The sequence below is a fragment of the Gemella sp. 27098_8_92 genome, assembly GCF_041433685.1.
GTDB lineage: Bacteria > Bacillota > Bacilli > Staphylococcales > Gemellaceae > Gemella.
The window spans coordinates 1-51,644 of record NZ_JAPWBZ010000011.1 but is presented as its reverse complement, the minus strand read 5'-3'; the positions used below and the strand labels follow the sequence as shown (position 1 = coordinate 51,644).

47 protein-coding genes and 1 pseudogene are annotated in these 51,644 nt (G+C 30.8%); 36 read left to right on the top strand and 12 right to left on the bottom strand.

From position 1 onward, the window contains the following. Positions 1-78 (top strand): LPXTG cell wall anchor domain-containing protein (locus O3802_RS07455; protein ID WP_371458971.1); only part of this gene is annotated, 78 nt, incomplete at its 5' end. Between the two features lie 122 nt (positions 79-200). Here the strand turns inward: O3802_RS07455 and glmS are convergent. Then, the gene (glmS, locus tag O3802_RS07450; RefSeq protein ID WP_371458970.1) at positions 201-2,003 is read right to left on the bottom strand and encodes a glutamine--fructose-6-phosphate transaminase (isomerizing); all 1,803 of its coding nucleotides are present in this window, start codon (positions 2,001-2,003) and stop codon (positions 201-203) included. 872 nt (positions 2,004-2,875) lie between these two features. Between glmS and O3802_RS07445 the strand changes: the two genes are divergently transcribed. After that, on the top strand, positions 2,876-3,619 hold the full coding sequence (locus O3802_RS07445) for a hypothetical protein (RefSeq protein WP_371458969.1): 744 nt from the start codon (positions 2,876-2,878) through the stop codon (positions 3,617-3,619). A 14-nt stretch (positions 3,620-3,633) separates the two neighbouring features. Further along, a complete protein-coding gene (locus O3802_RS07440) occupies positions 3,634-5,181 on the top strand; it encodes an immunoglobulin-like domain-containing protein (protein ID WP_371458968.1) in 1,548 nt (515 codons plus the stop codon). 129 nt (positions 5,182-5,310) lie between these two features. Here the strand turns inward: O3802_RS07440 and O3802_RS07435 are convergent, their stop codons facing one another. After that, on the bottom strand, positions 5,311-6,093 hold the full coding sequence (locus tag O3802_RS07435; protein WP_371458967.1) for a DUF6612 family protein: 783 nt from the start codon (positions 6,091-6,093) through the stop codon (positions 5,311-5,313). A 296-nt stretch (positions 6,094-6,389) separates the two neighbouring features. On the opposite strand from O3802_RS07435, the gene O3802_RS07430 reads away from it, so the two are divergent. The 9 genes from O3802_RS07430 to O3802_RS07390 all read left to right on the top strand — a co-directional run bounded on the left by O3802_RS07430 (position 6,390) and on the right by O3802_RS07390 (position 14,211). Beyond that, a complete protein-coding gene (locus O3802_RS07430) occupies positions 6,390-6,722 on the top strand; it encodes a PadR family transcriptional regulator (protein ID WP_276766672.1) in 333 nt (110 codons plus the stop codon). Next, entirely contained in the window at positions 6,715-7,233 is a 519-nt protein-coding gene (locus tag O3802_RS07425) for a DUF2812 domain-containing protein (RefSeq protein ID WP_371458966.1), read from the top strand. The genes O3802_RS07430 and O3802_RS07425 overlap by 8 nt, the downstream gene beginning before the upstream one ends. Further along, the gene (locus O3802_RS07420; RefSeq protein WP_371458965.1) at positions 7,234-7,767 is read left to right on the top strand and encodes a hypothetical protein; all 534 of its coding nucleotides are present in this window, start codon (positions 7,234-7,236) and stop codon (positions 7,765-7,767) included. Positions 7,768-7,838: 71 nt separating this feature from the next. Further along, positions 7,839-8,741: an ABC transporter ATP-binding protein gene (locus O3802_RS07415; RefSeq protein ID WP_111742582.1), complete on the top strand. Its 903-nt coding sequence runs from the start codon at positions 7,839-7,841 to the stop codon at positions 8,739-8,741. Between the two features lie 2 nt (positions 8,742-8,743). After that, positions 8,744-9,943 carry an ABC transporter permease gene (locus O3802_RS07410; protein WP_371458964.1) on the top strand — a complete coding sequence of 400 codons (1,200 nt, stop codon included), beginning with the start codon at positions 8,744-8,746 and terminating at the stop codon, positions 9,941-9,943. Between the two features lie 673 nt (positions 9,944-10,616). Beyond that, positions 10,617-11,432 (top strand): MBL fold metallo-hydrolase, encoded by an 816-nt coding sequence (locus tag O3802_RS07405; protein WP_371458963.1) that lies wholly within the window; start codon positions 10,617-10,619, stop codon positions 11,430-11,432. A gap of 313 nt (positions 11,433-11,745) precedes the next feature. Continuing rightward, positions 11,746-12,651 (top strand): DMT family transporter, encoded by a 906-nt coding sequence (locus O3802_RS07400; RefSeq protein WP_371458962.1) that lies wholly within the window; start codon positions 11,746-11,748, stop codon positions 12,649-12,651. A gap of 77 nt (positions 12,652-12,728) precedes the next feature. Beyond that, the gene (locus tag O3802_RS07395; RefSeq protein WP_371458961.1) at positions 12,729-13,793 is read left to right on the top strand and encodes an endonuclease/exonuclease/phosphatase family protein; all 1,065 of its coding nucleotides are present in this window, start codon (positions 12,729-12,731) and stop codon (positions 13,791-13,793) included. A 283-nt stretch (positions 13,794-14,076) separates the two neighbouring features. Next, positions 14,077-14,211 (top strand): hypothetical protein, encoded by a 135-nt coding sequence (locus O3802_RS07390; protein ID WP_371458960.1) that lies wholly within the window; start codon positions 14,077-14,079, stop codon positions 14,209-14,211. 45 nt (positions 14,212-14,256) lie between these two features. Here the strand turns inward: O3802_RS07390 and O3802_RS07385 are convergent, their stop codons facing one another. Beyond that, positions 14,257-15,453, bottom strand: a complete 1,197-nt coding sequence (locus O3802_RS07385) for a dicarboxylate/amino acid:cation symporter (protein WP_371458959.1) — start codon at positions 15,451-15,453, stop codon at positions 14,257-14,259. Between the two features lie 260 nt (positions 15,454-15,713). Then, positions 15,714-16,049: a zinc ribbon domain-containing protein YjdM gene (locus O3802_RS07380; RefSeq protein ID WP_111742593.1), complete on the bottom strand. Its 336-nt coding sequence runs from the start codon at positions 16,047-16,049 to the stop codon at positions 15,714-15,716. A gap of 236 nt (positions 16,050-16,285) precedes the next feature. On the opposite strand from O3802_RS07380, the gene O3802_RS07375 reads away from it, so the two are divergent. After that, complete coding sequence (locus O3802_RS07375; RefSeq protein ID WP_371458958.1) at positions 16,286-17,614, top strand: FAD-containing oxidoreductase; 1,329 nt, start codon at positions 16,286-16,288, stop codon at positions 17,612-17,614. Between the two features lie 53 nt (positions 17,615-17,667). Here the strand turns inward: O3802_RS07375 and O3802_RS07370 are convergent, their stop codons facing one another. After that, positions 17,668-18,882 (bottom strand): peptidoglycan bridge formation glycyltransferase FemA/FemB family protein, encoded by a 1,215-nt coding sequence (locus O3802_RS07370; protein ID WP_371458957.1) that lies wholly within the window; start codon positions 18,880-18,882, stop codon positions 17,668-17,670. A gap of 147 nt (positions 18,883-19,029) precedes the next feature. Between O3802_RS07370 and O3802_RS07365 the strand changes: the two genes are divergently transcribed. Both O3802_RS07365 and O3802_RS07360 read left to right on the top strand, forming a co-directional pair. Further along, positions 19,030-19,296, top strand: a complete 267-nt coding sequence (locus tag O3802_RS07365) for a hypothetical protein (RefSeq protein WP_371458956.1) — start codon at positions 19,030-19,032, stop codon at positions 19,294-19,296. 16 nt (positions 19,297-19,312) lie between these two features. Further along, positions 19,313-19,735 (top strand): hypothetical protein, encoded by a 423-nt coding sequence (locus O3802_RS07360; RefSeq protein ID WP_371458955.1) that lies wholly within the window; start codon positions 19,313-19,315, stop codon positions 19,733-19,735. A gap of 152 nt (positions 19,736-19,887) precedes the next feature. On the opposite strand, the gene O3802_RS07355 is transcribed toward O3802_RS07360, so the two are convergent. Beyond that, positions 19,888-20,982 (bottom strand): metallophosphoesterase, encoded by a 1,095-nt coding sequence (locus tag O3802_RS07355; RefSeq protein WP_371458954.1) that lies wholly within the window; start codon positions 20,980-20,982, stop codon positions 19,888-19,890. A gap of 146 nt (positions 20,983-21,128) precedes the next feature. Continuing rightward, a complete protein-coding gene (locus tag O3802_RS07350; protein WP_371458953.1) occupies positions 21,129-21,755 on the bottom strand; it encodes a superoxide dismutase in 627 nt (208 codons plus the stop codon). Between the two features lie 187 nt (positions 21,756-21,942). Between O3802_RS07350 and O3802_RS07345 the strand changes: the two genes are divergently transcribed. Then, positions 21,943-22,572, top strand: a complete 630-nt coding sequence (locus tag O3802_RS07345; protein ID WP_371458952.1) for a sunset domain-containing protein — start codon at positions 21,943-21,945, stop codon at positions 22,570-22,572. 51 nt (positions 22,573-22,623) lie between these two features. On the opposite strand, the gene O3802_RS07340 is transcribed toward O3802_RS07345, so the two are convergent. From O3802_RS07340 to O3802_RS07330, 3 genes are all read right to left on the bottom strand, one after another. Next, positions 22,624-23,889 carry a hydroxymethylglutaryl-CoA reductase, degradative gene (locus O3802_RS07340; RefSeq protein ID WP_371458951.1) on the bottom strand — a complete coding sequence of 422 codons (1,266 nt, stop codon included), beginning with the start codon at positions 23,887-23,889 and terminating at the stop codon, positions 22,624-22,626. A 115-nt stretch (positions 23,890-24,004) separates the two neighbouring features. After that, on the bottom strand, positions 24,005-25,177 hold the full coding sequence (locus tag O3802_RS07335; RefSeq protein WP_371458950.1) for a hydroxymethylglutaryl-CoA synthase: 1,173 nt from the start codon (positions 25,175-25,177) through the stop codon (positions 24,005-24,007). A 267-nt stretch (positions 25,178-25,444) separates the two neighbouring features. After that, entirely contained in the window at positions 25,445-26,623 is a 1,179-nt protein-coding gene (locus tag O3802_RS07330; protein ID WP_371458949.1) for an acetyl-CoA C-acetyltransferase, read from the bottom strand. A 309-nt stretch (positions 26,624-26,932) separates the two neighbouring features. Between O3802_RS07330 and O3802_RS07325 the strand changes: the two genes are divergently transcribed. Further along, positions 26,933-27,739: a hypothetical protein gene (locus O3802_RS07325; RefSeq protein ID WP_371458948.1), complete on the top strand. Its 807-nt coding sequence runs from the start codon at positions 26,933-26,935 to the stop codon at positions 27,737-27,739. Between the two features lie 507 nt (positions 27,740-28,246). Here O3802_RS07325 and ung read toward each other — a convergent pair. After that, positions 28,247-28,906, bottom strand: a complete 660-nt coding sequence (gene ung, locus O3802_RS07320; protein ID WP_371458947.1) for a uracil-DNA glycosylase — start codon at positions 28,904-28,906, stop codon at positions 28,247-28,249. A gap of 174 nt (positions 28,907-29,080) precedes the next feature. Here ung and proC point away from each other — a divergent pair, with 174 nt between their 5' ends. The 15 genes from proC to O3802_RS07245 all read left to right on the top strand — a co-directional run bounded on the left by proC (position 29,081) and on the right by O3802_RS07245 (position 45,953). Beyond that, positions 29,081-29,872, top strand: a complete 792-nt coding sequence (gene proC / locus O3802_RS07315) for a pyrroline-5-carboxylate reductase (RefSeq protein ID WP_371458946.1) — start codon at positions 29,081-29,083, stop codon at positions 29,870-29,872. A gap of 243 nt (positions 29,873-30,115) precedes the next feature. Continuing rightward, positions 30,116-31,213, top strand: coding sequence for an NAD(P)/FAD-dependent oxidoreductase (locus O3802_RS07310; protein WP_371458945.1), 1,098 nt, complete (start codon positions 30,116-30,118; stop codon positions 31,211-31,213). 275 nt (positions 31,214-31,488) lie between these two features. Beyond that, positions 31,489-32,298 carry a diadenylate cyclase CdaA gene (cdaA, locus tag O3802_RS07305; RefSeq protein ID WP_371458944.1) on the top strand — a complete coding sequence of 270 codons (810 nt, stop codon included), beginning with the start codon at positions 31,489-31,491 and terminating at the stop codon, positions 32,296-32,298. Between the two features lie 11 nt (positions 32,299-32,309). Beyond that, positions 32,310-33,269: a CdaR family protein gene (locus tag O3802_RS07300; protein WP_371458943.1), complete on the top strand. Its 960-nt coding sequence runs from the start codon at positions 32,310-32,312 to the stop codon at positions 33,267-33,269. Between the two features lie 2 nt (positions 33,270-33,271). Then, on the top strand, positions 33,272-33,523 hold the full coding sequence (locus tag O3802_RS07295) for a hypothetical protein (protein ID WP_371458942.1): 252 nt from the start codon (positions 33,272-33,274) through the stop codon (positions 33,521-33,523). Between the two features lie 145 nt (positions 33,524-33,668). After that, on the top strand, positions 33,669-35,540 hold the full coding sequence (locus tag O3802_RS07290; protein ID WP_371458941.1) for a polysaccharide biosynthesis protein: 1,872 nt from the start codon (positions 33,669-33,671) through the stop codon (positions 35,538-35,540). A gap of 137 nt (positions 35,541-35,677) precedes the next feature. Beyond that, the gene (locus tag O3802_RS07285; protein WP_371458940.1) at positions 35,678-36,358 is read left to right on the top strand and encodes a sugar transferase; all 681 of its coding nucleotides are present in this window, start codon (positions 35,678-35,680) and stop codon (positions 36,356-36,358) included. A gap of 200 nt (positions 36,359-36,558) precedes the next feature. Beyond that, positions 36,559-37,776: a DegT/DnrJ/EryC1/StrS family aminotransferase gene (locus O3802_RS07280; protein WP_371458939.1), complete on the top strand. Its 1,218-nt coding sequence runs from the start codon at positions 36,559-36,561 to the stop codon at positions 37,774-37,776. A 55-nt stretch (positions 37,777-37,831) separates the two neighbouring features. After that, a complete protein-coding gene (locus tag O3802_RS07275; protein ID WP_371458938.1) occupies positions 37,832-38,812 on the top strand; it encodes a glycosyltransferase family 2 protein in 981 nt (326 codons plus the stop codon). Between the two features lie 9 nt (positions 38,813-38,821). After that, entirely contained in the window at positions 38,822-39,805 is a 984-nt protein-coding gene (locus O3802_RS07270; RefSeq protein ID WP_371458937.1) for a glycosyltransferase family 2 protein, read from the top strand. An 18-nt stretch (positions 39,806-39,823) separates the two neighbouring features. Next, positions 39,824-40,912, top strand: coding sequence for a glycosyltransferase (locus O3802_RS07265; protein ID WP_371458936.1), 1,089 nt, complete (start codon positions 39,824-39,826; stop codon positions 40,910-40,912). Positions 40,913-40,934: 22 nt separating this feature from the next. Next, entirely contained in the window at positions 40,935-42,335 is a 1,401-nt protein-coding gene (locus O3802_RS07260; RefSeq protein WP_371458935.1) for an MBOAT family O-acyltransferase, read from the top strand. 12 nt (positions 42,336-42,347) lie between these two features. Continuing rightward, complete coding sequence (locus O3802_RS07255) at positions 42,348-43,730, top strand: alginate O-acetyltransferase AlgX-related protein (RefSeq protein ID WP_371458934.1); 1,383 nt, start codon at positions 42,348-42,350, stop codon at positions 43,728-43,730. Then, positions 43,730-45,241, top strand: coding sequence for an O-antigen ligase family protein (locus O3802_RS07250; protein ID WP_371458933.1), 1,512 nt, complete (start codon positions 43,730-43,732; stop codon positions 45,239-45,241). The genes O3802_RS07255 and O3802_RS07250 overlap by 1 nt, the downstream gene beginning before the upstream one ends. A gap of 1 nt (position 45,242) precedes the next feature. Next, positions 45,243-45,953, top strand: a complete 711-nt coding sequence (locus O3802_RS07245) for a LicD family protein (RefSeq protein WP_371458932.1) — start codon at positions 45,243-45,245, stop codon at positions 45,951-45,953. Positions 45,954-45,994: 41 nt separating this feature from the next. On the opposite strand, the gene O3802_RS07240 is transcribed toward O3802_RS07245, so the two are convergent. Continuing rightward, on the bottom strand, positions 45,995-47,482 hold the full coding sequence (locus O3802_RS07240) for an oligosaccharide flippase family protein (RefSeq protein WP_371458931.1): 1,488 nt from the start codon (positions 47,480-47,482) through the stop codon (positions 45,995-45,997). Between the two features lie 313 nt (positions 47,483-47,795). Here O3802_RS07240 and O3802_RS07235 point away from each other — a divergent pair, with 313 nt between their 5' ends. From O3802_RS07235 to O3802_RS07220, 4 genes and pseudogenes are all read left to right on the top strand, one after another. Beyond that, positions 47,796-49,544 carry a phosphotransferase gene (locus O3802_RS07235; protein ID WP_371458930.1) on the top strand — a complete coding sequence of 583 codons (1,749 nt, stop codon included), beginning with the start codon at positions 47,796-47,798 and terminating at the stop codon, positions 49,542-49,544. A gap of 16 nt (positions 49,545-49,560) precedes the next feature. Then, a complete protein-coding gene (locus O3802_RS07230; RefSeq protein ID WP_371458929.1) occupies positions 49,561-49,740 on the top strand; it encodes a hypothetical protein in 180 nt (59 codons plus the stop codon). Then, the gene (locus O3802_RS07225) at positions 49,740-51,164 is read left to right on the top strand and encodes a cytosine permease (protein WP_371458928.1); all 1,425 of its coding nucleotides are present in this window, start codon (positions 49,740-49,742) and stop codon (positions 51,162-51,164) included. Before O3802_RS07230 ends, O3802_RS07225 begins: the two co-directional genes overlap by 1 nt. Positions 51,165-51,389: 225 nt before the next feature. After that, a pseudogene (locus O3802_RS07220) lies at positions 51,390-51,644 on the top strand (hypothetical protein); the annotation flags it as partial.

The following is a 51,644-nucleotide window of genomic DNA, read 5'->3' as shown; positions in this document are numbered from 1 at the left end:
AACAATGCAGTAGTAGCAGGATTATCAATTCTAGCGATGGCAGCATTACTAGCAGCAAGACGTAAAAATAATAAATAATAGATTTTATAAAATTATAAAGTAGAGTAGACATGTTAAGTATAGTATTAACTTGTTCTACTCTACTAGAAAATAACAAAAACCAGAATTACTAAAAAGTAGTAATCCTGGTTTTTTATTAATTATTCAACTGTAACACTTTTTGCTAAATTACGAGGTTTATCTACATCTAAACCACGTGCTACTGCCGCGTAATAAGCAAATAGTTGAGTTACGACGATACTTGCGATAGGTGCAAGATCTTCGTTAACATTAGGAATAGCGTAATCACCTTTGCGTGCTAATTTTTCTAATGTAATTATTAGGGTATTAGCTCCACGGCTAGCTACTTCACTAACATTACTACGTGTATTAAGATCTAACTTAGTATTAGTAATAAGTGCAACTACCGGAGTTTTTTCCTCGATAAGAGCAATTGTTCCATGTTTTAATTCTCCACCGGCGAAACCTTCAGTTTGAATATAAGAAACTTCTTTCAGTTTAAGGGCAGCTTCACAAGCGCTATAATAGTCAGTTCCACGTCCGATATAAAATGCATTACGTTCTGTAAATAAATCTTTTGCTAAATCTTTAATAGTTTTAGCATCATCTAAAATAGATTCAATAGCTGATGTAATTACTGATAGTTCTTGTTCAATATCAAATTTTGGCTGCATGTTTAGTTTATGTGCTACCTCATATGCTAAAATACTTAGTGTCGCAATTTGCGCTGTGTATGCTTTTGTAGATGCAACAGCAATTTCAACACCTGCGTGAAGTAGTAGTGTATAATCACATTCACGAGCTAATGTAGAAGCGTCCACATTAGTCAATACTAAAAACTTATAATCAGGATTTACACTTCGTAATTTCGTTAATACTGCACGAAGATCGGCTGTTTCTCCTGATTGTGATAAGAATATAAACATTGGTTTTTTAGAAAGAAGTGGAACATTGTATGCAAATTCTGATGCAAGGTGAACTTCTGTTGGGATTCCTGCCCATTTTTCAAAGTAGGCACGACCTACTAAACCAGCATTATAACTTGTTCCACAACCAATGATATAAAGTCTATCAGCTTCTTTAATATTGTTAATAATATTATAATCTATATTGATATTATGTCCATCAAAGTAGTGTGAGATGATATTACGCATAGCTCCTACTTGTTCATTGATTTCTTTAATCATATAGTGTTCGTGAATACCTTTGTCGATTTCTCCAGCATCTAGATTAGTAGAGAAGCTGTCGCGATTTATTACATTCCCATCTTTATCTTCAATAGTTACGCTATCTTTTTTAACAATAACTATTTCTCCGTCGTTAATTTCTAAAAAGTCGTTAGTGTATTTAATCATCGCAAGGGCATCACTACCAACAAAGTTTTTATTTCCATCGCCAAGTCCGATTAATAATGGACTTTTATTTTTTGCTACATATAGAGTATTAGCTTCTTTAGTATCGATTAAACAAAGTGCATAAGACCCTTGTAATTTTGATACTGCTTTTTTGAATGCGTCTTTAGTACTCATTCCACGATCGCTATAAACTTGAATAAGTTGAACGATAACTTCAGTATCAGTCTCAGAAACAAGATCTACTCCTTTGAAAAATCTATCTTTTAATTCTTGGAAGTTTTCGATAACACCGTTATGGACTAAAACAAAGCGTTTGTTAAAGCTTTGATGAGGGTGTGAGTTAGTAACGTTAACCCCACCATGAGTAGCCCATCGTGTATGTCCGATTCCAAGTTCAATATGAAGATTCTCAGGGATAAGTTCCTCTAGGTTTTTAATACGACCTACAGCTTTAATAACTTTTGCTTCATCGTTAACAACTCCAGCGATACCAGCTGAATCGTAACCACGATACTCAAGGCTGCTAAGCCCATCAATTAAGAATCTAACCCCGTTTGTCTCTCCAACAAATCCTACAATACCACACATATAAAAAATTCCTCGCTTTTTTTAATAATTATTTTAAAAAGTATATTTACTAATTTTATAAGAATAACTTAAGAAAAGGTTAAAATGACTCTAAAAACTTTTTGCAATGTTCGAAAGTAACAAGTATAATTAAGTATTTATAACCTATTTGATAGTTTGAAAGTACAAACAACATCCTTTTTAATATTAATTAGTAACTACTTTAAATTAAGAGATAATAATGATTTTGAGGGTAACTTTAAAATCTGATGTTAAATATTTTTACGTCACTTTGTTCCTAAAAATATAAAGGTGTACCCCAGCAGTTGCAACTAGAGTTTTTTACGTCAATCTTTCCTTAAAAACTAAGTTGCCGTTGCATACGCTACACCTAAATATTTTCACGTCACTTCGTTCCTAAAAATATAAAGGTGTACCCCATTGTACATTATTTAACGAAACTCTTAAATTCCGAAAAAGCATCCGCCGAATTTTCGATAACTTTTTTCCTCGTCAACTAAACTCAGTTTAACCGTTAGAGCTTAGTTCGGGCGCTATAACTATAAAAAATAAAACCTCCTAATATATTATCTACATTATTATACTAAATGAAAAGGTTTCTGTAAATTGATTTGATATTTACTTATAAAAGTAAAAGTTTGTTCAGTTATAAAAAATATACTTTGTTATATAACGAGGGATTTGGTTATTAATTGAAAAAAGTTATAGCATTTGTTAAAATGAAAGTAATATAAAAATAAATTTATAAATAATGACTGCCCTAGTTATAAAAATAGTTAAATCGAGGGGAGTATATATTTTTTAGAGAGTTGTTATAGTATAAAATTTTTATAGTTATTCTAATTATTATAAACAAAGTAGGAGGAAAAATAATGGTAAAAGCATTAAAGAAAGTAGCCGGATTAATGACAGGGTTAGCTGTAGCATTAGGGATGTTTGTAAGCTCTACACCTGCATTTGCCGCTAATAATATAGTGAGTAAATATAGTGAAAAAGCAAATAAAATCATAGGAGAAGTAGATTTATCTAGTACATCATATAATATAGGTAAAGAAGTGAAAAAGGGGAATAAGGTCTTCTACGAAGGTAATGTAGGGGGATCTGTAGAAGCTAGTGACTTGTTTGAAGGGGCTTATAATAAGTATGTGGCAGATTTTAAAAATAAAAAAGATTGGATTTTTGGGAAACGTTATGAGAATCTAGTTATGTTTGATTATGGCCAAGCATTTCCATCGATAAGATATACGGTGACATTTCCTAAAAGTTTTGTAATAGATGAAAAAAATATTACTGCAACGGAAAATACAGCGACTATAGGGAAAATAGAAAAATCATATAATAAAGCAACTAATTCTGTTACATTCAGATTCTTTTTAGGTAATTGGAATGATTATAAGGGATTCTTTAGTTTATATGAAAAAGAGAAAGGTACGTTAGGTCATCTTATTAAAGTTAATATCCCATATTCTGTGGATATAACTAATCAAACAGTAGCTAAACTTGGTACAATAAGTGCAAAAGGAGATTGTCAATTGTACAAATATGGGGGTATATTTGGATATGGAGCTAATATTGTAAATATAAAATCTAGCACTGAGTTTAATGTGATTAGATAGTAAGGAGAAAAATAATGAAAAAAACTAATAAAATAATATCTTCTTTAGCAGCTCTTTTAGTTTCTACTTCAGTATTTTCATCAATGAAAGGTTATGCTAGTGGCGTTCCAGATGCAGATACAGCTGTAGCAGAAAATTACTGGGCGGAGATAGAAAAAGATAATTCTATTTATGGAGGTGTGTATCCTAAATATTTGATGAAGTTACAGGATGGTGTTCTTAAGAACTCTCAGCTATCAGTTACTGCCAATTCACCAAGTACAGGGATATATAAAAATGTGAATACATTGACATATATGAGGGGAGTAGATATATTTGATGAACTTTCACAGCCAGAACTTATAGAAAGTATTAATCCTAGTGGAGATCCAAATTTCCAAGATGGCAAGTATCATAATCCGTTTAACTTTGACTTTGCAACGGACTTTATTAGAACAAGAGATCAATTAAATGTTTATGGAGATATTGCTGTTAATGGAAATACTCAGAATAATGCTGTAGCAACTCATAAAGTTGGAGAAAAGTTAAATTTAGATTTTAGTGTTGATTTAAGCAACTTTAGCAAGTGGCAAAATATAAGATTTTGGGGAAATATAAATGGACCATCAGCAAGAATGGAGTGGAAAACTAATGGTACAGAAGGGTATAGAGCTACAGATGCTGAATTATTATTTATATTAAATATTCCTCAGGGGGTTAGTGTTCCGGATACTGCTCAAATATCAGTGACAGGATTGCCTAACTTTTCTGTAAAAAAAGAAATTATTGATGGTAAGATTGTTATAAGATTACGTAAGATTCAAGAAACTAAAGGTTATATGACCGCTCAAGAATATTATGCACTGCTTAAACAAATTAAAAGAGTAACGGTTAGTATTAATGGTTTATTAGTGGAAGATACTGTTGCTACAAATAAAAACCTATCAATTACAGGTAGTGTTGTTGGAGTTCAAGATGAACTATCTACAGACTCTAAAACTATAGCAATAAATAAAAATGGAAGTGGACCAAATGATGCTCGTGCTGCATACTTCTTCGCAGCTAAACAAAGTAGTGCAGGAAGAGATTCGGCTGTCGCAACTGATAAGCAAAATCTAATTTCTTATACTTTTAAAGTGGATAAGTCTACTAATGAAGCCCCTGTTCTTAAGGTTAAAGATGCTACAATTAATAAAGGTGAGAATTTAGACTTAATGGGTCTTGTTGTTTCGGCTACTGATAAAGAGGACGGGAATCTGACTAATAAGGTAAAACTTGTTGATAATGGCGGTTTTGATAAGGACAAAGTAGGAAAGTATATTGTTACATTTAAAGTGACAGATAAAGATGGCGCTAGTGCAACTGCAAAATCTACTGTAACGGTTATAGAAAAAGTTAACAATGATGGCAACAATAGCAATAACAACAATAATAACGGTAGTAATAATGGAGAGAAGCCGTTTAAAGGGAAACTATCAAATACAGGAATCAGTATGGATAAAGGGGTATATTATGGATCTTGGTTCGGGTTATTGGTGGTATTAGGAGTGCTAACTCTTCGAAAATGGAAAAAAGAAGATTAATATTGTATTATTAAAAAAACAGTTATATAGAAATCATTTTTCTAAAGTAAGACTTTGATTGTATAAAAATAACTTCGAAAGTAATATTAACTTTCGAAGTTATTTAGTTTTACCTATATATCAAGGATTTTAGTTTCTACCGATTTCTTTAGCATTTTTAGCTTCTTCAGGAACATTGATACTATCTACTTTATTTATATTAGAATAACTAGTATTTTGAGTTATTTTCATTGTAGTAGGTTTTTCTGTGTTTTTAGTAGCAACTTCCATAATTGTTTCGTTGCTGACTGGCATAAAGTCTTTATTTACAACAAATTTGATAGTAACGTTTTTAAATTCTACGTTTTTAAACGCATCTTCTTTTACTTGTCCACCAGAAGAGTTAGCAATAGCAACCATAAGTTCTCTAAATTGATCACCATTACCGCTATATGTAAGAACGTAGTTACCTTTTTCTTCAGTTATTTTAAAGTCTTTAGCAATTTTTTTGTAGAATTCCATAACTTTTTCTGAATTAGCAATCTTTTTAAGATTATCAAATTGAGTAGTTATGTTGTTATTAGAACTTTTTACCCAAGTATCTTGTCCAGTAGCTTTTGCATATGCAACATTGTCTTTAATATACATCTCTAATGTTTGAGATTTGTTTTGAGTTTTGATCTCAGTAGTAGCATGCATAGTGAATGGCTCTAAAATTAGAGATCCTGATACTTTATTTTCTATTTTTTGAGTTTGATCCCCAATAACTATTTCAGAAACATTAGAAGAGACAAACTCTGTATTTTTTAGATTTTTAGACGCCTCTGTAGATTTGTTGATAGCTTCTTCTGCTGTTACTTTACTACAAGCAGAAAGAGTTACAGCAAGCAATGCTGCAGCAATAATTAAAAGATATTTTCTTATTGATTTCATGATATCACCTTTCCTTATAAAATAATTTAAAAATTAAATTGATATCCATATTCTAACATAAAACAAAATATATTACTAGATAAATTATAAATAATTATAAAAGGGGGCGAGACTAGATAAGGTTGAAAATAAGACAAAAATACTATTGACATATATCGATGATTGATATATACTTATATCGAAGATAGATATATCGATGATTGATATATGAGGAAATATAATTTTTGTTAAAGGTGTGTAGGAATTTTCCAGTTGCACTTATAAGTTTTATTATCAAAAAAAGGAGGCGATAAATCATGGCAAAGGCAAGTCCTTATGAAAGTGGCGAGCTAACAGATAGTATATTTTTTACATTATTGGTTCTAACCAATCCTATTCACGGATATATGATAATGCAAAAAGTTGCTGAGATTACTAATAATAGTATTATTATAGGCCCAGCGACAATGTATACTACACTAGGGAAAATGGTTGGAGTAAATTGGATAGAAGAAAAGGATATAGACAATTCTAAAAAAGAATATCACATAACAAAAAAGGGTTACGAAGTGCTGATGAAAGACTTTGAAAAAAGGAAGTTTTTATTAAATGTTGCTGATGATCTTTTAAGGGGTGGATATCATGAGTAAATATAAAATAGTTCATGCGTTTGCATTAAAGAATAGCCAATTTCTGAAAAGAATGGAATATTATAGCTCGCAAGGGTGGCACTATAAAAAGTGGGTGGCATTTTTTATAATACTAAAAAAGGGAGAGCCAAAAAACTATAGATATGAATTAGTTTATGATAGAAGGTTTACAAAAGAAAAAAAAGTATTCTATCAGGAAAATGGTTGGAAGTTAATAAGAAATAGCTTTTTTTGGCAAATATTAAGAGGTGAATCTGATGCGGTAGATTTATATACTGATAATATAGGTGAAATAGAAATGTGGAAATATCGTCTAAAATTCACGTTAAAACTAAATTTAGTATGTATTTTTATTACTATATTGGTTTTGTTAGGGAATGAGTATAGCATTATGAAGAGTCACATGTTTGAATTTGTTCAAGGCATGTTTTGTGGCGGAACGGTAGCATTAGTATTTTTAAATATTTATTTTTATATTAAATATAAAATAGCTGAGAAAGGAGAGGGTTAGATGCCGAAGTACAAATATATAACAATATGGACTAGTTATGATCAGGTTGAGCAAAAAATGACAGAACTTAGCCAAGAAGGTTATGAATATGATAATTGTTATTTTGTAATCGTAAGAATGAAAAAAACAAACACTAAGCCAAAGAAGTACAAGTTCATCTATGATAAAAACTTCTCCCCTGAAGTAACGGAATATTATAAAGCGGCTGGATGGCGTCTCTATAAGATTAAATTAACATATTTTCTAAGACTTGCAGAAGGAGACGAAAATTCTTATCCAATTTTTAGTGATGAGGAAACTGAATACGAAATTATCAAATATAGAGTTTTTAGATTTTTTTACATGTTTATTATTGGTCTTTTGTTAGCAGGTTTTTCGAATAGGGTAGATAGTTATATAGGTGAGACAGCAGGGAAGGTCGTTACAGCTTTATGTAGTGCACTTGGAGGTTTTGGTTTAGGAGGATTAATGATTTTTATACCAAAATTTTTAAAACTTAGACGAGCGTGTAAGAAAAATATTGACGGGAGTTAAAGGTTTATATTATAAAAGATTTTAAATAAATTATTTAAAAATATAATGTATAAATAAAAAGGAGAATAACTATGATTTTAGAATTTAGAAATATAGAAAAGAGCTTCGGGGATAAAAAAGTTCTTAAAGGAATTAATTTCACAGCGAAAAGTGGAGTAGCAAATGGATATTTGGGGCGTAATGGTAGTGGTAAGACTACAAGTTTTAGAGTTTTACTTGATATTTTTAAACCGGATAAAGGAGAAATCTTACTTGATGGAAAACCTCTTGACCACAGCAAGGTAAAAATCGGATATCTACCTGAAGAACGTGGTATGTACGATGGTGTTGGATTGGTAGACCAGTTGGCCTACTTCGGAATGCTAAAAGGTATGACGAAAAAAGCTGCTAGAGATGAAGCAAAAAAATGGCTAGACTTTTTTGAGTTAGAAGATAATAAACAAGCTTTGAAAACTTTGTCAAAAGGGAACGCTCAAAAAATTCAAATTATCCAAAGTGTTATGAATGATCCTGATATATTAGTTTTTGACGAGCCGTTTAGTGGGTTAGACCCAGTTAACGTAGGGAAGTTAAAAGAGATTATAACAGAATTTATCAAAAAAGATAAACTTGTAATCTTCTCATCTCACCAAATGCCGGTTGTAGAAACATTTTGTGAAGATATTAATATTTTGGAACAAGGGGAAATTGTTTTAAGCGGAAACTTAGATTATATTAAAAAACAACTTGGTCATGGGAAAATGATTTTAAGCGTTAGTAATTTAGAAAAAGAAGAGTTGCTTGCTAATTTAAAATCTATTCCAATGGGAATAGAATACAGCTTAGTACCAGAGGGAGTACTTCTTGATTTTAAAGAAGAAGGCGCTAAGAAAGAGTTGCTTGCTAAATTATCAGGAAGTAGCTTTAATGTAGAAGAATTTAAACTTTATAAACCATCATTGGAAGAAATTTTTGTAAGTCAGGTAGGTAAATAATTATGAAAAATTTTAGCACAGTATTTAATTTTGAACTTAAACAATTTTTCGGAAAAACATCAACGAAAGTTGTAATGGCAATTTATTTTGTTGTTGCGATAGGGGTAACTTTTATTCCTACTATAGCTAATAGTAACCTTTTCAAAGGACAAAGCAATGACAATTTTGAACGTAGTGGTTATGTAGTAAAAGAGGTAGACCTTAATTTACAAGATATAAAAGATGCTAAAAAGTACGATTCTCGATCAGAGTTGGAAAAAGATGTTAAAGAAGGCAAACTTGATGAGGGAGTAGTTTTAACAAAAGAAAGATACGAGTATTTATCAAAACGTAGTATTTTTAGTGGGTCTTCAAGTAATTTCCAAGAAGCATTTGGAAAAAATGTAGAAAAGTATGTTTATAAACAAAGTGGCCTTGATTATGATAAGGTAAATCAAGTTAAAGCGGCTGTTCCGAAACCGACTCTAGTTAATGTTAGTGGAGATTCTGATATGGTAGCTCAAGGTGTTAAAGTAGCGGTTGTTTATGTTTTAACATTTGTTATTTACATGACCGTAGTGCAATTCGGTAGTGTTGTCGCGATGAATGTTGTTAAAGAAAAAAGTAATCGTGCAATGGAATTATTGATTGTGACGGTTAATCCAAGAACGTTAATTCTAGGAAAAGTTTTTGCGTTATCTATTGCAGTTCTAATTCAAATGGCTTTGGCTATAGGCGGATTGTTCGTTGGAATGAAGATAAATATGCAAAGATATAGTGAGGGAATAAAAGTTATCGTTAATAATCTTGATTACAAGGTAATAGGTATAGGATTAGTCTTTACTCTAACTGGATTTGTAATGTTTATGTTTATGTACGCAGCATTTGCTTCATTAGTTAGTAAGGTAGAAGATGTCAATGGAGCGGTAACTATACCGATGCTATTATTTATGGCTGCATTCTTCGTAGATTATTATATTATGAGTTCTTCAGGTGATACTAAACTAGCAGAAATCTTATCTTACTTCCCTCTTACTTCATACTTTGTAATGTTTACAAGATATGCGATAAGTCATGTAAGTATAACGGAGCTGTTAACATCATATGGAATTTTAGTAGTAACAACGATTGTTATAGCGATAGCTTGTGTTAAAGTATATCGTTCAGCTACATTGAGATATGGACAAAAATTAAACTTCTTCAAGTTATTGCTTGGGAAATAGAATAAGTTAAAAAGGAATATCTTGTTGTACCGTCCCCCAAAAAGTTAAATTTTTTGGTCTAACTTTCAGGGGCGAGACAAGGTGTTCCTTTTTTGTAATTTTGGAACCAGGTTGTTAAATCAATGATAATTGATAATTGATTACTAAGTGGCAAAAGAATAAAAAAGAGAGCAACAAACTATATAGTATATGCGAAATAAACATTAAGTATGGTATACTATAATAAGGGGAATAATTAATAAAAAAGGAAAAAACGTTCATTGGGAAATAATAAGGAAATATTTCGTGTTATTTGTGTGTTGTTTAAAAAGAAAAAAACGATAAGAATAGGCTTTTTTAATATTTTTTTGTGGTATTTTATTGGTTAAAAAAGATAGAAAGGAGAAATAATGAAAAAATATTGAAAAATATAGAGGATGTTATAGGTAATAGGATAAATAGAAAAAATAAAGTAAATAGTATTAGTTTTAATAAAATAAGAATAAGTTATAAAAACGTATATAGTTTAATAGATTATTAATACGTTTTTATATTTTGAAGCTAGTGATTTTTTTACTTAGAGGTAATTAATGGAATTATTTTTTAGTATTATTTCCTCTAAAACTTTATTACTATCTAACTCGTTGAAAAAGTGATATAATATAAAAATGAAAAAAATCGAGGAGGTAGAAACGTGAAATTATCGGTGTTAGCCAGTAGCAGCAGTGGGAATAGTGTTTATATAGAAGATGATAATTTCCGTTGCCTTGTTGATGTTGGACTTACTGGAAAGAAAATAACAGAAAATCTTGCTCAAATAGGACGTGATATCAAGGATGTCGATGCAATATTTGTAACACATGAACATATTGATCATATTAAGGGTATTGGTGTTCTCGCTCGTAAGTATAATATTCCAGTTTATGCTAATAAACTTACCTGGGATAATATGAGTAAAATCGGTGAGATAAAACCTGACTTAAAATTCCATTTTGAAAAAGAAGATAGTAAGGTATTTAATGGATTGGTAGTTAATAGTTTCGGAGTGAGTCATGATGCAGCAAATCCTCAGTTTTACACTTTTGAAAAAGATGGTAAAAGGGTAAGTATTTTAACAGATACAGGATATATCTCAGATAAAATGGCGGATTATGTCAAAGACTCGCATACATTGGTTTATGAAAGTAATCATGAAGAAAATGTTTTGCTTAGTGGTCCGTATCCATGGACTACAAAACAGCGTATCTTATCGGATAAAGGACATTTATCTAATACAGACTCAGCCAATTACTTAACAAAAATAGTTGGAAGTAATACGAAAAACGTCCTATTAGCACACCTTAGCGAACAAAATAATACAAAAGAGCTTGCTCGTATGGCGGCAGCTATGACGTTACAAAACAAAGATATTGATTGTGAAATAGCAGGGAATAAAAAGATAGATTGTAATGATAAAATTGTAATTATGGATACAGACCCAGCTATTCCAACAAAACTAATAGATATATAAGAAGCGGTGATTATTGCTAAATAGTATTTAATAATAAAGTATAGCTTAATCTAGTTAAATATTGAACTATAACTAAACAAAAAGCAGAAAACATATAAATAAATTAGTAAAGAGCGGGGTTTATCCCCGTTCTTTTTGTGCGATTAACAATAAATTAATCAGCTAAATATAATATTATGATAATTCCATTATTTTTATTAAAACAGTTGAATTTTTTCTTAATACAATATAAAATTATAGTGGTGAAAGATATCTTTTGATAAATTTAAAAATTATATTTGCTTTCAGTAAAAAAATTTAGGAAAGGTGTTTTATGAGAAAATTTATTTCGGAATTAATATTAATAGGCGTAGTTATTATATGGGGATTAGCATTTATTTGGCAGAATATTGCGAGTAAAGTGTTAGGACCACTTACGGTAGTCGGGCTTAGATCTCTTATTGCTGTTATATTTATAACGCTGGTGGCTGTTTTAGTACCAAGCCTTTATAGGAGTCAGGCTCCAAAATTGATGGGGGAAGTTAGTTCCTCTAAGAAACTTTGGTTAGGTATTATGTGCGGTGTAGTGTTATTTCTTGCCATGTATATTCAGCAAATTGGTATAGGGATGACAACAGCAGGAAAAGCGGGCTTTATTACTGTTCTGTATATTTGTATAGTTCCGTTTATCGGAATGTTTTTAGGAAACAAGTTGAATAAATTCTTTATTATAGGACTTATTTTAGCTGTGGTAGGGTTCTATCTATTATCGGTAAAAGAAGAATTTAGCCTGGAATTAGGGGACATTATAGTTTTTATCAGTGCGATTTTCTTTGGGATACATATTATCGTTATTGATTATTCAGCGTTACGCGTTAACTCAATGTTCTTATCGATAATTCAATTGGTAGTGGTTGCTATCTTTAGTTTAGGACTAGCGTTAATTAAAGAAACAATTATCTTAGGTGATATACTTAGTGTGGTGTCTCCATTACTTGCTCTTGGTATTTTATCAAGTGGTTTAGGTTATACAGGGCAAATAATTGCCCAAAGAGAAATTCCACCGCATACAACATCGCTTATTATGAGTTTAGAATCGGTAGTTGCAGCTATAGGTGGAGTGCTTATCCTTAACGAGCATATAGGACTTCGTGAGGGTATTGGTATGGTGGTTGTTTTAGTAGGGATTATTATTTCACAATTACGTGACAAAAAACCTCTTGATCTAAAACAAGAATAAGAGTATTAATTAATAAAATAAGGAAGGTTATAAGAGGGGGTTGGTAAAACACCAATCTCTTTTCTATAGGTAGAGTGATGAAAAAAATAATTAAAATATTAGGTAGTATTATTTTAGCTTGTGTCTTAGCATTTGCAGGCTTGGTAGGTTATTTAATGATTACAGAGTATAAACCCCAGGATATTGAAAAGTTAACGGCTGTCCAAAGTGCGAAAACACAGGTAGTTAAGTTAAATACAGAGTATAATGCGTTAGATTGGAATGTCGGATACTTTGGTATGGATAAAGATGTTGATTTCTTTATGGATGGCGGAAAAATGGTTCATCCGATTGATAAGGCGCATGTAGAAAACAATTTAACCAATATTACGCGTATTATTAAAGAAGAAGCGGCTGATATTACGTTTTTACAAGAAGTTGATGTTGATTCTAAACGTACATATAATATTAATCAAGTTAACTATTTGGATAAAGAATTAGATAATAGTAGTATTTTTGCATACAATTTTAGAGTTTCTTATATCCCTTATCCATTACCGCCACTAGGAAAGGTGAATAGTGGTATTTACACTTCTACAAAATTTAATATAAAAGATGCTGAAAGATATCAAATGCCGATTCCATTTACTTTCCCAACGAGGTTAGCGAACTTAAAACGTGGTTTTTCAGTGATTTACAGTGACATAGAAAATAGTGATAAAAAGCTAGTCCTTATTAATGCGCATTTAGATGCATATGATAAGGATAATAAAGGGAAAATAGCGCAGACAAAACAACTCGTAGAATTTATGGAAAAAGAATATGCCAAAGGAAACTATGTTTTAGTAGGAGCTGATTTTAATCAGGAGCTTAGAGATTTAACAAAAGAGGAAATAGAAAAAACTCCGGTGGAGCTTTGGCGAGCAGAATTATTCGATAAAACATTGTTAAAAGATAAGTTCAAATTATACTATGATAATAGTCGTCCATCAGCACGACTTAACAATAAACCGTATGAAAAAGGTTCTAATGGGACATATGAGTTTTTAATAGATGGTTTTATCGCAAGTGGTAATATAGAAGTATTACAAGTGAAAACATTAGACCAAGATTATAGATATAGCGACCACAATCCTGTAAAACTTAGATTTATATTGAAATAAAAATTAATACTAAAATAAACAACATGATTTTTTAAAACTTCATGTTGTTTATTTACTTTGTGGTTGAGGGATGAGTTTCAAAATATTTATTTATCGAGGTTTTTAGATGCCGATTCTCAATTAAATAAGAGAGTTAAGAATATTTGCTAGTTAGTGTATATTGAGAATATTTGAAAATTTAATGCCTTTTTTATATAATAAAGATAGAAGTATGAGATAAATAATAAGCATAAATAATAGTTCATGATATAGTAATAAAATAAATATAAAGGATGTGAAAATTATGAATTATGGAAATGTAATAGTGTCAATTCTAACGTTGTGTATAGGGTTATTACTTTTGTTTGTCATTGTTAATTTAGCATATTATTTATATAAGAAAAATAAGATGTTAAGAGATAGCGATAGACAAAAATAAATATAAAAAAACCGGACTTGAATTTAGTTTCAAGCCCGATTTTTATTATGCTTCTTGATTGTCTTTTTTAAAGAATACTCTATTCAATCTATCAACGATAGCTGATAAAGCACCGTCTCCAGAGATGTTACATGCTGTTCCAAAGCTATCTTGAGTGATGTAAAGAGCAATCATAAGAGATAGCATGATTTCGTTGAATCCAAGAACAGATTGTAATAATCCAAGAGCAGCCATAACAGCTCCACCAGGGACACCAGGAGCAGCAACCATTGTTACTCCTAGAAGTAGAATGAATTTAACCATAACTACAGCTGATGGGAAACTAGCTCCGTGTTGTAACCAGTAAACAGCAGAGGCACAAGTAGTTAAAGTAATTGTACTACCTGATAGGTGAATAGTTGCAAATAACGGAATAGTGAAGTTTGCAATATTTTTGTCAACGCCCATGTTTTTAGCACTTTTTAGTGTAACTGGGATAGTAGCTGCTGATGATTGAGTACCGATAGCTGTCATGTAAGCTGGTAAAATTTTAACAAGCATCTTGAATGGGTTTCTCTTGTTCATTGAACCTGCAACAGCATATTGGATAGCAATAATTATAAAGTGTAATAAGATTATTAGAACGAATACTAAAGCGAAGATTTTTAAGATTTTGAATACTTCACCAGAAGCAGTAATGTTCATGAATACCCCAAGGATATATAGTGGTAATAGTGGAATAATTAATGAAGAAAGTAATTTTTCAATAATTTCTCCAAAATCATTGAATCCTTGTTTAAGACCTTCAGATTTAGTTGCTGAAATCCCAATACCTAAAATAAATGAAATAATAAGTGCTGTTGTGACATCAAAGATAGGTGTCATTTTGAATTCGATATAACCTTTAAGCATTAAATCTTCTGGGTTTTGGAAAGTTTGTAAAGTAGAGTTAGCAAGTAAGTTAGGTAAAGTTACTTTTGCTACTAGGAAAGCGAATGTTCCAGCGATAAGTGTAGAGATATAAGCAACTCCAGTAGAAAGCCCAAGAAGTTTCCCTGCGTTGTTAGACACTTGGCTAATACCTGGTACGATAAATCCTACAATAATTAATGGGATAGTAAATCCTAAGAATGAGCTGAAAATTGATGAGAAAGTAACGAATCCTCTAATAATAGAAGTCGGAAGGAAGCTTCCTAAAGCAATCCCAAGAGTAACAGCTAAAATAAGTTTTGCTAATAATGGTATTTTTTTATAAAAACTCATGATAATATTCTCCTTTATTTATTTAAAATTTATATAAATAGATAACTTTATACAAAGTTATCTTTACATTTAAAACTACAATTGTATTTTTTAAAAAGACATGTGTTCATTATACAAGAAAAAAAGAGTTTTGTAAAGGGAAATTGTCAGAAAATTTCGTTAAAATAAAAAAATATAGGAATTAGATATAAAGATTACCCTCTTTATTGGAAACTTAATATCCAATAAGGAGGGCATCAAAATATTTTGCCTATTTCTACTTATATTTTTTTAACAAATTCACTTTTTAGTTTCATTGCACCAAAACCATCAATTTTGCAGTCGATATTGTGATCTCCATCTACAAGACGAATATTTTTAACTCGTGTTCCTTGTTTTAGTGTAGAAGAACTTCCTTTAACTTTTAAATCTTTAATTACAGAAACAGTATCTCCATCTTGAAGAATGTTACCGTTAGCGTCACGGTAAACTTTTTCTTCCTCAGCATTAGCAGCATCTTCTGGTGACCATTCATGAGCACACATAGGGCATACTAACATATTTCCGTCTTCATAAGTATATTCACTATTACACTCTGGACAATTAGGTAGTGTCATTTTTCTTCCTCCATAAATTTTCAAATTTGTACAAAGATTATTATATCATAATCAGATGTAATATCAAATTATATTTTGGAGAAATCATATATTAAAGTGAATATATGATTTGTGAGCAAAAAAGTTGTAAGTTTTAGAAAACAGTACTAAAATTTTAAAAAAAGAGATAATTAGTTTGGTAGATACTATATTAATATCTTTCAGACTATATTTATTGAGACAAAAGGAGTCAAATAATGATTAAATATGATTTATTAGTAATTGGATTTGGAAAAGCAGGAAAAACATTAGCTGCCACTTTTGGAAATGAAGGGAAAAAAGTAGCAGTTGTAGAAGAAAGTAGTGAGATGTACGGTGGAACTTGTATCAACATCGGATGCATACCGACAAAAACTCTAATTGTTGCTGCTGATAATAAAAAAGATTTTGAAGAGGCAAAAGCAACTAGAGATACTGTTGTATCTAAACTTAATGCGAAAAACTTCGCAATGCTTGACAATAACCCTAATATAGATGTTTATACGGCTAGTGCGAAGTTTGTATCTAATAAAGTAGTGGAAATTTCGGTAAACGGTGAAACTAAGCAGTTAGAAGGGGATATTGTTGTAATTAATACGGGAGCAAAAAATAATGTACTACCAATACCAGGATTAACAACATCTAAAAATATTTACGATAGTACACAGTTTCAAAAATTAGAGTCTACTCCAAAAACTCTAGGAATTATTGGTGGAGGAAATATTGGGATAGAGTTTGCTAATTTATATGCACGTTTCGGTGTAGATGTTACTGTTATTGATTTTGCACCAACTGTATTAGGACGTGAAGATAAAGATATAGCTGAAATGGCCAAAGGTTATTTAGAAGAAGCGGGAGTAACGTTTAAATTAGGGACAGCTACAAAAGAAATTCGTAATAATGGAGAAAAAGTTGTAGTTGATACAGAAAAATATGGTGAGTTAGAGTTTGATGCTCTTTTACATGCAACAGGGCGTCGAGCTAACACAGAAAACCTTGGATTAGAAAATACAGATATCAAAGTAAATGAAAGAGGCTTTATAGAAGTTGATGATTATTGTCAAACAAATGTAGAGAATGTTTTTGCAGTTGGTGATGTTAATGGTGGCTTACAGTTTACATATGTATCATTAGATGACTTTAGAGTGGTAAATGGATACCTTCACGGTAATAAGGAATATACAAGAGCAAATCGTAAAAATGTTCCTTACTCAACATTTATTTCACCAGTATTATCTCATGTAGGACTTCACCAAGCAGAAGCTGAAGAAAATTACTCTAACATAGCGGTAGCAAGTCTGCCAGTTGCTAATATGCCAAGAGGAGCAGTTAATCAGGATCAAAGAGGTATATATAAAGTAATAGTTGATAAAGATACTAATTTAATTCTTGGTGCAACACTATTTGGAAAAAATTCTGAAGAGATTATAAACATAATAAAAATGGCAATGGATAATAAAATTCCATACACTTATCTAAAAAATCAGATTTTCACACATCCAACAATGGCTGAGAACTTGAATGATGTATTCAAATTAATTAAATAGAAAAGATTAAATCCCTGCAGAACTAAGTTCAACAGGGATTTTTTGATTATTGACTAGCGCTTTATAAGTTTTAATAATTTTCTACGAAGCGGTAAACCGTAGTTATACATTAGGTTGAATGATTGAGAAAGAACTAGGTCAAATTCTCCGTAATATTCAACTATATTAGGAGCGAATTTTGATTTGAAACCAAGAAGGCTGTCGTTAAGATTCCCTTCGATTCCACCCATCGATACTTCACTGATGCCCATCATTTGAGCTGTTTTCATCGTATCAGAGAATACTTTGTATTGTGCAGGTAATTTTGCAAAGCTTTCATTCATCCCCGCATAAATAATCTCCGCATGATTTCCATAGGCTATGGTAATAGCTGCACTAATTACTTGGTCTTTAGTTTTATCTTCAATCTCAAGGGTATTAAACAATATTATTAATTTTTCTATTCCAGCTACTTGCTCGATAAGAGTGCGTTTTTTCTTAGGAGATTTTTCTCCAAGTTCTTCGATTTCTAGTTCTAAATTTTCTTTACGCATTTGGCATTCTTTTAGTGCTTTTTCGATATTTATATATGAAATATAAAGTAGTGCATTATCTCCAAAAGTATCTAATAAGTTTTCGAAATACTCACGTCCACGTAATGAGATGTTTTTTCTTTTTTCTGTGCAAGATAGAGCAAACAAGAAATCATCTAAGTTTTCTTTTCCACAACGACGTACTTCAACAAATTTTTTATCAGCATCACGAATCAAACGACGTGTATCCTTAGGAAAAAGGTCAGGTACTTCAGCAGTTAGCTTAGTTACAGTGTTGAAACGAGGTTGGATAGTGCTACTCATATCAAGACTGAATCCTTTATGCTTATATCCATATTTTTTAAATACCTTTATAAGCTCATTATCTGTTCTTTCTACATTTATGTCTTTAAACTCGTGGAGTTTTTCATCTTTAATCGCAACAGGAATGTCCAACTTAACAAGTTTTGCAGTTTTATTTTTTGCATATTTTTTTAGATTTTCTAAAAAAAATGATACAAGTTCTTTATTATCATAATCCATAATAGGACCACGAGGGGCATACCATAGACCTTTTCTAGTAAGTAATTGAGTGGCTGCGATAATATTGTTATCATCATCAACAACAGCAACGTGCTCAACACCCCAGGTGTTTTTTATTTGTGCCCACTCTGTCGCTTGCATCATGTTCCCAAGTTTATGATTTTTTACAAATTCTGTATATTTTTCGGTATCAATTTCGGTTAAAAATTTCATAAGTTACCAATCCTTTAATTCAAAGTACAATTAATGATACCAAATTATAGTGGAAAAATCAATTTTGAGAAGGGTGTATATTTACAATAGAAGAGAAAAACTATATAATTAAGTGTGATAGATTATTTTAAAAGGAGTTGCTAAATTATGAATATGAATACAGTTTATATAATGCTTGGATTTATTTTTATTTATGCAATAGTTGCAACTATTCGCGATAAAAGAAATAAACAAAACGCTAAAAGTAAAGAAGCATTCGAGAGATTACAAGAGAAAAATTATAGAAAAGAATTAGAAAGCATAATAGATTTTAGCCAAAGTGATACATTTAATATTGCGGCGTTAAGAAAGAAATACTTCTTAAATTATGCTGATGCTAAAAAACTGTGGGAGATACTAAAAACAAGAAAATAGGTTAGGAGAATAGATAATGAAAATAGGATTAATTATAATATTAGGAGTATGCCTTTTCGTATACTTTTCAATTAGATCGAAAACACCAAACCCAGAAGCGGAAGAGAAAGCTCGCTTAAGTAAGGAAAAATATGAAGAACTTATAAAGGAAGAAAAGAAAGAAGAAGTATTAGCTGTTATTGATACATCTCAAGGAGATATAGCTAATATAAAATTGTTAAGGGAAGCGTATGGTTTGAATCTTCTAGATGCTAAAAACTTATGGGAACATATTAAGCCAAGCACATTAGAGGGAATGGATTTTTCTAATGTAAGAGATATAGTAGACTATTCTCAAGGAGATGTAGCTAATATAAAAATTATTAAAGATTATTATAAAATAGATTTGAAAACAGCTAAAGAATTATGGGATAGCATAAGAGAACAAGAGAACCAATAAGAATTAGGTTCTATAAGAGATTAATTTTATAGTTTTAGAAAGTTGATCTAATTAGCTGTAGGTTGAATATGTATAAAATAAACCAGTAGAAAGTTACTCGATAAAATTGATGTTAAAAAATATAATTTCGAGTTACTTCTTACTGGTTTTATTTATTTTCCTTCTATTGTAATTATCCAAACTTCACTGCGAGCTGTTGTTTTGAAAGGAGGTCCCCAAAAACCGTAACCAGCTGATGTAAAGAAATGTCTACCGTTAATTTCTTTATAACCATAGTCCAGTGTGTAAATATACTTTGTAATATAGTTAATCGGCCACATTTGTCCATGATGAGTATGACCAGATAGTTGAACATCGATAGGTAAGGTGCTATGATGGTCAATATCAGTAGGTTGATGATCAATTAAGATAGTTGTCTTGTTAGTATCCACATTTTTTAAAATATCTTCAGTAGATTTCCGATTGCGATCAGTTTTGTCGTTACGCCCAACAAGGTTAATATAAGATGTAAGTTCATAATTTTCATCTAGGAGCACCTTAATACCAGCTTTCGAAACTTCTTCCGTAATAGCACGGGTATCGTGGTCATGATTCCCCATAACGGTATAAATGCCAAGTGGAGCACTTAGTTTGCTAAGGTTTTCTTTCATATTATGCTTTTTGTATATAACCATGTCATCATCCATAAGGTCTCCTGCGATAACTACAGCATCAGGTTTTTGTTCAGAGATAATTTTATTTAGTTTTTCCAACTGACCATTACCAAAAAATGTACCAAGATGTAGGTCAGAAACCATAGCTATCTTTAGTGGTTTATCAAGTGGTTTATCAACTTTTACAGTTTGATTTATTACCACAGGAGAATAAGCCCAAAATAGGCCGAGTGCAGTCATAAATATAAGATATACGGTAGTTATTCCTAAGCTAAACCCTTGTGTTAAGTTGACTTTAAATATTTTTAGAACCAATTTAATAATAAGAAGTCCGATGCCTAAAACAACACCGTTTAGGAAGTAGAAAAACCAAATATTTCCGTAGTTGACCCAAGGAGCACCAAGACGTAATAGATAACCGATAATAGAAAAATTTGCGAAGATAAAAAATATTATCGCAATAAAAAGTTTTAACCCTGGAGCAATAAAAGGAGTAATCATCCATTTTAAACCAAGCCATAAGAGTACTACGAGTATTTCATAAAAGATAGCTATACCAATAAAGGCAGCTATAACTTTCCAATTAACAATCATGTAAAATCCTCCAGTTAATTTATCAATAAAATAAGAAAATCGTGGCACTAAGACTAGATTCTCGTGTTTATAAAAATTAAATTTAATAAAGTAATCTATAATATTATAGATATTAAAAAGAGGGAGAAGCCCTCTTTTTAGTCATATTATTTTCCTAATTTTTCTAATTGTTTAGCTAAGCGTTCGTTTACGAAGTCCCAGTTAACTACACGGAAGAATTCTTTAATATAGTCTGGACGACGGTTTTGATAGTTTAGGTAGTAAGCATGTTCCCAAACATCTAGTCCAAGAATTGGAACAAGTCCTGTTAAGTGTGGAGAATCTTGGTTAGCTGTTGAAGTAACAACTAATTTTCCATCTTTATCAAGAGCTAGCCATGCCCAACCGCTGCCAAATCTTGTAGTTGCAGCAGCAGAGAAGCTTTTAACAAACTCTTCGTAACCACCTAATTCAGCATCAATTTTTTCTTTAACTAAACCGCCAAATTCAGAAGAATCAGGTTTAGTTAGTGATTTCCAAAATAGTCTATGGTTGTCGTGACCACCACCGTTATTAATAACTGCTTGACGGATGTCGGCAGGAACGCTGTCAATATTTTTTAACAATTTGCAAATACATTTTGCTTCGAATTCTGGGTGTTTTTCTAAAGCTGCGTTTAAATTATTAACATAAGCCGCATGGTGTTTTCCGTGGTGAATTTCCATTGTTTTAGCATCGATAACAGGCTCTAAGTAATCAAAAGCATAAGGTAATTCAGGTAATTTAAATGTCATAGTAATAAGCCTCCTGGTTTTTTTAATCAATATATATAAGTTAATTATAAGAAAATTTTTAAAAATAAACAACAAAACTGCTTGTAAAAAATAATTTTATAATTGGGGAAACAATTTGAAAGTAATTGTATAAGTTTGAAAAAAGTGTTAGAATATATAAAGTGAAAAATATTTAAGGAGAAAAGTCGTGAATAAATTTATAAAAGAGCATGGACAAATGGTTTTATGGTTTATATTTGTGATATTTATGTTTATATCGCTTAGTATGGTCTTTACTCATGGACCAGAATATGCAATGATTGTCTTTATATTTAGTTTTATATTACTATGCCCGCCTGTTATCAAACTTATTCAACGCAAAACAAGGATTAAGAAAGTGGTGCTAGGGGTAATAGCTGCTTTTGTATTGTCGTTTACTATGATGATAAGCAATCATTTCAGTGAAGCAAAAAAAGAAGAGCAGATAAGAACATTCCAAGAGAAGAAGGAAGAACGCGAGAAAAAAACTGAAGAGCAGGCAGATGAAAAACGAGATGCTTCAGAAGAAGGTAAATCTCAAAATCAAACGAGGACGTCAGCAACTAAACAGAGTCTAGAAAATGAAATGAAGGCGACTATGAATGATATAAAAAAAGAGCAAGAACAAAAGCAAAAGCAGGAGAAAGCTAAAAAAGCTGTAGTAGTTCGTGCAAGTAAAAAAAGTGGCCAGTACTATACTCCTGAACATCCGTCTTACAATCAGGTAGCAGCTAAAAACTTATTAGTATTTAATTCGGAAGAAGCAGCACAAAAAGCAGGATATAAGAGAGCTGCGTAAGGTAATATTCTAAAAATCGATGTAACAAAATTAAGTTACATCGATTTTTTCTTATTTTTTATATGTATTTACTATCTCTTTAGCAGTAGCTAGGTTCATGTGCTTTTCAGCACGTAGCTTTTCAACCACTTCATCAAGAATATCAGTAGTTGCACCTGCTAAAATAGCCAATGATTTTGCGTGTAGCTTCATATGGCCTTTTTGAATACCATCACCTACTAAAGCACGTAAAGCAGCAAGGTTTTGAGCAAGTCCAATAGATACGATAATGCTTGCCAAAGTTTTCGCATCAGGATTTTCTAACATAGCGCGTGCAACTTTTACACTAGGGTTGATCCCGATAGAACCACCGACACTAGCTACTGGCATAGGTAATGTCAGTTCTCCGATTAAAACTTGTGTTTCTAAGTCACAAGTCCAAGTAGAAAGTCCTTTGTATTTTCCGCTACGTGCTGCCCAACTTTGGCAACTAGCTTCAATAGCGCGCCAATCATTTCCGCTTGCGATAACAATACTGTCGATACCGTTGAAAATTCCTTTGTTGTGTGTTGCTGCACGATAAGTATCTGCTTGAGCAAACTTGCTCGCTAGTTCTATACGTTTTGCAATGTATTCTCCATTATCTCCAAGATTTGAAAATGGAATTTCACAGCGACTTGAAACTAAAGAACGTGTTGCGTAATTAGATAAAATTGCCATAAGGGCAACGCCACCGGTAAGACTTTCAAGAGATATTTTTACTGCCTCAAGCATAGTGTTAAGCATATTAGCCCCCATCGCTTCTAAAGTATCAACTATTAAATAAACAACTACAAAAGTAGTATCATCCTCAGTCAGAACTTTAACCTCTAAATCGTAAGCACCACCGCCACGCTTAACTATAGACGGATAAGCTTTATTTGCTGTTTTAAGCAGAAGCTCTTTATTGTCTAAGACAAGATTGCAAGTAGCCTCAATATCGTTAATATCATAGAGCGCAATATGTCCGATCATTTTTCTATCGTGGATAGTGGTACTAAATCCCCCGCAACGTTCAACTATTTTTCCAGCATTGCTGCATGCAGCAATAACAGAAGGTTCTTCGGTAACCATAGGAACTAGATAGCTTTTTTTATCAACAACAAAATTAGGAACAACACTAAATGGTAAAGAAAATGTCCCGACAACATTTTCTACCATATTATTAGCTGTTTCAAAATCTAATACAGAATTGCTGTTCAGTAAGTTGAAATGATCATTATCTAAAATATTAGCTTCTTTAATAACATTTAAACGTTCATCGCGAGTTTTCTTATAAAATCCACTCCAATTATTCATTATAGGAACCTCCCTTTCGGTAATTTTTGAAAAAACCTCACTAACAATTAACTAATAGCTTTATAAATAGTGGTGTTAGTGAGGTTTATAAGTTAGTGTAAAATTAACTAAGTTTTTAAATTTGTTTTTTATAGATTCGTTTGTGATTCTCGATTTTTTCTAGGACGAAACGACTTTCATCACGAATATCAGAAATATCTAGATTACCATCTTCATCAACGGTAGTATCTCTAAAGAACATTTTTTCATATTCATCAACAGAGATTTGTTTTCTATTATTAAACTGTTCAAGTCTATTAGTTTTTAATTGGTTTTCATAACCTTCGACTAGCGTCATACCAAATACTTCGGCAACAGCACCACTACCATAACTATAAAGAGCGATTTTATCCCCTGCTTTAAGAGTAGTGTTGTTTTCAAGAAGAGATAATAGCCCTAAGAATAATGAACCTGTATAAATATTACCAACACGTTGGCTATAAAGAATAGATTCGTTAAAACGTGCTAATAAGTTTTCTTTTGTAGATTCATTATTTTCTTGTTCTAATAATAGTTGTAATCCTTTAAGACCAAGTTTTGGATATGGTAGATGTAAACATACCGCACTAAAGTCTTGTAGTTGTTGTTTTGTTCTTTCTAAATATTTAGCCCAAACACTCTCTAGACATCCAAGATATTGCTCAGTTGAAAATTTTCCTTCAACAAAAGCGTATTGAGAATAGTTGGGACGCCAAAAATCCATGACATCACGAGTAAGGCAAAGATTATCATTGTTTAATTCTAGAAGACGAGGATTACTAGTAACAAGCATAGCGCAACTACCAGCTCCTTGTGTAGATTCTCCAGAAGATTTTATTCCATATTTAGCGATATCGCTCGCAATTACAAGTACCCTTGAATCAGGATTATTCAAGACATGATTTTTTGCGAAATCAAGAGCTGCAGTAGCCCCATAACAAGCTTCTTTTACTTCGATAGCACGCACAAATGGTTGAATATCTAATAGTCCGTGGATAAACACGGCAGAAGCTTTGCTTTGGTCGATACCAGACTCTGTTCCGACTATAATCATATCTATTTTTTCTAAGTCTTCATCATCTAAAATTTCAAAAGCAGCTTGAGCGCCAAGTGTAACGATATCTTGGCTTACTGGCGGAATACTCATTTCTAATTGAAGTAAACCTTTAGTAAACTTATCAGGTTCAATACCACGAGCTATTGCTAGGTCACGAATATCTAGATAGTACTCGGGCATTGCAAACCCAATCTTATCAATTCCTATTTTCATTTTACTTTTACCTTTCGATTACTATTAATCTAATTTTTCCTAAATATATACCGAACTCTCCAAGAATTCAAATAAAAGTTTACGCAATTACTATTGTATACAATTTTTCGTAAATAGTCCACAGTTAGACTGTTTAAAGTTAAAAAAGTTTCTTGACAATAAGATTTTAGTATAGAAGCTTAAATTAAACTTAAAAAAACTAGATTTAGTTATTCTAATTGATAGAAGGAAACAATAAATCTAGTTATATATTACTTATAATAGTTTTTAATCACGGCTTATAACCACAGAAATACCTTGACCGCCACCAATACAAAGAGAACATAGTCCGCGGTTTTTGTTTTCATTGATTAGCTCATATACTAAAGTAACAAGAATTCGGCAACCGCTTGCTCCAATAGGGTGACCTAAAGCTATAGCACCACCATTGATATTAACTTTAGCAGTATCAAGATTAAGTTCGTTAAGAACAGCTATCGATTGTGCCGCAAAAGCTTCGTTAAGTTCGAATAAATCAATATCATCAGTTGTTAAATTCAGTTTATCTAAAACTTTTCTCGTTGCGGGTATTGGACCAAGACCCATAACTTTATTATCTAATCCAGCGGTAGCATAACCATCGATAAATCCAAGGATATTAATGCCTAGCTCATTAGCACGTTTTTCAGACATCAGAATAATGCAGGCAGCCCCATCATTAATACCAGAAGCATTGCCAGCTGTTACAGTTCCATCTTTTTTGAATGCTGGGCGTAGTTTTGCTAGAGATTCTAGATTAGTACTAGGACGAACAAATTCATCTGTATCAAAAACTTTTTCTTCTTTACGTGTTTTTATCGTAATAGGAACTATTTCATTTGAGAATTTTCCTTTTTTAATAGCAGCGCTTGCTTTTTGTTGACTAAGAACTGCGAATTCATCTTGTTGCTCACGACTGATAGCAAATTGCTCAGCAATATTTTCCGCAGTAATGCCCATATGATAATTTTCAAAAGCATCGGTTAGACCATCATGAATAATACTATCTTCAAGTTCGAAGTTTCCTAGTTTAGCACCAAAACGTGCATCTTTTGTGTAATAAGGGGCAGTGCTCATGTTCTCTACACCGCCACAAACAACGATATCATTGTCACCAAGTAAAATAGATTGAGCGCCTAAAACAACGCTTTTTAGACCAGAACCGCAAACCTTATTTACGACAAATGCACTCTTTTCTTGTGGAATACCAGCAAAGATCGCGATTTGACGAGCGATGTTTTGTCCAAGACCAGCTCCAAGAACATTGCCGAAGATTACTTCGTCAACAAGGGTAGGGCTTAGATTTATTTCCTCTAATGATTTTTTTACAACTTCAGCTCCAAGTGTTGCAGCTGGAATATCTTTAAGACTACCGCCAAAACTACCGATAGCGGTACGTTTAGCACTAACAATAGCGACTCTACTCATATATCAATCTCCTATCCATATAATCGAGTATATTTTACTATAAAAAAACTATCAGTTCAAATTTTACGTGCGAACTATTGAAAAGAGTTTTTTAAGAAGATAGAGAAAAAATAACAAGAAGTAAATTCAAAAAAATGAGATAAAAAGCTATAACAGAGACTTTTGAAATAAAAATAAAATTATTTCGTAATATAAATGTAATATTTTTGTAATAAAACGTTGCTTTTTGTAATTTTTGGGAGTATAATATAATTAAAGAAGAGAAGAAATAGAAGTAAATAATATTAAGACAGAAAGTGGGTAGCGAAAATGAACAAAATTTTAAAAATTGCAGCGGTTTTTGTTTTAGGAATAGGAGTTTTAACAGGATGTACAGATAAAGTAGCGAAAAAAATAACTAATGAGACAGAAAAAACACAAGATGTTACAACGAATATGTTAAAAGATGATGCTAATGTTGATGAACAAAATCAACAAGAAAATAAAGACAACAATGTCGTCAACAAAAATGAAAATCAAACAATAGTACCAACTAATAGAAATAATACTAATAAATACAATCATAACTTTAATGAAGCAGGGAAAATATTAGAGCTTATGAATTATAGCTTACTTAACTTTAAAGGTTCTACAGCAGCTAATGCAATTCGTTATAGTGTTATAAATAACGGAACAGATAATCAAGTTGTCTTTGCCCCAGCTACCTATGTATTAGATTTAATCAATACTTATAATGAAGGAACTTATAATCTAAAAGATGTATTTGCAAAATTAAATGCAGAAAGAGGAATAACTTTTATAGAATTAGATAAAAGCAAAGTGGAATATACTCAAGAAGAATTAGAAAAATTAGTAAAAGATGATAACACTATTGTATATTTTAAAAAAGATAATGCTTTTGGACTACGTCATATGGCTGGTATAGGTGGAGCTACAGACTCAATTTTTGCACCGGTCGAACGTTGGCAAGTTCAAGGGGATAGAATAATAATACCATTTGTTACTATAGCTACTAATCGACCAACAGGTGTAATTACATTACGATTAAATAATAAACAATATGCAAGTGGTCAACATAAAACTATGTATTATGTTGAAAAATTTGTAATATACTAAACAATAAAAAAGAGCGCCTTAAAAAATTGATATGGATAATCAAGGATTTAAGGCGCTTCTTATTTAATTATAGGCAAAATAAAAAAGCTAAGTATAGGGGATACTTAGCTTTTTTATGAACTAAATTAAGTTCGAAGCAATTTCTTGCTTATTAATATCTAATCTTATATACAAATAACAAAAGAGTACCGCTACTCTTAAAGGGAGAATGGCTTGCCTAGGGAGCGACAAGCCACATTATGAAAAAAATTAAAAAGTTTTATTATCTGTTAATATCATAAAGAATTAACTGAAATATTGGTTTAAACAAAAATATTTTCAAACTTAAAAGGGAGAAACGACAAGCGTCGTTAAGAATGAAAAATTAATTATTTTTGTTTAAGTCATAATTATATCTTTCTTACTTAAAATATACTTAAAATTATTTTAAAATTTTTCAATTGAAATTTATTTTTATTAAAATCTTGAAAAAAATAGAATCCTAAACTTAAAATTAGCTCATTAGAACTAGTTTTCCAAGTTAAAATCAATAGGCTTTTTACCGACCTCTTCCAGGTATGAATTTATACGTGAAAATACTTTGCTACCAAAGAAACCACGATAAGCAGATAGCGGACTTGGGTGCGGAGATTCTATTATTTTGTGGCGAGAGCTGTCTATTAGAGTTTTTTTACTTCTAGCGTAGCTTCCCCATAGTACAAATACAACGTTATTATTTTTTTGTGAAATAGTTTCTATTATATAATCTGTAAAATCTTGCCAACCTACATTGCTATGACTTGCTGGTGAATATTCTTCAACGGTTAAAACAGAGTTCAATAGGAAAATACCTTGTTTAAACCATTTTTCTAAATTTCCTGTTTTTGCAGGAGTAATGCCAAGGTCATCATAAAGTTCTTTATAAATATTTATTAAGCTCTTAGGTAAAGGAACGCCATCATTTACAGAAAAACTTAATCCACAAGCTTGCCCAGGATTGTGATAGGGGTCTTGACCTAATATAACTACTTTTATATCTTGTAACGGCAGATCAAATACTTTAAAAACTAATTCTTTTGGTGGATAGATGGTCGCCATTTGTCTTTTTTTATTTATATTATCAACTGTTATGCCTAATTCGTTGCGCTTTGGATAATTTTTAAATATTTCTTTCCAACTGTTGTCCATAATAACTCCTTATTTACAAAAATTTCAATACACATTTAAGTATAACATAAGAGGAGGGACTAACAAAATTTATTAATAAGTAAGAATTAGAACGGTTAAATATGATATAATAGATAATGAGTGGAGAATAGTTTGTACATTCTCAAAAACTAAAAAATATAATTGGAGGTCAATATGAAGAAACTTGGTTTTATAGGCGTTGGTAATATGGGGGAAGCTGTTCTAAAAGGAGTAATTTCTAGTAAAAAAGTGGCAAGAGAAAATATTTTAGTTAGAAATTCTTCAGATAATAGCACAAAGAAGGTAGCTGAACGTAACGGAGTCCAAGCGGCCAATAGCTCAAAAAACTTGGCAAAAGAATGTGATATTGTATTTTTAGGAGTAAAACCATATTTAATAGCAAGTGTGCTAGAAGAAATTAAAGCAGAATTAGAAGGGAAAATAATTATTTCTATGGCTGCAGCAGTAGAAATAAAAGATATAGAAAGTATTGTACCAAGTGCAAAAGTAGTTCGCATTATGCCGAATACGCCCGTTCAAGTAGGTGCGGGGGTTGTTGGTGTTAGTGTAGGACATAATATAGAATCAACAGAAGTGGAGTATGTTTTAAGTTTATTTAGTAGTCTTGGGTTATCAGAGGTGATAGCGGAAAAAGACATGGCTGGCTTAACTGCGCTTAGTGGGTCAGGTCCTGCTTATGGTTATTTATTTATCGAGGCATTAGCTGATGGTGCGGTGTTAAATGGATTGCATCGTGAAGCTGCTTATCGCTTGGCAGCACACACGGTAATAGGGGCTGCAAAAATGGTATTAGAAACAGGAGAACATCCAGGGAAACTAAAGGATAATGTTTGCTCACCATCAGGTAGTACAATCGAAGCTATCCGTATTCTTGAAGAAAAAAATTTCCGTTCAGCAGTAATTGAATGCGAAAAAGCTTGCTTTGAAAAGTTAAAAGAGATGTAGGGTTAAAGTCTAACAATAAAGTATAAAATTCATAAAAGTTAAAAGAATCTTAATGATTAGAAGTCATTAAGATTCTTTTTATGGGCTATATTTATATAGCTTGATATAAATAAATATCCATAATAAATAAGAAAATATGCTGAAGAAAATCTGATTGATTCTATAAAAAGTTTACTAGCATTTTTTTTTGATGTATAATTTTTATAGTAGAATTTTTTAAAAAACTATCAAGTGAGGTAAACTATGAAAGTAGCGATAATAGGTGGAGGGATAGTAGGTGCGACATGTGCGTACTATTTGTCGAAAGATAAAGATGTAGAGTTGACGGTTTTTGATTACGGTGTAGGACAAGCGACAAAAGCCTCAGCAGGTATAATAAGTCCATGGTTTTCTAAACGTCGCAATAAGCCTTGGTACAAGATGGCGCGCTTAGGTGCAGATTTTTACTTACAACTTGTCCAAGATTTAGAAGATGAAGGTATCAATACGAATTTTTATTCGCAATGTGGAGTATATTTATTAAAAAAAGATGAAGCTAAACTACCAGAACTAAAAGAATTAGCGGAAAGCCGTATGGAATTATCACCAATGATAGGCGAGCTAAAATTACTGTCTAAAGAAGAGGTACAAAAAGTAATCCCAAGCTTTGATAATAATGGTGATGTACTTTATGCTAGCGGTGGAGGTCGCGTTGAGGGTGAACGCTTTGTAAAAACTTTACTTGAAGCATCAAAGGCACAAGTCTTTAATAAAAAAGTATCTTTAGGATTAGCTGGGGATAAGTATTTAGTAGATAACAAGGAGTTTGATGTTGTAGTTCTTGCGACGGGTGCGTGGCTAAAAGATGTCCTAGAGCCACTTGGTTTCGAAGTTGATGTTCGTCCTCAAAAAGGACAACTACGTGATTATAAAATAAAAGATAACAGTACAGCTGCTTATCCAGTAATTATGCCAGAAGGAGAGCTAGATATAATTCCTTTTGAAAATGGTGTGGTTAGCGTTGGGGCAACCCATGAAAATGACATGGGATTTGACTTGGAAGTCGATAAGGAGCAGTTGGATACCTTTGGAAATGAAGCTCAACAATTTTTAAAAGAACTAGCTGATGCGCAAATTATTAATGAACGAGTGGGTATTAGAGCTTATACTTCAGATTATTCACCGTTTTACGGAGAGGTACCAACGTTGAAAAATGTTTTTGCGGCAAGTGGACTGGGTTCTTCAGGATTAACAACAGGACCAATTATCGGTTATAGTATCGCAAATATGATTTTAGGACGTGAAAACGAGTTGGATTCACAAGATTATGATATAAATGCTTATATAACTATAAAAGAGTAGTTTTGGCTTATTTTATGAATAAATGCATAAATTTTTATATGTAAGAATATTAGTCGATTAAGTAAAAGGAGATATTTGAAAAAACTTCAAAATATCTTCTTTTTATTTTGAAAAACATCTTACAATCACAATATTTTATGTTATAATGGAGAGTGGAGAGTTGTATAGTAAAGTGTAGGGGTTTTAAAGATAGGAGTATACCTGCTATTTATTTCGCTACATTACTATAAAAATAGAAAGGTAATATTATACATTACTTAAGGAAGGAGATTATTATGATAGCTGATTACCTATCAGGCATAAGCACGTTAACACTAGTTATTCACCTGCTAGATATACTTTTAGTATGGTTTTTAGTATATAAGTTATTAACATTGTTAAAAGGTACTCGTGGTATGCAATTGGTTAAAGGAATTTTAATCATTATTGGGTTAAAAATATTTTTTAACTTTATTGGTTTTACAACGATGACTTACATATTCGATCAAGTGGTTACTTGGGGAGTGTTGGGAATTATGATTATATTCCAACCGGAATTGAGACGTGCCTTAGAATATATAGGTAGGGTTCAGTGGACTAATATTCTCAATTTTAACTATAAAGATGTTCAAAAAGGACAAAAAGAGCATATAATAAAGGCTGTCGCTACTTCATCAAGACATATGGCAAGACGTCGTATAGGCGCGCTTATTGTATTAGAAAATAATACCGGGCTTGATGAATATGTGGAAAGTGGAATAGAGATTAATGCAGAAGTAACGCATGAACTTATTATTAATATTTTTATTCCGAATACGCCACTCCATGATGGAGCGATGATTATTAATAAAGATAAAATTCGAGCTGCTAGCTGTGTATTACCGCTATCGGATAATAGAACTATCGCTAGTAGTTATGGAACACGCCACCGCGCAGCATTAGGATTATCAGAACTCACAGATGCAATTGTTATTGCTGTTTCAGAGGAAACAGGGAAAATAAGTGTATGCCAAAATGGTAAATTAACAACAGATTTTACGGATGAAAAATTGATGAAGTACCTAGAAGAAAATTGGCAACAACAAAATGAAAAGATTATTAAATAAGAGGTGATATTATGAGATTAAAAGAGAATAATCAATTAAAGTTAATATCATTTTTAATAGCAATACTACTATTTATATCGGTAAATGAAAATTTTAAAAATTTTTCTGTATTAGGAAATAGTGATAATAAATCAACCGCTTGGGTTACTGATGTTCCTCTTGAGGCAGATTATGATAGGGAAAAATTGTATGTAGTTGGGATACCAAATACTGTTTCTGTAAAGCTATCTGGATCATTGGCAAAAGTACAAAAAGAGAGTGTAGCGCGTCGCTTCAAAGTCAAGCTTAATCTGAAAAATGCTCAAATAGGAGATGATCAGAAAGTAAAACTAGAGATAGAAGGCTTGGAGAGAGGTGTTGAAGGAACGGTAGAGCCAGGAACAATTACGATTTCTATCAGGGAAAAGGTGACACGTGAGTTTAAGGTGATGCCTACTGTGAAAAAAGAAAGACTATTAATAGGGTATGAAGTAGAAAAACTTAGCGTTAATAATGAAACTGTAAAAATCTCTGGGGATATTGATAGTATTAATAGAATACATGAGGTTCGTGCAGAAAGTGCTACTCGTACTAAACTAAATAAAAATACTAAAGAAGAAGCAAAATTAGTTGCTTATGATAGGGATTATAACAAGATAGAAGATATTCAGATAGAACCTGGTTCAACGGTAATGTCGATTGAGCTAAAAAGTTTAGAAAAAGAAGTTCCGTTAGAAGTTAATACTATTGGAAAACTACCATCTGGGTATGAACTAGTTAGTGTAACGGCGGATGTGAGTAAGGTTACTATTCGAACAGAAAATCAAGAAACATTAGATAGAATAACAAAAATGCTAGTTGATGTGGACTTGAGTGATGTTAAGGAAGAGGTAGAAGAACGTAGTAACTTGAAGATTTATTCAAAAGAAGATTTTCGAGTAGCGACTGACACACCAATAGTAAAAGTAACTATAAAAGTAAGGAAAAAATAAGTATGTCAGATAAAAAAATGATGTTTTTAGCGGTGAATATGTTGATAACGGTGTTGAGTTTGGCTATAATAATAGGAACGGTATTTATCGAAAATCAAAAGACAAAACTAGTAGCTATAGCCGTGGCAATCAGCATACTTGTAACTCAAAAAATTGTAGAAATAATTGTTATAAAAGAGACAAGGAAGGTAAGTATAGTAGTTTTGATTATTATAGTTGCCGCCGCTGGTTATTTCGGATACAAAATTTTTTAAAAAAAGGGGGAGCTAATGTTATTTACTTTAGCTCCTAATTTTAAGAAGTATAGTTTTAGAACGACTTTATTACTAAGAATAAGTTAAAGTTAAATTGCTAGCTTGGGGAAAATATGGAGTTCTAATAAAATTGTAGGAGATTAGTATGGATAAATTATTTTCATCAAAAATATATATAAAGCATCGCTTTAAATTGATAATGTTATTAGATTTGAATATTGTAGCATTAGGGATTGTTGCATCAATACTTTTAGGTAAGGCTTCTGATCCTTTCGAAATGTTAACCACTCACTATATAGAAATAGGTGGATTTTTAATTATCTCTTTAATTATCTATGCTATTTGTTTCAAATTATTTGGGATAAATAAGTCGTTGTGGTCATATTTAGGAGTTAATGAAATTGTTAATATCTGTGTTTCTGTGTTTGTTGCAGATTTAATTACAAGCATACTATATCAATATATGCTTCCAGATACATTTTCTAATATAAGATTCGCTATTTTCTCACCATTATTAATTATTGCTGGAATTATGTTTATTAGAATGCTTTATCGTGCGTTACGTGAGCGAGAAGTAGGACGCACAGGAAAAGCTACATACAAAAATACCTTTATTATTGGGGCGGGGGATGCTGGATATATTCTTTTAAAAGAATTATCTAAAAATAATGTTTTTCGAGCTAATGTTGTAGGGCTTATTGATGATAATAGAAAAAATTCTGTAATAAGTGGTGTAACTGTTATTGGAACAACTTATGAATTGTTAAAACTTATTCCAGAGTATGAAGTTGAACAAGTGTTTTTAGCAATACCATCTATAGATGCATATAATAGAAATAGAATATTAAATGTTTTAAAAGAAGCGAATGTTAGTATAAAAGTGATGGGTTCTGGTGTAACAGTTGAAGATGGGGAAAATATTTCTAAACATCTTAAAGACGTTTCAATAGAAGATTTGTTGGGGCGTGGGGAAGTTAAGCTTTCTCAGGGGGAAATTCGTAGCTATCTACGCGGTAAGAGTGTTCTTGTCACAGGTGCCGGTGGTTCAATCGGTAGCCAAATAGTTCGTGAGATTTTCAAGTTTAAGCCAAGTAACTTGATTTTAGTAGATGTAAATGAAAATGCACTTTATATGTTAGAGCGTGATCTTGATTTTGAAAGAAGTCATTCAAAAGAATATGAAGGTGTAAATTATATCTCAGAAATTGTTAGCATTCGTGAAAAAGAGGCTTTAAGAGAAGTATTTGATAAATATAAACCAGAGGTAGTCTTTCATGCGGCAGCTCATAAACATGTACCTCTAATGGAACGTCGCCCGCAAGAAGCGATTAAAAATAATGTTTTCGGGACAAAAAATGTTATGGATGTAGCGATAGAAAAAGATGTTGAACGTTTTATTATGATTTCGACAGACAAAGCGGTAAATCCAGCCAATGCAATGGGTGCTTCAAAACGTTTAACAGAGATTATCTTACAGTCAAAAGGTAATAAATACAAAACGAAATTTGCAGCTGTTCGCTTTGGTAATGTTTTAGGATCTAATGGTTCGGTTATTCCAATTTTTAAAGAACAAATAAGGAAAGGCGGGCCAATAACGATAACACACCGCAATATTATCCGTTACTTTATGACTATACCAGAAGCGGCGCAGTTGGTTCTACAAGCTGGTTATTATGCGAGTGAAGGGGAAATTTTCCTTCTAGATATGGGAGAACCGGTAAAAATTATAGATTTAGCGACAAACCTAATCAAACTTTCTGGTCTAGAGCCGTATAAAGATATAGCTATTGAAGAAATTGGGCTTCGTCCAGGGGAAAAAATGTATGAGGAATTGTCGTTAGATTACGAAAATAGCGAGAAGACAGATAATAAGATGATTTATAAAAATACAACTCTAGATATTGATGTAGATGAGTTGAATGCTAAATTGGACAAGCTACAAGCGATGCTAGGACACGCAACAAACGAAGAAATTCGTAATGAGCTGTTTGAAATAATAAATTGTTATAATGGGTAGAAGAACAAAAACTCCATCGTTGAGTGCGATGGAGTTTTTGCTCTATCTTTTTTTATTTTAACAAGTATGCTATAATTGTTAAGGAAAACAAACTTATTCAAAAAAATATGCAGTTTTGAGTAAAAGTAAGGTGAAAGATGAATATAGACAAAAGATTTGAAACAGAGATAGTAAAAAAATATAGAGAAGAAATAGAAAAGAGAAAAATATCGTTGTTTTTGAAGCTGCTTTTAGATAAAGTATTAGCTTTAATATTGCTTATTCCGCTAAGTCCTATAATTTTGATAATAGCTATTTGGATAAAGTTGGATAGTGAGGGGCCTATATTTTATCGTCAAGAGCGTATTACAACTTACGGTCGTCCGTTTAGAATTTTTAAATTTAGAACAATGGTTAAAGATGCAGATAAACTTGGGGCAGCTGTAACCGAACATAATGATCCACGTATAAGTCATGTTGGGAATAAACTTCGTAAGGTTCGTCTTGATGAGTTACCACAGTTGTTTAACGTACTTTTTGGGGATATGAGCTTTGTCGGTGTTCGTCCAGAGGTTGCAAAGTATGTTAATCGCTATACTGATGAGATGAATGCAACATTACTTCTCCCGGCAGGAATAACGTCTCCTGCGAGTATTGAATACAAAGATGAGGATGAAGTAATTGAAAAGTTCAAAGGGACAGGACGTTCTATCGATGATATTTATATTGAAGAAGTTTTACCGGATAAGATGAAATACAATTTAGCCTACCTCAAGAACTTTAGTATAATGAATGATATAAAAATAATGATAAAAACAGCGTTAGCGGTCATAAAGTAGTAGAACAAGGTTAATTTGATGTTGCATCTACTATATGAGAATTAACTCTAACAATTTAAATATAAAGACACAAGAGAAGTTTCCACACTATTCTCTTGTGTTTTTTATCATGATAGCTGAAATTTTTCTAAAATTAGAGTATAATAAAGAGATAATATAAAAAAGGAAGGTTAATAAACATTAAAAGATTAGGAGTCAAAATGAAAAAATACAATATTCCTTTTTCACCACCAGATTTAATAGAAGAAGAAATAGCAGAAGTAGTAGATACTTTAAAATCTGGATGGATAACAACAGGACCTAAAACAAAAGAATTAGAAAGAAGACTATCAGAATATACAACAACACCAAAAACAGTATGCTTAAATTCAGCGACTGCAGCATTAGAACTTGTCTTGCGCGTGTTAGGAATAGGTGAAGGAGATGAGGTAATTGTTCCAGCTCTAACTTATACAGCATCTTGTAGTGTTATTTACCATGTAGGCGCAAAGGCTGTTATGGTTGATATTCAAACTGATAGCGCAGAGATGGATTATTCAAAACTTGCAGATGCAATAACACCAAGAACAAAAGCGATTATTCCGGTGGACCTTGCGGGTATTCCATGTGATTATGATAAAATTTTTGAAGTAGTAGAAAGTAAAAAAGAGTTATTCAGGGCAAACAGTATTTATCAAGAAAAACTTGGCCGTGTAGCTGTTATTGCTGATGGGGCGCACGCTTTGGGTAGTGAGTATAAAGGTGTAAAAATTGGAGCTGTCGCAGATTTTACAACATTCTCATTCCACGCGGTAAAAAACTTCACAACAGCAGAAGGTGGAAGTGTTACCTGGCGTGAAAATCCAACCTTTGACAATGAAGAATTATATAGAGAATTTCAAATTTTTTCACTTCATGGTCAAACAAAAGATGCGTTGGCAAAAACAAAAGCGGGTTCTTGGGAGTACGATATTATTATCCCAGGTTATAAATGCAATATGACTGATATTATGTCGTCTATTGGCTTAGTTCAACTAGATCGTTATCCTAAATTGTTAGAACGTCGTTTAGAACTTGTTGAAAAATATAACGCAGGTTTTAAAGGAAGCAAAGTAATTCCGTTGATTCACAATACAAAAGATCATAAAAGTTCAAATCACCTGTATATTACACATGTAGAAGGTGCCACATTTGAACAACGTGGAGAAATCATTGCGAAAATGGCGGAACGTGGAATTAGTTGTAATGTTCACTATAAACCATTGCCACTTCTTACAGCGTATAAAAATTTAGGTTTTGATATGAACGATTATCCAAATGCTTATTCATATTATGTTAATGAAGTGACATTGCCATTGCATACACGTCTTAGTGATGAGGATGTAGAAGTTATTATAGAAAACTTTAAAGAAGTAATAGCGGAGGTAGTAGGTGAGTAGAGCCACTATCAGAAAATAGCTGAAAGCTAGAATATTTATACAAGGAGAGAAAATATTGACTAAAGAATTGATAAGCATAATAGTTCCAGTTTATAATGTTGAGAAATATTTAAAAAAATGTGTAGACTCAATAGTTAATCAAACGTATAAAAATTTAGAAATAATTTTAGTAGATGATGGAGCCACCGATAATAGTGGAAAAATATGTGATGAATTGGTAGAACTGGATAATAGAATAAAGGTTTATCATAAAAAAAATGGTGGATTATCGGATGCAAGGAACTATGGAGTAGAGAGAGCGACTGGGGACTATATTGGCTTTGTAGATAGTGATGATTACATAGATGCAGAAATGTATGAAAGGTTATATGAGGCTATAAAAAAAGAGAATGTGGATGTTGCGGAGTGTAATTTGAAAATTGTTTATCCAGAGAAAACCGATCTCTTTACTGATCAAAAATATTATCAAATTTGTAATAAGCAAGAATACTTGGAAGAATACTTAAAAATAGAAAAGATTTTTGGTTCAGCATGTGTAAGGTTAACTAAAGCAGATATTGCCAAAAAACTAAAGTTTCCAGTTGGGAAATTATATGAAGATACGTATTATGCTTATGATTTAATCGGTATTGTTGATAAGTATGTTATAGTGGATAATCCATACTACAACTATTTGATGAGAGAAAATAGTATAACAAATGCAAAATTTAATCCTAGGATATTTGATCTTATAGAAATAGTGGAGAAATTTCATACAAATGTTTATAAAAATTACCCTAGTCTAAAAGAAGCAGCAGATTGTCGAAAAATGTATGCATATTTTTCAGTGTTGAACAGCATATTATTAGAGGAAGATTTCAAAAATAATAGTTTTTATAAGCAGATAATAGATTATTTTAAAGAAGAATATACGAAATTATTAAGAAATAAATACATAACTCGTAACAGAAAACTAAGCATACTATTGATTAAATTTAGTATAAATCTATATAGAAAAGTGTTGTTGAGATATAAAAATACTTTAGCGAGAAATTAGGTGAATTTAATGAATAATGAATTAATAAGTATAATAGTTCCAGTATATAAAGTAGAGAAGTACTTAGAAAGATGTGTGAAATCTATTCAGGAACAAACGTATACAAATTTAGAAATTATTTTGGTTGATGATGGATCTCCTGACAGATGTGGACAATTATGTGACGAATTTGCTAAATTGGATGAAAGAATAAAAGTTTACCATAAAGAAAATGGGGGAATATCCGACGCTCGTAATTATGGGATAGATAAGGCTACTGGAGAGTATATCGGTTTTGTAGATAGTGATGATTATATTCATGAGAGTATGTATGAAAAATTATATGAGGCTATAAAAAAATCAGGGACAATGATTTCTGAATGCGGATTAACAAGAGTGTATAAAAATACATTAAGACCACATTATGAAGGAAAAGACTACTTTTTAATTTTAGATAAACAAGAGTATTTAAAAGAATTTTTGGAAAATAGAAAAGTATATGGCTCTGTTTGGTGTAAATTGATTCATAGGGATATAGCTAAAAAAATAAAATTTTCGGTTGGGATGATTTATGAAGATGCTCTATATAATTTGGAATTAATAAAAAATGTAGATAAGTTTACATTAATAAGTGATAGTTACTACTATTACTATATAAGAGAGGATAGTTATACTACCAAGCCGTTTAATAATAGAAGTATGGATTATATTGATGTAATAGAGAAAATAAGTGAGTATACTTTAGCTAATTTTCCAGAATTCAAGGAGCAACTACTTATAAGAGTCGCATTTGCTTATGTTTCAATTTTTAATCAGCTAATAGAAGTAGATAATTATAAAAATAAAAAAGAGTATGAAATATTAAAGAATAAGTTGAAAAGTATTCGTTTAGAAATTATAAGTAGCAAAAATGCACCTAAAAACCTGAAGATAGCATTCTTGTTATTAAGTATTAATGAAAAATTATATAAATTTGTGCTGTCTAAGTATAAAAAATACGAACGTAATAATTAATTAATGGAGAAAAAGGCGATGAAAAAAGTATTGATAGTTATTCCTTCGTATTCTAAAGGCGGAGGAGCAGAAAAAATTCTTTCTAATATTTTAAATAATGGTGATTTTTCTGAATATAAGATAGATATAGTAGAAATAGATAGAGGGAAAAAAAGATTTGAGAAACTTCCTAAGGATATTGCTATACTAAAAAAGTATAATGATGAAAAATATCCGTACCTAATGCGTCTTATATTGGAGCAACTTGGAAGAAGGCTTCCAAATTTATTGAGAAATTATCTAATTAAGAAAGATGACTATGATATTGAAATTATGTTTGAAGTTATGTATCCTGATATTCCATTCTCAAAAAGAAATATAAAAAAGATATATTGGGTCCATGGAAGTATAGAGGATTTTTCTAATACCTGGCGTAAAAATAGATTTAGAAAATATTTTTCAGATGCTACAAAGATAATATCAATATCGAATAGAACAGAACAATCTATAATCGACTTATATCCTGAACAACAAGGGAAAATAACTCGAATATATAATGGATATGACTTTAAGGATATAATAAATAAATCTAAAGAAAAAAGTGATATTGATATTCATGAAAAATCTATCTGTTCTATTGGACGAATAGAAAGTAAAAAAGGCTCAGATAGAACTTTAGAATTAATTAGAATGTTACATGAAAAAGGCCATAAATATCATATGTATTATATAGGTTCGGGAGAGTTGGAAGAAACTTTAAAATCAAGAGTAGAACAATATAAATTATCGGAGTATATTCACTTTTTAGGTTATCAAAGTAATCCATATAAGTATTTAAAAAATATGAGATGTCTTGTTTCTATGTCGAAACAGGAAGGTTTTCCTGGAGTATATGTGGAGGCTTTATCATTAAATATTCCTTTTGTTTCAACTGATGTAGGTGGGGCTGAAGAACTTTCACAAAATGGAAAATTTGGAAAAATAATTTATAATGATGAACAAGCGATAAAAGAAATAATAGGGTATGTTGAACAAACTCAAAGATGTGAAGAAGAGGTAACAGAATTTCTTAAAAAATTATCTTTAGAAAAACAGATTCAAGAGTTTAAAAAATTAATAGAAGATTAATGTTTACAGAAAGGAAATTATTATGCCGTTTACAAGCGCAGGATTTTTATTTTTCTTCTTGCCAATAACGATAGCATTATATTATCTATTTAATCTTATTGGTAAAAATCAATTGAATAATTTATTGCTAATATTATTTAGTTTATCATTTTATATGGTATCGGGGTTGCGTACAACGGTCTATTTGATATTGTTTATAATTATTATTTATTTTTCTGGTAAGATATTGGGGTACACAAATACTAAAAGAACAAAGAAAAGTTTTTTTATATTATCGTTGCTATTTGTAGTATTGACTTTATCTTATTATAAATATATAACATTTATATTAGAGTTATTCCAGGGTGATAAGGGGACATTCAGTCTAGTAGTCCCGTTAGGCTTATCTTTTATTATGTTTGAAGCAATATCGTACATGGTTGACATTTACAAAGGAGATACAGAAAGTGGAGGTTTAATAGATGTGTTTCTATTTTTCACATTTTTCCCAAAAATTGCTTCTGGGCCGATAGTATTGTGGAAAGATTTTTCTAGTCAAATTTATAATAGAAAAATGTCTGTAGACTCATTTTTTAGTGGAATGAATAGGGTAATGATAGGTTTTGCGAAAAAATCTATTATAGCAGATTCGTTAGGAACAGTAGTTCAAAGTATTAACGAAAATACACAGTTAGGAATAGATTCACCAACGGCTTTTTTAGGAGCGTTATGTTACTTCTTGCAGATTTATTATGATTTTTCAGGATATTCAGATATAGCAATAGGTATTAGTAGAATATTTGGATTTGATTTAAAAGAGAACTTTAATTATCCATATACATCAACCTCTATAGGTGAATTTTGGAGAAGATGGCATATTTCCCTAGGGTCATGGTTTAGAGAGTATATTTATATTCCGCTAGGAGGAAATAGAAGACACGTCTATATAAACCTATTTATTGTATTTTTAATCACTGGTATTTGGCATGGATCAACATTTAATTTTGTTATTTGGGGAGTGGCTCATGGCTTATTAATTATGATAGAACGTGCATTTAGGGAGAAGGTTTGGTATAAAAAGATACCAGCGTTATTTAAATGGATGTTTACTATGGTATTTGTCTATCTGACATGGATAATATTTATGATACCATCTTTAACTCAGGCTATAATATATTACAAATCCATGCTGGGAGTTCCAGCAGGGAGTATATACTTTACATTTGAGTATTTTATTAATAGTAAGCTAATTTTAATAATTGTTATAGCCGTAGTTGGAGCGTTTATAGGTAAGTGGAATAAAGCAGAATTGATTAAAACGTGGGCTCAAAGTACAAAAACTGGAGTAGTAGTTAGCCAAATATTATATATGCTGTTATTTGTTTTAGCTGTTTTGTTTATGATGAACTCATCATATAGTCCATTTTTATATTTCCAATTTTAAGGAGGAAGTTAATTGAAACATTTGAAAATATTTTTTATATTACTATTTTCAGTTATTCTACTCTTGCCATTAGCGTTTTTTAATAGGCAACCGAATTATATTTCTGAAATTGATAATAGAAAACTAGCTGAGTTTCCAAAGCTAGATAAAATTAACTCTGAAACTATCAAGGATATGTATAAATATGTAAATGATAGAGTGGGTTTTAGAGAAGAAATAATTCAAAGTTATGGAATTTTGAATAATAGGTTATTTGATATTCTAGTTCATCCAGCCTACGTTTACGGACAAGATGGATATGTGTATTTTGGAATGTATCAAAAAAATTACGACGAACATACAAGGCAATTTACAAAATCTCTTAAAGAAGTAAAGGATTATGTAGAGAGCAGAGGCGGAAAATTTTATGTTCTTATCAATCCCGAAAAAACCTCTGTTTATACAGAATATTTACCTAGAGGAGTAAATTATAATAGAACATGGATACAACTTATAGAAAAAGATTTAAAGCATTATGGTATAAATTTTATAGATAATACTGAAGAGTTGAAAAAGCGAAGTAGTATTGAGCAAGTATATAATAGGCAGTACGATGCTGGACATTGGAACGATTTAGGAGCGTTTTATGGAGTAAACAATCTATTGCAGTTAATCGAAAAAGATGATTATAGGGTGAAACCTCATATAAAAGAAGATTTTGAGATAACTCAAGAAATAAAAAAATACTTACCTACATCTAAGTTCGAAGTAAATGAAGCTGTTCCAGTATTTAATTTAAAACAATCATATGAGGATTTAACAAAAAAATATGATAAGGAAATATACAGAGATGCACAGCAGAATCACTTTAGTTATATTAAAAGTGATAATTCAGAGTTGCCAAAAGCATTAGTATTTCAAGGTAGTTATTTGAATGGGAGAGAAAAGTATTTAGCAGACAGGTTTAGTGAGTACATTGCAGTTCATAACTATCAAAATATTTTTGATATAGACTATTATTACAATATATTCCAGACAGACATAGTTGTCTTTGAGGTTGCAGAGTACACTATAAATAACGTATATTTTGATATGGCTAAGATGAAAAATATGAAATTAAACCCTACCTTAACAAATGATTATATATATACTGAAGAAAAAAATAATATCAAATATTCATTAGAAAAAGGAGATTTTATTGATAAATTGGTGTTTAGTGGGGTACCAGAGAATATAGAATACATATATTTTAAAATAGGAAATAAAATATATGATATAAAGTATATAGATGGTAAATATAGTCTTAGTATAAAATCAGAATCTTTAGTTATTAATGGGGATGAAGAAATTATCTTTAAAAAAAATGATGATAACAGGTACTATAAAAGTAAAGTAAAAGAGGAGAAAAATAAATAATGAGAAATAAACTTTTAGAAAATTTAATAAAATATCCTATTTTATTTTATATATTTTATTTTATATATACAATAAGACCACCGTTTAAATTAATGATTTTATCAGCAGATAAATATGAGTCATTATTTCATTATGGGCTTATTCTATGGGGATTAATAATAGTTGGATATAATTTTCTAACAAGGAGAGAAATTTTTTTAGGGAAAAATATTAATTTCGTTATAGTGTGGATAATCGCATCTATTTTAACAGTAATAAGTAATATATCCTATATAACAATGAGTTCTATAAAATCTATAGTATTAACAATATTATCAATATTATTCTTTTTAATAGGGTATCCTCTTTTACGAGGTAAGTATAGCGATACTAAAATATTTAAATATATATTTTATCCGGTTTTAGCTGTTAAACTCTTAATAAATAGCATATCTATCTATTTATATTTAGCAAATATTAGTATATTTGTTATAAGAAATAACTTGTTAGATTTTTTAGGTGTTAGATATGTAGGAATAACTGGAAATAGATATACCCCATTATTATATGGCTTATATAAAGATCCTAATTTTACGGCGATGATAGGTGTATCATTAATATTTATTTCTATATATATCTATGTGAGTAATAAAAATACTCTTACATATAAGGAAAAAGTATTTATATATATTAGTGTATTTTTAGAATTTGTTATGGTTTCTTTTTCAAACTCTAGAGGAGCATTATACTCGATTATATCTGTATTTTTTATAATTTTAATAATAATTATATTAAATAGGTATAGACTAAAATCCCTTTTTTCTAAGTTTACTATGAGGAAAATCATAGTGGTTATTTGTGCGATGATGTTAATTTCTGTTTCATATATGGGTATTCAAAAGATAGGTTTTTCTCTTTCGCAAAATAGCCAATTTAAAAGGTATATTTATGCAGAGCAGAATAATCGATTTACACGAATATTTCCTTCGGACTTAGAGCAAGAGCGGTTTTCTAAACATAAAGATTGGGTGTTAGAGTATGATGAGACAGAAGGTGGAGAAAACGGCGGCAAAATAGCTATAACCAAAGAGGATTCAGGAGAAGAAATAGGAAATGGAAGATTGACAATCTGGAAAGATACATTAAAGCTATTTCTAAAAAAACCAATTTTTGGTATTGCTCCAGAAATGCAGAAAAAAATATCATTAGAGAAGTATGAAAACCTAGATATTCCATCTATGAAAGAAGGAAGATCAATTCATAATAGTTACCTTGCGGTATTACTTTATTATGGTATTGTGGGAGCATTAGTCCTTGCTGTAGGAATTATTAGAATTTTAATTTTACCTTTTATGGATGAGGTTAAAAATGGTTATTCTCCAAAATCAATATTATTTTATGGGATATTATTTTCTTTAGCAGTATCATTCTTTTTAGAATCTATCTTTGTAAATATTGATTTCGAACAAATATACTTGATGTTCTTATTGGGAGTAGTAACGGGATGCTCTAAATTTAAAGGAGGTAGTTAATATGCTACAATGGGCAAAAAGAAGTTTAGCGACAGCATTAGGAGATAAGAAAGATATAGTAAAAAATTGGAAGATAATAAAGAGACTTAATGAAAAAGCTAATATTGAATTAGATACAAAACGCCAACAATTACTTAAAGATAATTTTCTTGATGTTTTAAATAGTGTATATAGCTCTAAAATATCTAATTATGATGTTTGGTTAGATTTTGGAACATTATTGGGAATCTATCGAGATAAGGATCTTATAAAACATGATTTGGATATGGATTTCGGTATTGTTATTGATGATTATCTTGATTTCCAAGAAAAAGAAAAGGAATTGTTAAACAAGGGTTTTCAAAAAACACGTGAGTTATATTATAATAAGGAACTTATGGAAATTTCTTATGATTATAATGGCTTAAATGTTGATTTTATAGTTTATAAAAAAGAAGAGGGTTATGTTAAATCTGTTGTTGTAGGATATTTATTAGATGCTTTAAATAGACCGTGTAAGTATGAATCTAGCAAGTATGAGATTAAGTTTGATGGCTTGAAAGATTATGATTTTGAGGGAGTTAAAGTAAAAATACCTTTAAACACGCATGAGTATTTAGAACATCAATATGAAAAAGATTTCTTAATACCTAATAAATTCTATGATTGGCGAGATAATCCATTGTATGAAAAAGTTGATGAAAGCTTGGTTGAAGTTAAATTGTTAAAATAAAATACAGATGCCTCTAGTTTTGAGGTATCTGTATTTTATTTTTATCTTTTAAATTTTTTAATGAACTTATTGTATAAGATATCTATAGTATACATTATGGTGCTGTCCTTCATAATAAGGAGAGTGCTGGCATAATATAGTGTAGAGAAAATAATAGTACAACAAATCATAAGTAATGAATTAATGGTTATAGCATAAGATGTAATTTGAAATACATGTTTAAGAGTATAATATATAGGTATGAATCCAAGCGATATAATTATATATCTAGTACTTTTTTGGAATATTGATTTCAACGAAATAAGGCTATGTTTTTTAATGAATAGAATTTCAAGTATTACTACTATACATTCAGCGATAAGTGTAGTTATAACATAATATTCAGCTTGAAATATATTATTTAGGTAAAGTAATCCATTAAGCAGGAAGTTTATAATACCGCCTATAAAGTAATACAAGGTGAGTGTACGTTCTTTATCATTTACAAAAATGATTTGATTTCCCAATATATACTCTAAAGACCAAACTAGTGTCCTTAAAGCAAAGAGACTAGTGACTATTCCGGCGGCAGTATACTTCTCGGAAGCATATATTACAGTTGCAAAAGTTCCTAAAAGAATTAAACCAATACCTGTTGGAATTATAAAGAATAAGAATAGAGAACTAGATTGATTTATAAGATACTCATATGAATCGTTGTCTTTCTTTCCCAGATAATAACTTAGTCTAGGTATAGTTACGTTTATTGTTCCAGTTAAGACAATTGTAATCAGCATTACTATATTCATAGAAATAGTATAATATGAAATATATTCAAGATGCGGGCTACGCGTGATAAACAATCTATCTAAAAGAGTATATAACATATTAGCGTTAGCTAATAGCAACATAATAAACATATTTTTAGAAGAAATCAATATTTCTTTAATAGGTATTTTGACAAAAGATACATCTTTTTTTATCCATAAAAAACTTATTAAATAGTTCAGTACAGTAGTTATGGTCATTATTAAAGCATAAGGTATTATATCGCTTTCTACCTTAACAAGAGTGAAGATAGATATTAACATTACTATGCGGATAAATAATGTTTTATACAAAATAAATGTATAATTTTCATAAGCTTCATTCATCCACTCTATATTAAGAAACTGAAATAAGGCTTGCAAGCCAAGGATATAGTATAAAATTTTTAATGTAGATATATCTGTTCCTAGTTCTATAAATAAGAAATACAGAGTAGTAATTGATATTGAGGTGAAAATAGATAAATAAAATAACTTAGAGAATACATGATTTATTTTATCACTATTTTCTTTAACTTTACTAATAGATCTAATACCGTAGTTGTATATTCCGAACGCGGCGATAGGCATAATAAAACTTGCCCAAGTATTTGCGTTATTATAATAACCATAATTATCTTTGCTTAAAATTCTGGTAAGATAAGGATTTGTAATTAGAGGAAATATAATATTTAATATATTAACGGTTATGCTTGCTAAGGCATTAATTTTTATATTTTTCAATTTTTCACTCCTTTTATCGTCGTAGTCTGAGTTAGGTATATTATATCACAATATGTTGTAAAAAACAGATAAAATTTAAATGAAATATTTAGCTATATAATTATTCATCAAGCTTATATGCATTATTTAAAATTATGAGATAACTTAAAATTTATTAGAAAGTATATAGATATAGGGAGATAAGTTTAAAAAATACTGGATTATTTAGGAAAATTATGGTAATATAAAAAAGTATGAGATTAGAAATCTCATTTAATTTTCTATTGGTGTTCAAAAAACAAAAGAAAAATACAAAAAATGAACAAGGTGAAGTATGATTAATTTAGCAGAATTTAAAATTTTAACACAATTATTACAAAAGCCACTTCAAACACAAAGAGAATTGTCAGAATCTATAGATGTATCTTTGGGAAAGGTAAATTCGGTAATTACAAAATTAAAATCTAACGGATTGTTAACTGGGAATAATGAAGTAACAAATGCTGGGCGTGTAGAACTTGAACCATATAAAGTGAATAATGCGGTTATATTGGCGGCGGGAATGAGTACTAGATTTGCTCCCCTATCGTATGAAAAACCGAAAGGATTGCTTAATGTAAAAGGTGAAGTTTTAATAGAGAGACAAATTAAGCAGTTACATTCAGTAGGAATAAAAGATATAACGTTAGTTGTTGGATATATGAAAGAAAAAATGTTCTATTTAGAAGAAAAATATGGGGTAGAGATTGTCGTAAATGAAGATTATTATAAATATAATAATACATCCTCTATGATACTAGTAGAAGATAGACTATCTAATACATATATATGTTCATCTGATAACTATTTTGTAAAAAATCCATTTGAAAAATATGTTTATAAAGGGTATTATTCATCTGTATATGAAGAAGGTGAAACTGACGAATATTGTATTAGTTTTGATAAGAAAGATAGAATAATCGATGCAAAAGTAGGAGGGTGTAACTCTTGGGTAATGCTAGGACATGTATACTTTGATCGAGAATTTAGTAACAAGTTTTCTTCAATTCTTAGAGAAGAATATAAAAAGCAAGCGGTAAAAGAAGGCTTATGGGAAGATTTATACATTAGATTCATATCGGAGTTAGATTTGCGCATAAGAAGATATAGTAAGAACATTATAAGAGAGTTCGATTCTTTAGATGAATTAAGAGAGTTTGATAAAGAATATTTAAAGAATACTAATTCGAAAATTTTAAATAATATTTCTAATATATTGGAGTGCAGAGAAGAGGAAATTGAACAAATAAGTCCAATAAAAGCAGGGCTAACGAATACATCGTTTAAATTCACTGTTTCAGGGAAACAATATGTATATAGACATCCTGGTAAAGGAACGGAAGATTATATTAATAGGAAAAGTGAAGCTGCATCAATGGAGGTGGCTAAGAAACTAGGCATAGATAATACTCACATTTATATTGATGAGGAAGGTTGGAAGATTTCTCATTATATAGACGAAGCTAGAAATCTAGATTACCATAACAAGGAAGATGTTTCGCAAGCATTAAAATATCTAAAGTTATTACATAATAGCGGCGAAAAAACAGAGTATAAGTTTGATATTTGGAAACAGATTGATGGATTCCGCCATCTACTAGCAGAGAATAATAGAGATGACTTTGAAGATATGAATGACTTAGTTGATTTGGTGGAGAGATTAAAGAATGAATTATCAGATGATCAAGAATATTGTTTATGTCATTGTGATAGTTATGATCCTAACTTTTTAATAGATAAAGAAAATAAAATGTATCTTATTGATTGGGAGTACTCTGGTATGACGCATCCAGCGGTTGATTTGGGAACATTTATAGCTTGTTCAGACTATAAAGTAGAAGAGGCTGTTGGGGTGATTAAAGAATACTTAGGAGAGGATTATACACCTAATAAGTTAAAAACCTATTTAGGATATACTGCAATTATATCATTCTATTGGTTTTTATGGGCACTACATCAAGACAGCTTAGGAAAAAATGTAGGTAAATATTTATACATATGGTATAAGTATACGAAAATATATGCAAAAGAAGCATTAGAATAAAAAGGAGTCAATTTTAATGAGTAAAAATCTAGAAGATTTAATATATGAAGAAACAAAGAGAAAACTAGATATAATGGAAAGTAAGGAGTATAAATTTCCTAAAAGAATTACTAAAGTTGATGGTTATATCATAATAGGTATAATTATTGTAAGTTTAGTGTTAATAATATTATGTATGAATGAGGTAATTAAGTAATGCAAAATAATTATATAGAAAGAGAAACAATTACAGGAGTTGTGCCAGTCTTAACTAATGAAAGAAAATATTCGTTTATAGATTTATTTTTATCTACAAGTGGATTTGCTATTGCAACATGGTGCTATACCCAGGGAGCCTATGTAGCGCAGTTCTTAGGGTTTAAGCAAATGTTAATCAATATTTTTGCATTTAACTTAATCTGGGTATTAGTAAGTTGCTTGCCAATTTTCTTTGCAGTAAGGTATGGAATTGATTTATGGATATGGTTAAGGGCAGTTTTGGGGAATAAAGGTGTTGCAATACTATCAATTGTTATAAGTTTGGCAAATTTTGGGTGGTATGCTGTTGCTGCTAATTTATTTTCTTCTTCCATGATTAATTTAATGAAGAACTTTGGAATTGTGTTAAATGAAGACTTGTGGAATCCTATATTAGGGGTAGCGTGTGTTGTTTTAGGGACTCTTATAGCGATAGGTGGCCCGGAAGTAATAAAATGGACAAATAGATTTTTAGTTGTAGCATTATTAGTTGTGGGAGTAATTGTATTTTTTATTAGTATAACTGCTGTTCCACTTTCAGATATATTAGCAGTGAAACCTGCTAATCAAGAGGGAGTTAGTGCAATAGAACGTTTTATGATGTCTGCAGAGGGAAATGTCGCTTTTGCATTTTCTTGGTCAACTCAAGCGCTAGTTATGCCAAGATTAGCTAAAACAGAAAGAAGTGGATATTGGGGGACAACACTTTCTTATGGCGTTGTAGCTCCGTTCTTCGTTGCAACTGGTGGAGTTATGACTTTAGCGATGTTTGTAAAAACAGGTGTTTATGAAAGTGATCCTACAACTATGTTATCAGTTTTGGCGGCCCCAGCACTAGGTCTTTTAAGTTTACTATTAGTAGCATTTGCTAACATAGGGACACAAGGGACAGGGTCATATGTAAATTGTATGATTGTGAAGAGTGGATTACCTAAAGTTAGTTACAAGTTGCTTGTTATAATAGCTATGATATATGTAAGTGTTCTTACAGTGTGGGGAGGTGTAGAAAAGTATTTTGGTGCTTTTATCTCACTTGCAGCGTATGTGCAAGGTCCGATTATAGGTATGATATTAGTAGACTATTTCATTATTAGAAAAAGAAAACTATCGTTAAAATCAGCTTATAATTTAAAAGGACATAATGCTTACAAGTATACTAATGGATATAACATTGTGGGGTTATTATGTATAATTATTTCATGTTTAATAACAATGTTATTTGTATATAATCCTTATAGTGGTTCAATAAAAAGTAATATATTTTTATTTACAACAGGAAGTGGTTTTACTGCAATTCTTGGAGCCATTTTATACTATTTGGCTAGCGTAACATTATTTAAAAAATATATGGTTAGCGATAGAGATGATTTAGAGATTGTATAGTATAAAATTCAATATTATATATTAAAATCTGAGTTATCATTAATATCCTATGTAGTATATACACTTCTATTAAAAATATAATTTTAAAAAGAGAGATAAGGAATTGTAACCTATCTCTCTTTTAATTGTAATTAACTTGTAACGTAGTATACAAGGGAAAGATGGTATAATATAAGATGCATTGATAGAGAGAAAATAATAGTTCAAGTAGGAGATAGAGAATTTATGAGAAACAATATAAAAATAGGAATAGGAGCACTAGCGGTTTTAGCAACACCATTTGTAGTAGGAGAAGTTTCTGGGAATGAAGTACAAGCAGAATATAAAGGACAATTATTTTATAATTCAAATAAATTAGCAAACTGGTGGTATGATGATGGAAGCGACTGGTATTTCTTCAAAGATGGTAAGAAGTATACAGGTTGGGGAAAAGATAATTCCGGAGAACACTACTATGTAAATGGAAAATACGCAAATGGC

What these genes read in the sequence shown, in the direction of transcription:
- glmS (WP_371458970.1), bottom strand. Translation starts at nt 2,003, where the DNA reads ATGTGTGGTATTGTAGGATTTGTTGGAGAGACAAACGGGGTTAGATTC.
- O3802_RS07445 (WP_371458969.1), top strand. Translation starts at nt 2,876, where the DNA reads ATGGTAAAAGCATTAAAGAAAGTAGCCGGATTAATGACAGGGTTAGCT.
- O3802_RS07440 (WP_371458968.1), top strand. Translation starts at nt 3,634, where the DNA reads ATGAAAAAAACTAATAAAATAATATCTTCTTTAGCAGCTCTTTTAGTT.
- O3802_RS07435 (WP_371458967.1), bottom strand. Translation starts at nt 6,093, where the DNA reads ATGAAATCAATAAGAAAATATCTTTTAATTATTGCTGCAGCATTGCTT.
- O3802_RS07430 (WP_276766672.1), top strand. Translation starts at nt 6,390, where the DNA reads ATGGCAAAGGCAAGTCCTTATGAAAGTGGCGAGCTAACAGATAGTATA.
- O3802_RS07425 (WP_371458966.1), top strand. Translation starts at nt 6,715, where the DNA reads ATGAGTAAATATAAAATAGTTCATGCGTTTGCATTAAAGAATAGCCAA.
- O3802_RS07420 (WP_371458965.1), top strand. Translation starts at nt 7,234, where the DNA reads ATGCCGAAGTACAAATATATAACAATATGGACTAGTTATGATCAGGTT.
- O3802_RS07415 (WP_111742582.1), top strand. Translation starts at nt 7,839, where the DNA reads ATGATTTTAGAATTTAGAAATATAGAAAAGAGCTTCGGGGATAAAAAA.
- O3802_RS07410 (WP_371458964.1), top strand. Translation starts at nt 8,744, where the DNA reads ATGAAAAATTTTAGCACAGTATTTAATTTTGAACTTAAACAATTTTTC.
- O3802_RS07400 (WP_371458962.1), top strand. Translation starts at nt 11,746, where the DNA reads ATGAGAAAATTTATTTCGGAATTAATATTAATAGGCGTAGTTATTATA.
- O3802_RS07395 (WP_371458961.1), top strand. Translation starts at nt 12,729, where the DNA reads ATGAAAAAAATAATTAAAATATTAGGTAGTATTATTTTAGCTTGTGTC.
- O3802_RS07390 (WP_371458960.1), top strand. Translation starts at nt 14,077, where the DNA reads ATGAATTATGGAAATGTAATAGTGTCAATTCTAACGTTGTGTATAGGG.
- O3802_RS07385 (WP_371458959.1), bottom strand. Translation starts at nt 15,453, where the DNA reads ATGAGTTTTTATAAAAAAATACCATTATTAGCAAAACTTATTTTAGCT.
- O3802_RS07380 (WP_111742593.1), bottom strand. Translation starts at nt 16,049, where the DNA reads ATGACACTACCTAATTGTCCAGAGTGTAATAGTGAATATACTTATGAA.
- O3802_RS07375 (WP_371458958.1), top strand. Translation starts at nt 16,286, where the DNA reads ATGATTAAATATGATTTATTAGTAATTGGATTTGGAAAAGCAGGAAAA.
- O3802_RS07370 (WP_371458957.1), bottom strand. Translation starts at nt 18,882, where the DNA reads ATGAAATTTTTAACCGAAATTGATACCGAAAAATATACAGAATTTGTA.
- O3802_RS07365 (WP_371458956.1), top strand. Translation starts at nt 19,030, where the DNA reads ATGAATATGAATACAGTTTATATAATGCTTGGATTTATTTTTATTTAT.
- O3802_RS07360 (WP_371458955.1), top strand. Translation starts at nt 19,313, where the DNA reads ATGAAAATAGGATTAATTATAATATTAGGAGTATGCCTTTTCGTATAC.
- O3802_RS07355 (WP_371458954.1), bottom strand. Translation starts at nt 20,982, where the DNA reads ATGATTGTTAATTGGAAAGTTATAGCTGCCTTTATTGGTATAGCTATC.
- O3802_RS07350 (WP_371458953.1), bottom strand. Translation starts at nt 21,755, where the DNA reads ATGACATTTAAATTACCTGAATTACCTTATGCTTTTGATTACTTAGAG.
- O3802_RS07340 (WP_371458951.1), bottom strand. Translation starts at nt 23,889, where the DNA reads ATGAATAATTGGAGTGGATTTTATAAGAAAACTCGCGATGAACGTTTA.
- O3802_RS07335 (WP_371458950.1), bottom strand. Translation starts at nt 25,177, where the DNA reads ATGAAAATAGGAATTGATAAGATTGGGTTTGCAATGCCCGAGTACTAT.
- O3802_RS07330 (WP_371458949.1), bottom strand. Translation starts at nt 26,623, where the DNA reads ATGAGTAGAGTCGCTATTGTTAGTGCTAAACGTACCGCTATCGGTAGT.
- O3802_RS07325 (WP_371458948.1), top strand. Translation starts at nt 26,933, where the DNA reads ATGAACAAAATTTTAAAAATTGCAGCGGTTTTTGTTTTAGGAATAGGA.
- ung (WP_371458947.1), bottom strand. Translation starts at nt 28,906, where the DNA reads ATGGACAACAGTTGGAAAGAAATATTTAAAAATTATCCAAAGCGCAAC.
- proC (WP_371458946.1), top strand. Translation starts at nt 29,081, where the DNA reads ATGAAGAAACTTGGTTTTATAGGCGTTGGTAATATGGGGGAAGCTGTT.
- O3802_RS07310 (WP_371458945.1), top strand. Translation starts at nt 30,116, where the DNA reads ATGAAAGTAGCGATAATAGGTGGAGGGATAGTAGGTGCGACATGTGCG.
- cdaA (WP_371458944.1), top strand. Translation starts at nt 31,489, where the DNA reads ATGATAGCTGATTACCTATCAGGCATAAGCACGTTAACACTAGTTATT.
- O3802_RS07300 (WP_371458943.1), top strand. Translation starts at nt 32,310, where the DNA reads ATGAGATTAAAAGAGAATAATCAATTAAAGTTAATATCATTTTTAATA.
- O3802_RS07295 (WP_371458942.1), top strand. Translation starts at nt 33,272, where the DNA reads ATGTCAGATAAAAAAATGATGTTTTTAGCGGTGAATATGTTGATAACG.
- O3802_RS07290 (WP_371458941.1), top strand. Translation starts at nt 33,669, where the DNA reads ATGGATAAATTATTTTCATCAAAAATATATATAAAGCATCGCTTTAAA.
- O3802_RS07285 (WP_371458940.1), top strand. Translation starts at nt 35,678, where the DNA reads ATGAATATAGACAAAAGATTTGAAACAGAGATAGTAAAAAAATATAGA.
- O3802_RS07280 (WP_371458939.1), top strand. Translation starts at nt 36,559, where the DNA reads ATGAAAAAATACAATATTCCTTTTTCACCACCAGATTTAATAGAAGAA.
- O3802_RS07270 (WP_371458937.1), top strand. Translation starts at nt 38,822, where the DNA reads ATGAATAATGAATTAATAAGTATAATAGTTCCAGTATATAAAGTAGAG.
- O3802_RS07265 (WP_371458936.1), top strand. Translation starts at nt 39,824, where the DNA reads ATGAAAAAAGTATTGATAGTTATTCCTTCGTATTCTAAAGGCGGAGGA.
- O3802_RS07260 (WP_371458935.1), top strand. Translation starts at nt 40,935, where the DNA reads ATGCCGTTTACAAGCGCAGGATTTTTATTTTTCTTCTTGCCAATAACG.
- O3802_RS07250 (WP_371458933.1), top strand. Translation starts at nt 43,730, where the DNA reads ATGAGAAATAAACTTTTAGAAAATTTAATAAAATATCCTATTTTATTT.
- O3802_RS07245 (WP_371458932.1), top strand. Translation starts at nt 45,243, where the DNA reads ATGCTACAATGGGCAAAAAGAAGTTTAGCGACAGCATTAGGAGATAAG.
- O3802_RS07235 (WP_371458930.1), top strand. Translation starts at nt 47,796, where the DNA reads ATGATTAATTTAGCAGAATTTAAAATTTTAACACAATTATTACAAAAG.
- O3802_RS07230 (WP_371458929.1), top strand. Translation starts at nt 49,561, where the DNA reads ATGAGTAAAAATCTAGAAGATTTAATATATGAAGAAACAAAGAGAAAA.
- O3802_RS07225 (WP_371458928.1), top strand. Translation starts at nt 49,740, where the DNA reads ATGCAAAATAATTATATAGAAAGAGAAACAATTACAGGAGTTGTGCCA.